The sequence below is a fragment of the Kutzneria sp. 744 genome (genome assembly GCF_000568255.1).
Classification (GTDB): Bacteria; Actinomycetota; Actinomycetes; order Mycobacteriales; family Pseudonocardiaceae; genus Kutzneria.
Genome location: NZ_KK037166.1, coordinates 3,257,305 through 3,307,881, shown reverse-complemented (window position 1 = coordinate 3,307,881; position 50,577 = coordinate 3,257,305). Strand labels below are relative to the sequence as shown.

Below are 50,577 nucleotides of genomic sequence, written 5' to 3'. Positions count from 1 at the left end.
CAGAACCGCCAGCTCGTGCGCCTGCCCGTGCTTGACGGCCAGCTGGTCGCCGCCGGGATCGGGCCGCGGAGCTCCGGGCAGCCCGGCGGTCAGCGCCTGGTCGAGCACGCTCCGGTGCTCGCACTCAAGCAGGTCGGCCAGGTCCGTTGGGGTGAACATCGCCGGCACAGTCTTCCACAGCGGGAGATCAACCAGCGGTTGCCACGCGCGCGGCCTCCTCGGCGAGTCGCGCCGCCAGTTTCGGGTCGGGATCCAGGCTGAACACCGTCAGAACCAGGTTGCCGCAGCGCACCACCATCTCGATGCCGTGGCTGCCCCGCACCTCGGTGGTCTGGTCGCACGGCCCGTCGACGGTGCGCGCGGCGCCGCCGACGGCGGCGACGGACAGCGCGAACTCCCGTTTCGACGTCTCGATGTCACCGTCGCCGACGTACGCGTCGATCGCGATGAACAGGATCGGCAGCGGCCCGTGGGTCTGGGACCACTCGCAGCCGTTGACGGTCGCCTCGCTGAAGGTGACCCCGGGCGGCCCGTCGATGAACGGCGCGATCCGGGCCAGCGCCTCGCGGGGCAGCAGTGCGCACGCCGACACGTGGCGGAACTGCGGCTCCGGCGGCGGGCCGGCCAACACGGGGGTCAGCAGCCCGAGCCCGATGGCGGCGATCGACGCGACGGACAGCCACGCCAGCTGCGTGATCCGCTGCGGCGACAGGCGGTTGCGGCCACGCGTCGACGACGTGCCCAGGCCGACGGCCAGCGATATGACGGCAATCGTTGACACGACAAGCCATTCGCGGGCGCCGAAGCCGTGCTGCCACCAGCTCGTGTCCCACGACTTGCGGATCGTCCAGCACAGCATGAAGGCCAGGGGAGTCAGGGTGGCCGCCGCTATCCGGATGCGACGGCCGCTCGACGTCGCCAGCACGACCTCGGCCAACGGCAGCAGACAGCCCAAAGCCAGACCGAGGCTCAAGGTGATCGTCCGGTGATACGTGGCGGGCTTGATGTTCCAGGTTTGTTCCAGCCAGGCCATCGCCGCCACGGCCAGCGCGCAGGCGACCATGGCCCCGAGGATTTCCCTTGTCCAGCGGGGTTTCACGCCGGGAACGTGAGCGAGCACCGGATACACCAGGCCGGCCCGCAACAGCTCGGCCGCGAGCGTCGACCCGGTCGAAGTCCGCTTGCGCAAGGGTTTGTGCTGCGCCGCGAGCTCGTCCGCGGCGTAGCTGCGGAGGTCGGCATGGGGCCGGAACGGCAACAATGCGGGGATCGGCCCATCGCTCGCGTCCAGTTGGTCGAGCACGAACTGCGCCGTCGCGCTTCCGGGCTGTTGAGCCAAACGCGCTCGCTGTGAGGACGCGTACCCCGCCCGTGACCGGAGGAGTTGATCGTGCAGACTGTGCCGGAACCCGGCGGTCCCGACACGGTGTCGCAGCCAGGTCTCGACGCCGAGCCAGCCGGCAACGGCCGCCAGAAGCGGCGCGAACGCCGGCAGCCGCACCGCCAGTGCGGCCAGGGCCAGCGTCGCCGCCAGGCCGGCCACGGCGGTCCCGGTGCTGATCGGACGCCTTGTCGCCATGCGAGCATGATCCTCGTCGACGAGATCGTCTTGGTCTTATTTTAAGGCGTGTATTGACGCCCCTCTGTGACCCCCATAACATTCGGCCTCGTCGGGGCCGCCAACTCAGACCTGTCCTCTCCCAGCGAAGCAGGAGGGCCCTGTGACCCCTGTGCGTACCACCGCGCTCGCCGCGGCGGTCGTGACCCTGTCCGCGACCGCCATGACCTTCGGCATGGTGCCCGCGGCCAGTGCCGCGGTGTCTCCCGGCACCTACACCGTCACCAACGCGGGCAGCGGAAAGTGCGTCGACGCGCGCTCCGCCGCCACCGCCAACGACACCGCCGTGCAGCAGTACACCTGCAACGGCACCGCAGCCCAGTCGTGGACGTTCACCGCCACCGACTCCGGCTACTACCAGGTCGGCGCCTCGACCGCGACCGCCCAGGTCTGGGACGTCGCCGACGTGTCGACCGCCGACTCGGCGGTGGTCCACCTGTGGACCTACGGCGGCGGCGCCAACCAGCAGTGGCAGCCGGTCGACGAGGGCAACGGCAACTACCACTTCATCAACCGCAACAGTGGCAAGTGCCTCGACGTGCCCGGCGCGTCCGTGAACGACAGCGTGCAGCTGCAGCAGTACACCTGCAACGGCTCCGCCGCGCAGACGTTCTCGCTCAGCGGCGGCGGCACCACGCCTCCGCCGCCGCCCCCGCCCGGCACCCCGGACTTCGGCCCGAACGTGTCGGTCTTCACGCCGTCCACGCCGCAGTCGACGATCCAGAACAAGCTCAACTCGGTGTTCAACCAGCAGCAGTCGGCCCAGTTCGGCACCGGCCGCTACGCGCTGCTGTTCACGCCCGGCACCTACAACGTGGATGCCAACGTCGGCTTCTACACCGAGGTCGCCGGCCTCGGCCTGACCCCCGGCCAGGTCACCATCAACGGCCAGGTGCACGTCGAGGCCGACTGGATGGGCGGCAACGCCACGTGCAACTTCTGGCGTGACGCCGAGGGCCTGACCATCAACCCGCCCGGCGGCACCAACACCTGGGCCGTGTCCCAGGCCGACCCGCTGCGCCGGGTGCAGGTCAACGGCAACCTGAAGCTGGACGACAACGGCTGGTCCTCCGGCGGCTTCCTGGCCGACTCCCGGGTCACCGGCCAGGTGATCTCCGGCTCGCAGCAGCAGTGGCTGTCGCGCAACGACCAGATCGGCAGCTGGAACGGCCAGAACTGGAACATGGTGTTCTCCGGCGTGCAGGGCGCGCCCGGCAACACGTTCCCGAACCCGCCGTACACCACGCTGAACACCAGCCCGGTGATCGCCGAGAAGCCGTACCTGTACGTCGACGGCAGCGGCAACTACAGCGTGTTCGTGCCGGCGCTGCGCACCAACAGCTCGGGCACCTCGTGGGCAGGAGGCAACCCGGCCGGCACCTCGCTGCCGATGAGCGGCTTCTACATCGTCAAGCAGGGCGACACCGCCTCGACGATCAACGCCGCCCTGGCGGCCGGCAAGAACCTGATCGTCACGCCGGGCATCTACCACCTCAACCAGACGCTGAACGTGACGCGTCCGGACACCGTGGTGCTGGGCCTGGGCGTCGCGACCTTCGTGCCGGACAACGGCATCACCGCCATCCAGGTGGCCGACGTCAACGGCGTGAAGATCGCCGGCCTGCTGATGGACGGCGGCACGGTCAACTCGCAGCAGCTGCTGCAGGTCGGCCCGAACGGCGCGTCGGCGGATCACTCCGCCGACCCGACCGTGCTGTCCGACGTGCACTTCCGCCTCGGCGGCGCCACCGTCGGCAAGGCCACCCGGTCGCTGGTGGTCAACAGCAACAACGTGATCACCGACGACACCTGGATCTGGCGGGCCGACCACGACGACAACAACGGGACCTCGGGCTGGAACACCAACACCGGCGCCAACGGCCTCGTCGTGAACGGCAACAACGTCACCGCGTACGGCCTGTTCGCCGAGCACTACCAGCAGTACCAGGTGATCTGGAACGGCAACGGCGGCAAGACGATCTTCTACCAGAGCGAGATGCCCTACGACGTGCCCAACCAGAGCGCGTACATGAACGGCTCGACCCAGGGCTGGGCTTCGTACAAGGTGGGCGCCAACGTCACCAGCCACGAGGCCTGGGGGATGGGCGTGTACGCCTTCTTCAACACCAACCCGAGCGTGGTCAACTACCACTCGTTCGAGGCGCCGCAGAACGGCAACGTCAAGTTCCACAACATCCTTGACCTGTCGCTGGGCAACAAGGGGTCCATCACCCACGTCATCAACGACACCGGTGCGCAGACCCCGACCAACACCAGCCCGGTGAACATCGTCAGCTACCCGTGATGATCGCGGTTCGCTGAACCACCGGAGCCGATGCAGGGAAGGACGCCTTACCCTCGTTCAACGAGGGTAAGGCGTCCTTCCCTGCATAACGGGGTGACGTAGGGTGAGTGGCGAGATGAGACGTCGCGCCAAGCCCCCGCTGCCCCAGCGCCTCGGCCTCGACCCGGTGCGCATGCGGATGCCGGCCGAGGGGCCGTGGCGGACCTTGCGTGAGCACCTGGTGTTCCGGCTGCCGCGGGTGGATCCCGAGCGCATCGACGAGATGCTGCGGGAGCGCCGGATCGTCGACCTCGACGGACCGCTGGGCCCGGACGCGCCGTTCGTGCCGGACGGGGTGATCTGGTTCCACCGGGACCTGCCGGTGGAGACGCCGGTGCCGTTCGAGATCGGCATCGTGCACCGCGACGAGGATCTGCTCGTGGTGGACAAACCCCACTTCCTGGCCACGATCCCCCGTGGACAGCACATCGCCGAGACGGCGCTGGTGCGGCTGCGGCGGGAGCTGGATCTGCCGGACCTGGTGCCGGCACACCGTTTGGACCGGGTCACGGCCGGCCTGGTGATGTTCGTGATCACACCTCAGGTTCGCGGCCGGTACCAGACGTTGTTCCGGGATCGGTTGGTGCACAAGGAATACGAGGCGATCGCCGGCTACGACCCCGATGTGGTCCTGCCGACGACCGTCCACAGTCGGATTGTCAAGGAGAAGGGCGTTATCGTCGCTCAGGAGGTGCCCGGCGAGTCCAATGCGGAGACCGTTGTGGACCTTGTCGAGCAACGCGGCGGCCTCGGTCGGTACCGGCTTTCCCCGCGCACCGGCCGCACTCACCAGCTCCGCCTGCACATGGCCGGGCTCGGTGTTCCGATCCTGAACGACGACTTCTACCCGGTGCTCACCGAGAAACCGTTGGACGACTTCACGAATCCACTCCAGCTGCTGGCCAAGACGCTGGAGTTCCGGGATCCGCTGTCCGGAGAGCACCGTCGCTTCGAGAGCCGGCTGCGCCTGTCGGCCTGGTCCTGACCGTCGATTCGATTGCCCATTCAACGATACCGGCGCGTGTCGGTATTCGGTGGCCTGCATAACGCGCGTCCGGTATTCCGGCCTTTCGGGACGCCGGCGTTCCGTGTGGTCGGAACCCGATGGGAGCGTGGCGGCGCCCTCCCGGCCCCCGGTGTGCCCGGGACGGATCCATGGCCACCCCGCCGCCGCGGCAGGAGCCCCGAGGCCGCCCGCACAGCGGGCCGCATCCCGGCCACCCTCGGCGGTCGCCGCTGGTCACCCGCCTGTCCCGGTGGCGCTCGGTGATCATCGCAGGTCCCGTGCGTCACCGCCGAAGCGGTGATGTGGCGTTATCGTCACTCGTTTCACTCGGTCTTGTCGTCCGGGTAATGTCTTCCGATGTCCGATACGCCACAGCCGGGAGAGAGGGGCCGCGTTGGCGACGGCTTCGACGAGTTCGACGCGAGACCTGTGCACGCACCGATCGAAAATAGGTTCGCACCGGTCGCCCGTTCCGGGCTGACAACGTTGTCATTTCATTGGGCGACAGCGCTGCGTCATCGCGGTTGAATGCTGAATCACCGGGTGGGCGGTATGGGGCCGTCGGCGTCGTCATATAGCGTCTGAGCGCACGTGTGACCGACCACTGTAGACGGTCTGCCGTGGTCGGTGCTGGTCGCCGGTCTACTTCGTCACGAGGCCACCGTGGTTCGCACGGGAGGCTTGTTTTCGCGCGTCGTTTGACATCGAAGTGGGGCTCGAGCAGGAGGTGCCGGTGGGCGCGACCCGTCAGCCGCGGCATGAGTTCATTCCGGTGGCCGTCGTCGGACTCGGGTGCAGATTCGCTCCCGATCTGCACTCGGTCGCGGATTTCTGGTCGTTCGTCATGGGCGGCGGCAATGCCGTCTCCGCTATGCCGGCGAAACGTCTCCAGCCGTATGTCGAGGGCAACCCGCAATTGGCGTCCGCCTTACGCAAGGCGTCGACGCGTGCCGCCTACCTCAACGACCTCGACGGGTTCGACGCCAATTTCTTCGGCATTTCTCCGCGTGAGGCCGAGGTGACCGATCCGCAGCAGCGGCTGTTTCTGGAAGTGGTGTGGGAGGCCCTCGAACACGCGGGTATCGACCCGCTTTCGCTCGGCGGAACCAACACCGGTGTCTATGCCGGCGTGACGTTCGCCGAATACGGCCGCCGCACGCTGGAGGACATGACCGATGTCGAGCCGTGGGCCGGCATGGGCAGCACCTACTACGCGGTGGCCAACCGCGTGTCGTACTTCCTCAACCTGTTCGGCGAGAGCCTCGCGGTCGACACGGCCTGCGCCTCCTCGCTGACGGCCGTGGATCTCGCCTGTGAGCGGCTGGCCGCCGGCCGCATCTCGGCGGCGATTGTGGGCGGCGTCAGCGTGCTGCCGACCCCGCACGGCTTCGTCGCGCTGGACGAGATGGGCGCGACCTCCCCGGACGGGCGCTCCAAGTCGTTCTCGGCCGACGCCAACGGCTACGGGCGCGGCGAGGGCGCGGGCGCGGTGGTGCTCAAGCGCCTCGACGACGCCCTCGCGGCCGGCGACCGGGTGCTCGCGGTGATCAGGGCCAGCGTCTCCCGGCACGAGGGCCGCACTCAGGCGATCATGGTCCCCAGCACCGACCGCCAGTCGGCCATGCTGTCCGACGCCTACGAGCTCGCCGGCATCCTGCCCGAGGCCGTCGACTACGTGGAGGCCCACGGCACCGGCACGCCGGTCGGCGACCCGATCGAGGCCGCCGCGCTGGCCGATGTGGTCGGGCGTGGACGGCCGGCGGGGCAGCCGTGCCTGATCGGCTCCGTGAAGCCGAACATCGGGCACCTGGAGGCGGCCTCCGGCATCGCCGGCCTGATCAAGACCGTGCTGGCCGTGCACCACGGCGAGATCCCGCCCAGCGTTGGCGTCACAACGCCCAACCCGGAGATTCCCTGGGAGGACAACGGACTCCGGCTGGTCACCGAGCCGACCCCGTGGCCGCACAACGGCCTGCGCCGGGCCGGTGTGTCCTGCTACGGCTACGGCGGCGCCATCTCACACATCGTCGTCGAACAGGCCCCGGAGATCGCGGTTCCGGTCCGGGACGGCGTCTTCGAGACCGCCCTGCCGTTGTCGGCCCGCACCGAGGCGGCCTTACGCTCCAACGCGGCGAACCTGGCCGGCTGGCTGGAGTCCAACCCCGACAAGGACTTCTCCGCCGTCGCCGCCACGCTGGCCCGGCGGCGAGCCCACCTGTCCAGCCGCGCCGCCGTCGTGGGCGACCGTGACACCGTCCTTTCCGGACTGCGGGCCCTGGCCGCCGGCGACCCCGCGCCGGGCCTGGTTTCGGCCGAGACCATGGAGAATCCCGCGCCGGTGTGGGTGTTCTCCGGCTACGGCGGGCACTGGGTCGGTATGGGCCGAGAACTCGTCGCCGCCGAACCGGTTTTCGCCGCCGTGATCGACGAGCTGGACCCGATCTTCTTCGAGGAGTTGGGCGTCGGGGCGCACGCCCTGCTCGTCAGCGACGATCAGGAGCACGTCGACCACATGCAGGCGGCGACGTTCGCCATGCAGGTGGCCCTGGCCGCGCTGTGGCGTTCCTACGGCGTGGTCCCGGCCGCGGTCCTCGGCCAGTCGCTCGGCGAGTACGCCGCCGCCGTCGTATCGGGAGCGCTCACACTCTCCGACGCCGCCCGCAGCGTGTGCCGGCGGGCGATGATCATGCGCCGCGTCGAGGGGCAGGGCGCGATGGCGTTGGTGTACCTGGACTTCGACACGGTCGTCACGCGGCTCGCCGGCCGCGGGGACCTGGCCGCGGCCATCACCTCCTCGCCGACGTCCACAGTGGTCTCCGGGGACATCGACTCGGTCGTCGCCCTGATCGCGGAGTGCGAGGCCGAGGGGACCAAGGCGTTCCGCATCAACACGCCCGTCGCCTACCACAGCCACCACCTGAAGCCGTTGGGCGACGACGTGATCGCCGCGCTGTCCGACATCGAGGCCCGGCCGCAGACCCTGCCGGCCTACAACACGACGCTTCCCGACCCGCGGGCCGAGACGTCGAGGGACGCCCGGTTCTGGGCGGTCAACATGTACGAGATGTGCCGGTTCACCGCGGCCGTGGAGGCGGCGATCGAGGACGGGCACCGGCTGTTCCTCGAAGTCTCCCCGCACCCGCTGGTCGTGCACTCCGTCGGCGAGATGCTGGCCGGCGAGGGCGCCATCATCGGCACGTTGCGGCGCAACGAACCTGAGCCGAAGCAGTTCCTGACCGCCCTGGCGGCGCTGCACTGCCGGGGCGTGTCCGTCGACTGGAGCCGGGTCCACCCTGACCTGGCCCTGGTCGACCTGCCGACGAACGCCTGGCAGCACCGGCCGTACTGGCACACCGGCAAGGCCCGCTCGGCCGACGCCGGCCACGATCCCGACAGCCACACCCTGTTGGGCGCCATGGTCACCATCGGCGGCGGCAGCCCGACGCGGATGTGGCAGACCACTTTGGACGAAGACAGCCGGCCGTACCCGGGCGAGCATCCCGTGCACGGCGTGGAGATCGTGCCGGCGGCGGTGCTGCTCAACAGCTTCCTGGCCACCGGTGAGCTCACCGGGCTCACGGACGTGAACCTGCGGGTTCCGCTGGCGGTGGAGCCGAGTCGGGACGTGCAGGTGATCCGGCAGGGCGGCGTGCTGACCCTGGCCAGCCGTCCGCACGGTGAGGACGACGACAGCTGGCTCACCCACACCACGGCCGTCGCCTCGCACAGCCCATTGGAGGGTAACGACTTCCCGGACTTCGGGGCGTCGCGGGAGCGGTGCGCGACCGTGATGGACGGCACGGCCGTGCCGGAGCTGATGGCGGAGATGGGCGCCGATGGCCTCGGTTTCGACTGGCAGGCCACGGAACTGCGCAGCGGTGACGGCGAGATGTTCGCGCGCATGACCATGGGCGACGGGCCGCTGTCGTGGGCCCATGCCCTCGACGCGGCGGTCACGCTGACGCCGTTGGTGCTGCCGGACCGTGCCGTGCAACGAATGCCGGCGCACATCGAGCTGCTGTCGGTGGCCGATGCCTTGCCGCCCAACGAGATCCAGGTGTCGGCGCGGACCAACCCGGACTCGCCGCTCGACTCCGTCGACGTCTGGGTGGCCGACGCCGACGGCGCGCCGGTGGCGGTCGTGCACGGAGTTCGCTTCGGGTTGCTGGATTCCGTCGACGGCGGCGTGACGGACCCTCGGCGGTTGGTGCACGAGCTCGCCTGGCGGCCGCTGCCCGATCCGGAGCCGACGCACCGCATGGCCGACCCTCGCCTGGCCGTGATCATCAGTGACGACAACGAGTTCGTTCGCGAGATCTCTTCCCAGTTCGTCGTCGGCGGCCTGCGCTGCGTGCACGTGCGGGAACCCGAGGAGCTGACCGGCCTTCGTGGCGACTTCGACGTGCAGAGCGTCGTGCTGTTCGCGCCGGCGCTTCCGGGCGACTCGTTGGACGACGCGGTCGCCACCACTGCGTGGCGCTACACGCGAACCGTCCAGCGGCTCAACGGTTTGGGTGCGGCGGTCGAGCCTCGGCTGTGGTGCCTGACCCGTGGCGTGCGCGACGCCGTTGAGGCCTCGGCGGTCGCGCATGCGCCGCTGTGGGGCGCTGGCCGCGTCACCGCCAACGAGCATCCCGAGTTCTGGGGCGGCACCATCGATCTGACCAACGGCATCGAGGGCCTGCTGGGGCTGCTGCGCGCGGCCCCGCGCGACGACATCCTGTCGCTCGACGCCGGTGAGGTCGAGGTCGCTCGCTTGGCCGCGGTCGACCGGGCGCCCGACCGAACCCCCGTCGAACTCCGGGCCGACGCCACGTATCTCGTCACCGGCGGGCTCGGCGATCTCGGCCTGGAGGTCGCCGCCTGGCTGGTCGGCCGCGGCGCCCGCCGGCTCGTGCTGGCCGGCCGCACCCCGCTGCCGCCCCGCCGGGACTGGCCCCACGTCACGGATCCGATCGTCCGACGGCGACTGGACGCCATCGGCGCTCTGGAATCCCTCGGCGTGACAGTCCATCCCGTGGCGCTGGACATCGCCGACGCGGCCAAGACGGCCAAGGTGTTGGACTCCCTGGAGTTGCCGCCGATCCGCGGCGTCGTGCACGCCGCCGGCGTCCTGCACGACCAGCTGATCTCCCAGGTCGACCGCAGCAGCCTGAGCAAGGTGTTGCGGCCCAAGGTCTCCGGCGCGCTCGTGCTGCACGAGCTGTTCCCGCCCGGCTCCCTGGACTTCCTGGTGCTGTTCTCCTCGTGCGGGCAGGTCTTCCAGGTGCCCGGGCAGATCAGCTACGCCTCGGCCAACAGCGTGCTCGACGTGCTGGCCGCCCACCGTGGCGACAACACCCAGAGCCTGGCCTGGACCGCCTGGCGTGGTCGGGGCATGGCCGCCGACGCCGTCGAGGCCCTCGCCGCCGTCATGGCCGCCCAGGGCACCACCGACCTGTCCACTGTGGACGCTTTCCAGTGCTGGGAATGGGCCGAACGGTTCAGTTCCCCCTATCTGGCGGTCCTACCCTTGACCGCCATGGCCGCAGGGGAGCGACGGCTGCCGGTCTTCGGCGACCTCGCCACCGACGAGCCCTCGGCCGAGCCGGCCGAGCAGATGGACGAGCTCACCCTCGACCGCCTGTCCGACCTGGTCCTGACGGTCGTCGCCAACGAGCTGCGCCTGCCCGTCGCCGAGATGGACGCCCGCCGCCCGCTCACCGAGATGGGCATCGACTCGGTCATGAGCATCACCATCCGCGGCAAGCTCCAGAAGAAGCTGCCCGTCAGCCTGCCGGCCACGCTGCTGTGGACCTACCCGTCGGTGGCACGGATAGCGGAGTTCGTGGCGGGGCTGTTGGGGGTGGGGCAGCTGCATCCCGACCCGGTGTAGCGGTGGATGGAGATCCGGCGGAGGAGACGGGTGGGCGGAGTCTCCAACGCGACCACCGCCAAGGGGCGGGGCGGACCTTCGGCATGGGCTGGGGCACGCCGTGGGCAGAGCGGTGCGCGGGTGGGGACTGGAGTCAGCCCGCCGGCGCAACACGCCGTGTGGGATGTGAAGGCGGATCTGCTCGCACACAGCGGTGTGAGGGCGGACTTGGTGGCGGCCCGCCCCCGTCACCACATCCCCCGACTACGCGGGCGCGCCCTCGGGGATCTTGGTCATGGCGTGCTCGATCAGCTTGATCAGGGCCAGCTTGCTGGAGTCGCGCTGCCGGGCGTCGGCGTTGACGATCGGCACGCCCTCCTTGATGGCCAGGGCGGAGCGGATCTCGTCGGGCTCGTAGTGGTGGGAGCCGTCGAAGTTGTTCACGGCCACGATGAACGGCACCTCGCGGCGTTCGAAGAAGTCGATGGCGGCGAAGCTGGTGTCCAGGCGGCGGGTGTCGATCAGCACGATGGCCCCGATGGCGCCGCGGGCCAGCTCGTCCCACATGAACCAGAAGCGGTCCTGGCCGGGCGTGCCGAACAGGTAGAGCACCAGCCGGGGGCTGATGGTGATGCGGCCGAAGTCCAGGGCCACGGTGGTGGTGGTCTTGCCCTCGATGCCGGCGAGGTCGTCCACCCCGGTGCTGGCCTCGGTCAGCAGCTCCTCGGTGCTCAGCGGCGGGATCTCGCTGACCGACGCCACCAGGGTGGTCTTGCCGACGCCGAAGCCACCGGCCACCAGGATCTTCACCGACTCGGGGACCACAGTCGATGACTGGTTAGAGTGCACGGACACCATCGAGAACCGCCTGAAGTAGTTCCCGGCCCGGCGCGCGCAGCGCCTGGGCGGGAGGACGGACAACAACGTCACCCCGGTCGATCAGGTCGCTGATCAGCACCTTGACCACGACCAGGGGGACGTTGACGTAGTGGGCGATCTCGGCCACCGACAGTGCCCGGTGGCACATCTCCAGGATCGCGTGCTGCTCGGGGCCGATGCCCACCCGCTCGACGGTGGACGGCACGGTCACCACCTGCGTGGCCACGTCCAGCCACGATGCTCCCGGCCGCGTCCGGCCGCCCGTCATCGCGTACGGGCGGACCAGCGGGCCCGCTGCCTCGTCGAACCACTCGGCGTCGTTGTCGGCCATCGCTACGCCCTCTGCCCACTGTCAGCCGTCGCCGCCTCGGGATTGCGCGGCGCCGAGCTGAGGTACACGCCGACCTGCTTGACCAGCAGGTTCATCTCGTACGCGATCAGCCCGACATCGGCGCTCTCCACCGCCAGCACGGCGAGGCACGCGCCCCGGCCGGCCGCGGTCACGAAGAGGAAGGCGTGCTCCATCTCGACGATGGTCTGGCGGACCTGGCCGCCCCCGAAGTGCCGGCCGGCGCCTCTGGCCAGACTCTGGAAGGCCGAGGCCATCGCGGACAGCTGGTCGGAGTCGTCCCTGGACAGCCCGTCGGACTTGCCGATGAGCAGGCCGTCGGCCGAGAGCACGACGGCGTGCCTGGCGTCCACCACCCGCTCGACCAGGTTGTCCAGCAGCCAGTTCAGATCCGTTTCCGAATGCGCCTTGTCGTTCATCAGGTCCTGACTTCCCTGTTCCTACGCTCGAGAGTCCGGGTACTCGCCCGCTTGACGGCCTTTCAGCGAACCCGCCTGGTACGCCGACATGGTGTGCCGGATCTCCTCCGGCGACCGGATGTCGTCGTCCATCTCCAGCTCGGGCTCGTCGTCGAGATCGCCGCGCAGCTGCGGCGCCAGGCTGTTCTGGGGCTGCCGCTGGGGCAGCACCGGTCGGATCGTGGGCACGACGGGCGGCGGGGCCTCGTCCACGTCCTCCGCTTCGGGCCAGCGGGTCACGCCGGTCGGGACCGGCAGCGAGTAGGAGCCGCCGCTGGGCGTGAGTCGCTCGGCGATGTCGGCGCCGGGCGGGATGGGGTCCAGTGCACCGTGAAGACTCTCGGTGGTCTGAACCTTGTCCGCAAGACGCGAACGGCTCAGTGCCCAGAACTCGTCGAGTTCGGAGCTGTCCGACTCGACGGCGGCCACCCCGGACTCGGCGGCGGCCACCTGCTGCTGGTGGGTGAGCTGCACCGTCTCCGGGCCGCGGTCGACAGGTCCGCCGCTGGCCAGCACGGACGAGGGCAGCAGCACGATGGCCCGGGTGCCGCCGTAGGGCGAGACCCGGAACTCCACGTTGATCTCCAGCCGGTTGGCCAGCCGCGCGATCACGAACAGGCCGAGGCGGGAGTCGCTCTTGAGCGCCATGGCGTCGAACTCGGGGGACTCGGCCATCATCCGGTTGGCCCGGTCCCGGTCCTCCTCGCTCATGCCCAGGCCCTGGTCCTCGACCTCGACCACGGCGCCGCGCGCCACCAGGGTGCTGCTGACCAGCACCTGGGAGCGTGGCGGGGAGAACGAGGTGGCGTTGTCGACCAGCTCGGCGATCAGGTGGATGGTGTCGGCGACGGCCGAGCCGACGACCGACACGTCCGGGCCGCGCTCGACCTGGACCCGGTGGTACAGCTCGGTCTCCGACACGGCGGCCCGCAGCACGTCGACCAGCTTGACCGGCTTGCGCCAGCGCCGGCCGGGCAGCTCGCCGCCCAGGATGATCAGGTTCTCCGCGTTGCGCCGGGCCCGGGTGGCCAGGTGGTCGAGCTGGAAGAGCCGCTCCAGCTGCTGCGGGTTCTCCTCGCCACGTTCCATGGTGTCCAGGATCTTCAGCTGGCGGTGGACCAGCCCTTGGTTGCGGTGGGCGATGCTGAGGAACACGTTGTGCACACCGTCGCGGGCCTGTGCCTCGGTGACGGCCGCGGTGACGGCGGTGTACTGGGCGGCGTTGAACGCGTCGGCCACCTGGCCGATCTCGTCCCGGCCGTAGTCCAGGTCGGGCAGCTCGGCCCGCACGTTCACGGTCTGGCCCTCGCGCAGCCGCCGCACGATGTCGGGCAGCCGGTGCTGGGCCAGCTGCAGCGCCTCCTCCCGCAGCCGGGCCAGGCGGGTGACCAGGGTCCGGTCGACCAGGGTCCGGGACACCCGGACCGCGGCCACGATGGCGCCGATGGCCGCGATCAGGGCGACGATGGAGCCGATGACCACCAGCGTCAGCTGCTGGTTGGCGTCGTCGATGGCCTGGGTGGAGACCTCGTTGGCGTTGGAGATGGTCAGCTCGGTGAGCTGGTCGAGGACCTGGGTGGACAGCGTGTTCCAGCTGGCCTCGCCGATCGGCACGCCGGTCGCGCCCTTTGTCCACACGCCGTGCTCGATCAGGGCGTTCTCGGCCGCCACCAGCTGCTTGTAGGCGTCGCCGTCGAACAGGGCCTGGAACTTGCCGCGGATGTCGGGCCGCAGGAACGGCACCGACTTGTCCAGCTCGGAGTGGTAGGTGCCGACCAGGTTGGTGAAGGCCCGGAAGTCCTCGGGGGTCAGCGAGTTGGTCGCGAAGCCGGCCGCGACCAGGGCCGCACCGCGGGACATCTGGTCGGTGGCCCGGAAGACCTCGGTGGTGGTCGCGCCGTCCAGCGCGACGGTCACCACCGGAAGAATGCGGCCCTGGGTGTCGAACAGGCTCGACGCGTTGTCCAGGAGCGTGTTGTAAAAGGTATAGACCTCAGCCTTGTCGATACTCTTCGTGTCGATCTGTGCACGGATCTTGGGTAGCTGGTCGATGCTCGCGTAGAGCTTCTGCGCGCTCTGCACGACCTCGACCGGCGCGCTCGCGAGCACGGCCTCGGATGCCGTCCGCATCGCCGCGAAGGACTGGTCGGTCTGCTGCTGTTGGTTGTGCAGCTCGGCCGTGCCGGTGGCCGGTTTGCCCAGATAGGCCATGCCGAGCTGGCGCTCTTTCTCGGCCGAGACCAGGCCCGTCACGGCGGGAATGGAGATGTCGCGCACGCTGGAGACGACGGCTTTCACGTAGAATGCGTCGAACACCAGGTAGGCCGCGCCGGCCGTCCATAGCACGATCAGCGTGATGCTGGGGATCAATACCGCGCCGACAAGTCGTGACCGGATCGACTTGTCGTCTTTGCTGGAATCACTCTTGTTCTTCACGGCGCTCCATGACCGACCCCGTGGACGTGCAGGTGGTCTCTGTCGGCTTCGACTGGTCCGGTTCTACGACAGCTGTTCCTACCTGGTGCATAAGCCTTCGACTCGCGGGCGCGGGACGATCGCACGCTTGCTGTTGATCTTCCCGCGGCCGAGAAACTTAGCAGATCCGCGAACGCCGCCCAATGGGCCTCCGGACGCCCATCAGGGCATTCGCTGGCTACTGCGATGAACGTACAGCACCTTGCGCCGAACGGTCGCTCCGGGTTGGGTCGCGCTATCGCATTCCGGCAAGAACTGCACTCCACCGCTCCGCCGGTTCACTCCTTCGGCGGTGTTCGGGCAAAGATCAACATGGGTAAAGGGAAAGGTGGCTTGTTCTGGTTGACAGCCATCGTTCGCAGCCGCTATACGCCCGCCGCGAGAGTGTCGAGAATGGCCTGGCCGTACTTCGCCAGCTTGTTCTCGCCGACACCGCTCACCGTGCCCAGTTCCGCCAGCGAGCTCGGGGCCTGGGTCGCGATCTGACGCAGCGTAGCGTCATGGAAGATCACATAGGCGGGCACTCCCTGCTCACGCGCGGTTGCAGCGCGCCACGAACGCAATTGTTCGAAGATCGGCGCGGCCTCGGCCGGCAATTCCGCGGCGGCCGCTGCCGCTTTGGCGGTTCGGGCGGCCTTGGGCGGCTTGGCGGCGTTCTCCCGGCGCAACCGGACCTCGCGCTTGCGCCCGAGCACGTCCCCACTGGCCTCGGTCAGCGACAGCGTCCCGTAGTCGCCCTCCACCGCCAGCAGCCCCTGGGCCAGCAGCTGCCGGGTGACGCCGCGCCACTCCGACTCGTTGAGCTCGGCGCCGATGCCGAACACCGTCAGGCCGTCGTGGTCGTGCTGGATGACCTTGGCCGTCTTGCGGCCCAGCAGGATGTCGATCACCTGCCCGGCGCCGAAGCGCTGCCGCCGCTCCTTGTCCAGCCGGAACACCGCCGACAGGAACTTCTGCGCGGCAACGGTTCCGTCCCACGACTCCGGCGGCGTCAGGCAGGTGTCGCAGTTGCCGCAGCGCTCGGTCAGCGTCTCGCCGAAGTAGGCCAGCAGGCCGCCGCGCCGGCACTCCACCGACTCGCACAGCGCCAGCATCGCGTCCAGGTGCTGCCCGAGCCGTCGCCGGTGCGTGTCGTCGCCCTCGGAGGTGTCGATCATCTTGCGCTGCTGGATCACGTCCTGAAGGCCGTAGGCCAGCCACGCCGTGGACGGCAGGCCGTCGCGGCCGGCACGGCCGGTCTCCTGGTAGTAGCCCTCGACCGACTTCGGCAGGTCCAGGTGAGCCACGAAGCGCACGTCCGGCTTGTCGATGCCCATGCCGAAGGCGATGGTCGCGACCATGACCCGGCCGTCCTCGCGCAGGAACCGGGACTGGTTCTCGGCGCGGGTCCTCGCGTCCAGCCCCGCGTGGTACGGCAGTGCCGCGATTCCTTGCTCCGTCAACCACTCCGCGGTTTTGTCCACAGAGGACCGGGACAGGCAGTAGACGATGCCGGCGTCGCCCTGGTGCTCAGTGCGCAGCAGCTCCAGCAGCTGCCGCTTGGGCTCGTTCTTCGGCACGATCCGGTACTGGATGTTGGGCCGGTCGAAGCTGGAGACGAAGTGCCGGGCCTGCTCCAGGTTGAGCCGGCTGGCGATCTCCTTGCGGGTGGCCTCCGTCGCGGTGGCGGTCAGCGCGATCCGCGGGATGTCCGGCCACCGCTCGTGCAGGTGGGACAGCTGGAGGTAGTCCGGCCGGAAGTCGTGCCCCCACTGGGAGACACAGTGCGCCTCGTCGATGGCGAACAGCGCGATCTTGCCCCGCTCCAGCAGCCGCGGCGTGGACTCCATGCGCAGCCGCTCCGGCGCCAGGTAGAGCAGGTCGAGCTCGCCGGCGACGTAGAGCGCCTCCACCATCTGGCGCTCGCCCGGATCCTGGGTGGAGTTCAGGAAACCGGCCCGCACGCCCAGCGCGTTGAGCGCGTCCACCTGGTCCTGCATCAGCGCGATCAGGGGCGAGACGACGATCCCCACGCCGTCACGGACCAGCGCGGGGATCTGGTAGCACAGGGACTTTCCACCACCGGTGGGCATCAGCACCAGCGCGTCACCGCCGGCCACGACGTGCTCCACGATGTCCTGTTGGTCGCCGCGGAACGAGTCGTAGCCGAAGACGGTGCGCAGTACCTGAGCCGGATCACTCACGCCGCCCGAGTGTAGTCCGGCAGCTGGAGCGAGTCGGCGGAGCGGTTGACCAGCCAGGTCAGCAGACCGGTCATGGGCTTGGTGTTGAGCACGCGGTAGACGTACTTGCGGTTGCGGATGCTGCGGTCGCTGCCCGGCGCGAAGAAGCCGCCGGACTGCTTGGCCTGGTTCTGGCCCATCTTCGCGGTCGGCCGGATGACCTCCTCGAACGCCTCGAAAGCCGCGCTGTAGCTGGACTTCGTGGCCAGCTCGCCGGCCAGCACGTAGCCGCCGATCATGCCGAGGCCGGTGCCGCCGCTGCCCGGGCCGCCGGCCCACGCCGCGTCGCCGACGAGCACGACACGGCCCTTGGACCACTTGTCAAGCCGGATCTGGGTGAGCGAGTCGAAGAACAGCGTGTCGGTCCTGGCCAGCCCGTCGAGGATGGTCGGGACCTCCCAGCCGGCGTCCCGGAACCTGTCGATCAGGATGCGCTTCTGCTGCTCGACGTCGTGCCGGTCGTAGGTCAGCGGCTCGGAGGCGAAGTACATGGCCACGCCCATGGTGTCCTGGTCGAGGTGGCTGGTGACCATGACGCCGAGGTTGGGCTCGGAGTACATCTGGCCGTCGTGGTCGAGGCCCAGGTGGTTGGGCACGGTGAAGTAGGCGACGTAGTAGCCGAGGTCGGTGGCGAAGTCCTGCTCGGGGCCGAAGGCCAGCGACCGCACGCCGGAGTGCGAGCCGTCCGCGCCGACGACCAGGTCGAACGTGCGCGGGGCGCCCTTCTGGAAGGTGACGTCGACGCCGCCGGCGTGCTCGGTCAACGAGGTGATCTTGTCGCCGAAGACGTACTCCACCTTGTCCTTGGTGTGTTCGTACAACACCCGGCTCAGGTCGCCCCGGGGGATCTCGACCTCGCCGCTCATCACCGCGGCCGGCACCTTGGCCTCGAAGCGGCCGTCGCGATCGACGATGGTCACGTCTCCCATCTGGGTGCTGAGAGCCTCGATCTGCGGCAGCACGCCCATCTTGCGCAGGATCTCCAGCTGCTCGCCGCGGAAGTCGACGGCCGAGCCGCCGGCCCGCAGGGTCGGGGCCTGCTCGACCACGGTGACCTCGAAGCCGTGGCGGTGCAGCCAGTAGGCGGTGGTCGGGCCGGCGATGCTCGCTCCGGAAACCAGGATCTTCGTCATTTCTGCCTCCTCGTTCGGTGTGTGGTCATACCGTCGCGTCCGGCGCTGACCGTTGACTGATCGCGCGCTGACCGCGGCGGACGAGGATCGTGGTGAGCGGTGCGCGGCCCGGTCAGCGAGGCCTGGACCTGCGGGAATGCGCTGACAGTGCCGGGTTGATTCTACGAGCCGGGTATGACAGGAACTGGCCGTCGTCAGCGTGGTCGCCCCGTCGTTATCCCGGCACCCTGACCCAGAACCGAGAGCCCTCGCCCAGGACGCTGTCCACGCCGACCGTGCCGCCGTGGGCCTCGACCAGCTTCTTGACGATGGACAGCCCGAGCCCGCTGCCGCCGGTCTGGCGGCTGCGGGACTTCTCGGCCCGCCAGAAGCGGTCGAACACGTGGGGGAGATCCTCGCCAGCGATTCCGGATCCGGTGTCGCTGACGGCTACGAAGGCGTGCTTGCTTTCGCGGCGGGCCTCGATCCGGACCACCCCGCCCGGCCCGGTGTGCCGGATCGCGTTGGTCACCAGGTTGTCCACGACCTGCCGCAGCCGGACCGGATCGGCGCTGATCTCGCCGTCGCCGTCGCCCCGCAGCTCGATGCCGGCGGCGTCGGCGCGGGCGCGGTGGGCGGCGCAGACCTGGGCGGTCAGCTCGGTCAGCGACACCGGCTCGCGGTGCAGGCGCAGCGTGCCGGCGTCGGCCTGAGCCAGGTCCTGGAGGTCGTCGATGATGTGTTGGAGCAGCACGGCTTCCTCCAACAGGGACGCGATCAGGGCCTCGTCGGGCTCGCTGACGCCGTCCTGGGTCGCCTCCAGCCAGCCCCGGATGTTGCTCAGCGGGGTGCGCAGCTCGTGGGCGATGTCGCTGATCAGGTCGGTGCGCAGGCGCTCGACCTGGGCGCGGCTGGCCGCCATGTCGTTGAAGGCCCCGGCCAGGCGGCCGATCTCGTCCCGCCGCCTGATCCGGACCGACGCGCTGACGTCGCCGTCACGCATGCGCTGGGCGGCGGCGGTCAGGGCCCGCAGCGGCCGGGTGAAGCGGCGGCCGGCCAGCACGGTGATCAGGATCGTGACAGCCAGGACGCCGCCGGCCGCCAGACCGATGCGGACCTTGTTGCCGGCGGACAGGTCGAAGGTGCTGGGCGTGACCGAGCCGCCGGGGCTGGTCACGAACAACAGGGCGGCCGGCGCGACGAACGGGGTCAGCTGCTCGTGCCGGCCGGTGGTGACGCAGTCCTGGACCCGCTGGTCGTCGCGCTCGGGCGCGACCCCGCTCGGGGCGGCCTGCGCGGCCTGGACCTGCCACGAGAAGTCCAGGTCCACCGCGACCGGGGGCAGGTGCTGGCGGGACAGGCACTCGTTGACCAGGCCGTCCAGCTGCTCCAGGGCGGCCTGCTCGGACTTCACGGGCTGGTTGAGGGTCTTCGCGCAGTTGGCCGCGTCGGGGCTCTGGATCCGCGGGCGGCCGCTGGGCAGCTCGGTGATCGTGCCGACGGCGCCCCGGTTCCGCACGCAGTCCAGCGCCCGCTGCGCCAGCCCGCTCAGGAACGCGATGTCGTCCTGGCTCAGCGCGTACGGCCCGATCGCCGACGGGGAGATCCGGTCCGGCGCGAAGCTCTGGTCGACCGAAAGGGCGTCGACGCCGGCCGACGCGCTGACGGGCAGGGGATGGCCGCCGGGCTCGGAGTCGACGATGATCCGGCGATTCTGGTCGGTGAGCACGATCCGGCGGCCGGTCTCCTGCGCCAGCACCGACACCTCCGTGCGGACGCCGTCCCAGCTCGGGTGCCGGGCCGCGTAGGCGACGAGGTCCTCGTAGATGCGGTTGCCGGAGCTGATGGCCTGGCCCTGCTCCTGCTGGATGGCCACGCTGGTGGTCTGGATGGCCAGCCAGGCCGTGGCCGCGATGGAGCAGGCAGCGACCACAATGGACACTGCCAGAAGTCGGGCGAGCACTAGGGCCTCTCCTCGCCGGTGAGCTTGTAGCCGACGCCGTACACCGTGACGAGGCGGACCGGGCGGCGCGGATCGGGCTCGATCTTCTTGCGCAGGTTCATCACGTGCACGTCGATGGTGCGATCGGTGATGTAGCGGTCGAAGCCGTGCAGCCGGGCCAGCAGCTGCTGCCGGGTGAACACCCGATCCGGTTGCCCGGCCAGGGTTTCCAGCAGCCGGAACTCACCGGGCGTGCACTCGATGCGGTGGCCGTCGCTGGTCACCACGTGCCGTCCGGGATCGACGGTGAGCGTGCCGACGCGCAGCAGGTCGTCCGGCTCCGGCGTGCGCTGGACCCGCCGGAGCAGGGTCCGCACGCGGGCGACGAGCTCGCGGGGGCTGAACGGCTTGGTCATGTAGTCGTCGGCGCCCAGGTCCAGGCCCAGCAGCAGATCGTCCTCGGTCGAGCGGGCGGTCAGCATCAGCACCAGCACGTCGCATTCGGCCCGCAGCACCCGGATCACGTCCAGACCGTCCACTTTGGGCATCATCACGTCGAGCACCAGCAGGTCCGGCCGGTTGGCCCGGACCGTGTCGATGGCCGCCCGGCCGTCGCCGACCACGACAACCGTGTGCCGCTCACGCTCGAGATAGCGGCGGACCAGCTCCGCCTGCTTCTCGTCGTCCTCGGCCAGCACGATGTGGGCGCACATGGCACCGATGATAGGTCGGCCACGCGCGGGCCACCGGATCCTGACAAGTTCCTCATAACCGTCCGTGATGGTGACGGCATGACTGCGGACACCCGCCGGCGGGCGGTGATCGGGATCGCCGTGCTGGCCGTGGTGGTCGGCACGGTGCTGGGCGTGGCTGTGATCGATGCCCGGCACGGCTCGTCGGCCACGACCACGGCCGCGCCGCCGTCGGCCCAGACCGTCGCGGTGAAGCGGATGGACCTGTCCAACGGGCAGTCGTTCGGCGGCACGCTCGGCTACGGGGCGCCGATGACCGTCAAGGGCGCGGGGACGGGGCTGGTGACCAAGTTGCCTGCGGTCGGCGACATCGTGGGGCAGGGCAAGGCGTTGTACTGGGTCAACGACAAGCCGGTGCCGGTGTTCTTCGGTGACACGCCGTTGTTCCGCAAGCTCGACGGTCCGACGTTGAAGGGCGCCGATGTCGCCGTGGTGGCGGCGAACCTCAAGGCCCTGGGCTACGGCGTCGGTTCGGTGCCGGCCAAGGATCCGTCTTTCACGCCGGCTATCGCGGCTGCCTTGAAGAAGTGGGAGAAGAGCGTCGGTCTTGACGACACCGGGACGCTCGATGTTGGGCAGGTCGTGGTGTTGAAGGGCCCAATGCGGGTGAACGCCGTGACCGCGCAACTGGGGGATCCGGTGGCCGGTGATCTGTTGTCGGTCACGTCGACGCAGAAGGTCGTCACCATGCCGGTGGAGGCCACCGAGGTCGGGCAGATCAAGAACGGCGCGGCGGTGACGATCATCCGTCCGGACACCAAGCCCGTGTCGGCCAAGGTGACGGCCGTCGGCACCACCGTGGACGGTGGCGGCAAGGATCAGACGTCCGGGCCGCCGAAGCTGACCGTGACGATCACGCCGGACGATCCGTCCACTGTGGCCGACCTGGACGCGGCCTCCGTACAGGTTCAGGTGGCGACGGAGGTCCACAAGGGAGTGTTGGCCGTTCCGGTCGGGGCGCTCGTGGCGCTGCGAGAGGGCGGCTACGCCGTGCAGACCGGTGACGGCAAGTACCACGCCGTGCAGACCGGGATGTTCGCGCAGGGCATGGTGGAGATCAGCGGCGCCGGCCTGAGCGAGGGGCTGAAAGTGGTGACCACGTCGTGACTCCGGTGCTGGAGCTGCGGGGCGTCAGCAAGCGCTACCCCGGTGTGACCGCGCTGGACTCGGTGTCGCTGGAGATCGAGACCGGCGAACTCGTTGCCATCGTGGGACCTTCGGGCTCGGGCAAATCGACCATGCTCAACATCATCGGCACCCTCGACCTCCCGTCCGAAGGCTCGGTGTTCCTCGGCGGCCTGGACGTGACGACGCTGTCCGACCGGCGGCTGTCCGCCCTGCGGGGCCGGTGGTTGGGCTTTGTGTTCCAGCAGTTCCATCTCACCGACGGCCTGACCGCCGCGCAGAACGTCGCCACCGGCCTGTTGTATGCCGGCGTTCCCCGGCGGCAGCGGCGGGCCCTCGCCCTGGAGGCGTTGGACCGGGTCGGGTTGTCGCACCGTGTCGACCACCAGCCGCAGCAGCTGTCCGGTGGTGAACGCCAGCGGGTGGCCATCGCTCGTGCCGTGGTCAACAATCCCGCGCTGGTGCTGGCTGATGAGCCGACCGGCGCCCTGGACACCGCCAACGGGCAGGCTGTGCTGGAGTTGTTGCGGCGCTTGAACAACGACGGCACCACGATCGCGGTGATCACGCACGACCGTGACATCGCGGCCGGCCTGCCCCGGCGGATCGAGATGCGGGACGGGCGGCTGGTGGCCGACAACACCCTCTCCTACAGTGGGAAGCTGACGTGACCGTTCTCAACACCCAGCCGGTTCGCCTGTCCTTCGGCGATGTGCTGCGGCTCGGGCTGCTGGGCGTCGGCAGCCGCAAGATGCGAACCGTCCTGTCGGCGCTGGGAATCTCCATCGGCATCGCGACCATGGTGATCGTCACCAGCATCCCGGCCTCCAGTCAGCAGTCCCTGCTCGATCAGCTGACCGCCTTGGGCACCAACGTATTGCGGGCCGAGCCCCAGCAGACGCAGGGCGATCCCGTGCTGCTGCCCGAGGACGCGATGGGCATGGTCAAGCGGATCGGCCCCGTCACCGCCGCCGCGCAGGTGGCCAACGCCCACAAGACCGTGCACCGCAACGACCGTATCGACCCCAACGCCGACTCGGGGCTGTCGGTGTTGGCCAGCAGCACCGATCTTCTGGGAGCGGTCCACGGTTCCCTGCACGCCGGCAAGTTCCTCGACGACGCCTCTTCCAACTTCCCGACCGTCGTGCTGGGATCCGTTGCCGCGTCCCGACTCGGCTTCACCGACCTGGTGCCCAACCAGCAGCCGCCGCAGGTGTTCATCGGGACACAGTGGTTCACGGTGATCGGCATCCTCGACCCCATGCCGCTCAATCCCGACCTCGAACGGGCCGTGCTGGTGGGATGGGGTGCGGCGAAACAGGTTCTGGGCTTCGACGGCCATCCGACCGTGGTCTACGTGAAGGCCGACGAGGATGCCATCCAGGACGTGCGGGCCGTGCTCGCGCCCACCCTGTACCCGCAGACTCCCGGTCTGGTCCAGGTGTCGCGGCCGTCCGACGCATTGGCGGCCAAGCAGGACACGAAGACCACCTTCTCCGGTCTGTTCCTGGGTTTGGCCGGTGTCGCCCTGTTGGTCGGCGGCGTCGGCGTGGCCAACACCATGGTGATCTCCGTGCTGGAGCGGCGGCGGGAGATCGGCCTGCGCCGGGCGCTCGGCGCCACCCGTGGCCAGATCCGTGGGCAGTTCCTCACCGAGGCCGCCGTGTTGTCCGGACTCGGCGGGCTGGCCGGCACGGTGATCGGCGTGGTCGCCACGTTGGCGTACACCGGATACCAGGGCTGGCCGGTGATCATTCCCTTCGCCGCGCTCGGCGGCGGGCTGGCCGGGGCCGTGCTCATCGGGGTGCTGGCCGGCATCTACCCGTCGGTCCGGGCCGCCCGGCTCACACCCACCCAGGCGCTCGCCGCGCCGTGACATTAGGGGGTTATTACCGGACCGTGCGGGATCCCGGGTTCCCGTGCTGGACTGTCGGCATGGCCTTCGACGACCTTCGCGCGCTGTTCGTCAACTGCACGCTCAAGCGGTCCCCAGAGCTCAGCAACACCGACGGGCTGATCGACGTCAGCAGCGGCATCATGGCCCGCAACGGCGTCACCGTCGAGGTGTTGCGGGCCATCGACCACGACATCGCCGTCGGGGTGTGGCCCGACATGACCGAGCACGGCTGGGCCACCGACGCCTGGCCGGCGATCTACGAGAAGGTGCTGGCGGCCGACATCCTCGTGCTCTGCGGCCCGATCTGGCTGGGCGACAACAGCTCCGAGATGAAGAAGGTCATCGAGCGCCTGTACGCCTGCTCCCACCTGCTCAACGACGCCGGCCAGTACGCCTACTACGGCCGGGCCGGCGGCTGCCTGATCACCGGCAACGAGGACGGCATCAAGCACTGCGCCATGAACGTGCTGTACAGCCTCCAGCACCTCGGCTACACCGTGCCGCCGCAGGCCGACGCCGGCTGGATCGGCGAGGCCGGCCCCGGTCCGTCCTATCTGGACCCCGGCTCCGGCGGCCCCGAGAACGATTTCACCAACCGCAACACCACGTTCATGACCTGGAACCTCATGCACATGGCTCGGATGCTCAAGGACGCCGGCGGCATTCCCGCCCACGGCAACCAGCGCTCCGAGTGGGACGCCGGCTCCCGCTTCGACTTCCAGAACCCGGAGTACCGCTAGCGGGTTTCGGTGTGATGCAGGGAAGGACGCCTTACCCTCGTTCAACGCGGGTAAGCGTCCTTCCCTGCATGAGCCCGGTCAGGGCCTGCCCCAGATAGATAAGCCGCTTTACCGGGTGATATAACCGACTATGTTCTCGCCCGGGACTCCTTCGCCTGTGAATAACTCAATGGCAGGAAAGGCGTCCTTCCCTGCATGAGCCCGGTCAGGACCAGGCGGCGTCGGGGGTGGTGACCGCGGGCTCGCCGCCGGCCTCGGCGAAGGCGGAGAGGGCGTCGACCAGGCCGACCCGGGTGGACTCGGGCATGCGGGCGACGATGCGGGCGATCTCCTTGCGGCGCCGCGCCGTCACCTGGCGCACCACCCGGCGGCCCTCGGCGGTCAGCTCGATGACGATCTCGCGGCGTGAGGCCGGGTTGGTCTCCCGCACGACCATGCCGGCGGCGACCAGGCGGTCGACCATGCGGCTGGCGGTGGACGGGTTGACGCCGAGCTGGTCGGCCAGCGCGGCGTGCTTGGTGGCCCCGACCGAGTTCAGGATGACCAGCAGCCGGAACTGGGCCAGGGTGATCGCCTCGTCCACGGCGGCGATGGACCGGGCGGACACGGCGACCAACAGCCTCGATGCCGTCAGCACCGCATCGGTGACGGCATCGACGTCGGTGGACTCGGCGAGTTCGCCCGGTGTGCGCGGCATGACACCAGTGTGCCTCAGGCCCCGCCGGACAGTGCGGGCACCGCGTCCCGGATCGCGATCTGCCAGCGTGTCGTCGGCGCGACCCAGCCCGTCGCCCGCCGCCCGGCCCGCTGCACCTGGCGTACGGCCGGCAGCAGGCCGAGCTGGTACGAGGCCATGGCCGTGCCGATATCGGTGGACCGCGCCAGGGAATCGGCCAGGCGAAAGGCGCCGAGCAGGGCCAGCGACGCCCCGTGGCCGGCCAGCGCGGACACCGCCGAGGCGGCGTCGCCGACCAGCACGGTGCGTCCCACATGCCAAGTGGCCAGTTCGACCTGGGACACCGGCACGTGGCGCAGCGAAGGCGGGCACTGCTCCAACGCCTGGTCGACGATCCACCCCATGCCCGTGCAGCGGGCGCGCACCTCGGCGACGGGATCGGCCGGCGAGCGGTCGCCCCGGTGCACGAGGAACGCGGCGATCCGGCCGTCGGCGGTGCGGCTGAACCCGGCCTGTCGGTCGGCGAGGCTGAGCACCTTCAGATCCGGGCCGAGGTGCTGAGCGAGGTCGTCGTCGCGGAAAAGGTACGTCGAACACTGCTGGCCGAGCGGCCGCACGTACAGGCGGTCCGGCCCGAACACCATCCGCCGTACGGCGGAGTGCTGTCCGTCGGCGCCGATGAGCGCGTCGACGGCCAGCACTCCGCCGTCGGACAACGTCACCCGAACGGGCCCGTCGCTGTCCTCGACGGAGACGATCTCGACGCCGCGCCGGACCTGCACCCGTGGCGGCAGCGCGGCGGTCAGCGCCGTCTCCAGGTCGCCCCGCATGATCGTCAGCAGCCGGCCGTGCAGCATGGTGGCGGTGGCCAGGTAGCTCACGGTGGCCAGCGTGCTGCCGTCCTGGTCGACGTAGACGATGGCCGGGATGTTGCGGCGCAGCGAGCCCAAGGCGGGCAGCAGGCCCATGCGGTCGAGCACGTCGTAGCCGGCGCCGCCGACGTCCAGCAGGTGCGCGGCGTCGCGGGGCTGTTCGTCACGGTCGACGAGCAGCACGTCCCACCCGTGTCGGCCCAGCCACCACGCCGTGGTCAGCCCGGCCACACCGGCGCCGCACACGAGCACCCGCATCGGCCCTCCGTCCTTTTTGTCTTCCCTGAGTCTTGCATAGTGCAATAGTCGGCGGGGGTACAATGGTTGACGCCCGACCCCTCCTTGGGCATCGTTCAATGCGAACGTTTGCAGGTGGCCTCAGGGAGTGTCATGGCTCGACCGAGCATCGGCTGGATCGGCGCGGGGCGGATGGGCGCCGCCATGGTCAAGCGGCTCAGCGCCGCCGGCTACGACGTCGCCGTCTACAACCGGACCAGGGCCAAGGCCGAGGCGCTCGGCGTCACGGTGGTCGACCGGCCGGTCGACCTGGCCGGTCGGGACGTCGTCTTCACCATGGTCGCCGCCTCGGCCGACCTGGAGCAGGTGACCTCCGGCGACCACGGCCTGTTCACCGATCCCGACGTCGCGCCGCGCGTGGTGATCGACTCGTCCACCGTGTCCGAGGAAGCGTCGGCCGCCGTCCGGGTGGCCGCCCGCAAGCGGGGCTCGGAGCTGTTGGCCGCGCCGGTCAGCGGCAACCCCAAGGTCGTGGCGGCGGGTCAACTGACCCTCGCCGTGTCGGGGCCGCGAGCGGTGTTCGACGAGGTCGAGCCGGTGCTGCGCGCGCTCGGCCGGGGCGTGACCTACGTCGGCGAGGACGAGGTCGCCCGGCTGGTGAAGATCGCTCACAATGTGTTCCTCGGTGTTGTCGTCCAGTCGCTGTCGGAGATCACCGTGCTGGCCGAGAAGGGCGGCGTCAGCCGGGCGGCGTTCCTCGAGTTCCTCAACGACTCGGTGCTGGGCTCGGCGTTCACCCGGTACAAGTCTCCCGCGCTGGTCAACCTCGACTTCACGCCGACGTTCACGATGCCCTTGCTGCGCAAGGACTTCGATCTGGGCCTGGCCGCCGCGCGCAGCCTGGAGGCCCCGATGCCCATCGCCTCGGCCACCGCCCAGCTGATCGCCTCGGCCATCGGCGCCGGCCACACCGAGCAGGACTTCGCCACGCTACTACTGGAGCAGGCCCGCCGGGCCGGTCTTGCGCTCGAACCGGAGAACGTGTCAGTGGATGATGGGTTGACTCCGGACGAGTGAGTTCGCGGCGTGCCCACAGTTCCGTTCAAGATGCTGGCGCGGTTCAAGATGCTGGCGCGGTCAATATGCTGACGCGATGGACAAGCCCGCGACCATCAAGGACGTCGCCGAAATGGCCCGCGTGCACGCGGCGACCGCGAGCCGTGCGCTGAACCCGCAGACCCGGGACAAGGTGAGCCCACGGACGGCGGCCCGGATCGTGGAGGCCGCCCGCGCCCTGGGCTACTCGCCCAACTCGGCCGCGCGCAGCCTGCGGACCCGCACGTCGTCGGTGGTCGGCGTGGTCATCCCCGACCTGCGCAATCCCGTGTTCCCGCCGATCGTGCGGGGCGTCGAGGACGCGCTGCGGGAGGCCGGCTACCTGGCGCTGCTCGGCAACACCGACGGCGACGCCGCGCGGGAGCGGGACCTGCTGGCCACCATGCGCGGGCAGCAACTGGCTGGGTTCATCCTCGCCACCAGCAAGCGGGACAGTGTGCCGCTGGGGCCCGACGTGTCCGTGGTGCTGGTCAATCGCCGCACCGACGCCGGCGACGTCCCCTCCGTCGTCGCCGACAGCAGCGCGGGCGTGCACGCGCTGGTGAACCTCCTGATCGCGCGAGGCCACACCCGGATCGCCCACCTGGCCGGGCCCCAGGACACCTCCACCGGCGTCGAGCGACGCCGGGCCTTCCTCGACGGCCTCGCCACCCGTGGCCTTGCCCCTGCCGGCGTCGAGGTGTGCGACGCCTACAGCGAGCAGGCCGGCTTCGACGCCACGCACAAGCTGCTGGCCGCCACCTCCGCCACCGCCATCGTCGCCGGCAACGACATGATCGCCCTCGGCTGCTACGGGGCGCTGGCCGAGCTCGGCCTGCGCTGTCCCGAGGATGTCTCGGTCACCGGCTTCAACGACATGCCCTTCGTCGACAAGCAGCGCCCCGCCCTCACCACCGTCCGCATCCCCCACTACGACATCGGCTACGAGGCCGCCCGCCTCCTCCTGGAGCGCATCGCCACCCCCTCTTCCCCACCCAAACGCCTAGTCCTCCCCGTCGAACTGATCGAACGCAACTCCGTAGCGCGAGTCCCGCTCTCAGACACCTGAGTCACCGGTTCAACCCCCGCGAGTCACGCTTTCAGGCAGGGTAAATGTCGGTTTCGAGCAGCCCCGGCACTCGGTTCTGCCGGAAACCGGAACTGGGTGTGACAGTGAGCGGGACTCGCCGGGGGTTCTCCCCATGTGGCACGCCGCTCCAAGGTCCTGTCGGCGCGGCGCGCCCGCTCCCCTCTGCCCGAAACCGTGTTTCGGTGTGTCGGAGAGCGTGACTCGCGGGGGTTAGAGGGCGGCGATGATGGCGGCGGGGGTCAGGGGGAGGTCGCGGACGCGGACGTCCAGGGCGGAGTGGAGGGCGTTGGCGATGGCGGCGGCGGTGGGGCCCTGGGCGGTCTCGCCGGCACCGAGGCTGGGCCGGTCAGGGCGGTCGACGATCACCACCTCGACCTCGGGCACCTCGGAGAACCGCAGGATGGGGTAGGACTCCCAGTCGGTGCTGGTGACGCGGGAGCGGTCGAAGCGGACCTGCTCCTTGACGGTCCAGCTGGTGCTCTGGATCGCCCCGCCCTCGACCTGGTTGCGAAGGCCGTCGGGGCTGACGACGGCCCCGGCGTCGACGGCGAGAGTGAGGCGCTTGACGCGAACGGAGGTCTCGGCCTCGACCTCGGCGACGACGGCGCAGTAGGCGCCATGGTGGCTGTAGCGGGCGAAGGCGAAGCCCCAGCCCTCGCCGCGGCGGGACCAGCCGGCGGCGTCGGCGGCAGCGGTGATGACGGCCCGGGCCCGCTCGTCGGACAGGTGCCGTAGCCGGTACCGCACGGGGTCGACGCCGGCACGGAAGGCCAGTTCGTCCACAAAGGACTCGATGGCGAAGACGTTGGCGTAAGCCCCGAGGGCCCGCAGCGACGAGGTGCGCAGCGGCATCTCCAGCAGCCGGTGCTTGGTGATCCGCTGACCGGGAAAGGTGTACAGGGGAACGGAATTGCGCTCGGAGCCGCCGCCGTTGGCGAACGGGGGATCCATGGACACCGGCGGGGGAGTGCCGGTCCGCAGCTGGCTGCCGAGCAGGGCCGGCGCGGCGAAGAAGCCGGGGCGCGAGACATGGCCGTTGCTGTAGAGGTCGTGCCGCCAGGCGACAACCTCACCGACGGCATCGAGATCAGCCTCGATGTGCACGGCCATCGCCGCGCCGAAAGGGGCCCAGCCGAGCTCGTCGGCCCGGGACCAGACGACCTGCACCGGCCGCCCGTTGACGGCCCGGGCCAACAGCACGGCATCGAACGCGGCGTCGTCGGCCCCGTTGTGGCCGTAGGCGCCGGCGCCCTCGACATGGTGCAGGGTGACCTGGTCGATGGCGACGCCGAGCGACCGGCAGATGTCCAGGCGCAGCGGGTGAAGGCCTTGGCTGTGCGTCCATAGTTCCAGCTTGTCCCCGTCCCAGCGGGCGACGCCGCACGAGGGCGCCATCGAGGCATGGGACAGATACGGCCGGGAATAGGTGGCGGCAACCGTGGTGACGGCATCGTCCGAAGTGGACTCGTCGACGATGGTGACGTCCTCGGTGCGGCGGGACATCAGGAATTCCGGCATGGCGTCGACGTCCGGCAGGCTGTCCCGCTCGGCCCACTCGCAGCGCAGCAACCCGGCGGCGCGCACGGCGGTCTCCTCGCGATCGGCGATCACGCCGAGGAAATCACCGTCACGGACGATCTCGACGACGCCGTCCAACTCGGCGGCTTTGCTGGTGTCCAAGGACACCAGGGTCGCGCCACGGGAGGGCGGCCGGACGGCGCGGCCGTAGAGCATGCCCGGCAACGACAGGTCGTGGATGAAGCGAGCCCGGCCGTACACCTTGTCGGGAATGTCCAACCGGCCCGGGCTGGTGCCCATGACCTTGCGCTCGGCAACGGGTTTCGGTTCGACCGCACCGGTCGCCTCGACGTCGAGGTCGACGTCGTCGAGCAGGTCCCAGTAGCTGACCGTGTCGTTGATCAGACCGTCCACAACGGACAGCTCGGAACTGTCGAGCACCTTGGCCGCCGCGGCGAGGAAGACGGCCCGGACCTCCGCGCCCACCTGTCGCAGGGCGGCGCCGGAGTCCTCGATCGACCGGCTGCCGGCGGTCAGGCCCTCGTCGGGGCTGGAGTCGGTGGTGGCCGGCACCATGCGGATCCGGTCGTAGGCGACATCCAGCTCATCGGCGGCGATCTGCGCCAAAGCGGTCAGAATGCCCTGTCCCAGCTCGACTTTCCCGCAACGGACGTCGACGGTGCCGTCGGGGCGCACGGAAACCCAGTGCGACAGGCGGGGATTCGCGGCGAGGTTGCGCGGGATCACTGCGCCGCCTCGATCTGGGACGCCTGCAGGACCGCGCGCACCATCCGGTTGTGGGCCCCGCACCGGCACAGATTGCCGTCAAGGGCTTCGCGGACCTCGCACTCCGAGGGGCAGGAATTCCGGGCCAGCAGGGCGGTCGCGGTCATCACGACACCGGACACGCAGTACCCGCACTGCGCCGCCTGCTCGTCGATCATCGCCCGTTGCAGCGGCGAGTCGCCGAGTCCTTCCACGGTCCGGACTGCCTTGCCGTCGACCGACCACAGTGGAGTGTCGCACGAGTGCACGACCCGCCCGTCGACGAGCACGTTGCACGACCCGCACAGCCCGAGCCCGCAGCCGAACCGCGTGCCCTTCAGACCCAGCTGGTTGCGTAACGCATACAGCAACGGCGTGTCGCGGTCGGCCTCGACCGTCACCTCGGCCCCGTTGACCAGCAGCCGGAACGTCTCGTCGCTCACTCGTGCGAACGCTATTCGCCGCCGCCGCCGGCCGTCAACATGTCCTCGACCAGCCCCAGCAGCGTCGTCAGCGCCCGGCTGGGCTTGTGGTCGGCCAGCCACACCAGCGTCACCAGCCATTCCACCGACGTGCCGGCCAGCGGGATCTGCACCAGCCCGGGCCCGCGCACGATCTCCAGGTCCGGCACCACCGCGATGCCCAGCCCGGCTCGCACGTAGTCCGGCACCAGCCGCAGGTCGGATACCTCGGCCACCACCCGTCGGGGCCTGCCGGCGGCGTCGAAGGCGCGTTCGATGGCGATCCGGTTGCCGAAACCCCGTGGCGTGTCGACAAAATCCTCGCCGGTGAGGTCGGTGATCGTCACCGTGGACCGCGCGGCCAGCCGGTGTTCGGCCGGCATGAGCGCGACGTAGGAGTGACGGTTGAGCTCGCGCGCCCGGAGCCCGGCCAGGTCGGACGGCGGCAGCCCCACCAGCGCGGCGTCTAGCCGGCCGGCCCGGACGTCCTCGGCCAGGCCGGTCGAGCCGGTGGTCGACATGGTCAGGTGCAGGTCGACCAGCGGATACCGGCGGTGGAACGCGCCCAGCAGGCCGGGCAGGTCCAGCGGGCCGACGCTCATCATCGTGCCGATGCGCAGGCTGCCCCGCAGGCCCGCCCCGGCCTCCTGCACGACCGCCTTGGCCCGGTCCAACTGGGCCAGCGCGGCCTTCGCCTCGGGCAGGAACGCCGCCCCGGACGGCGTGAGCGCGACCGAGCGGGTCGACCGGTCGAACAAGGTGGTGCGCAGGTCCGACTCCAACGACTTGATGCCGGCCGACACGGTCGACTGCACCGCCTGCAGCCGCCGGGCGGCCCGCGTGAAGCTCAGCTCCTCGGCCACCGCGACGAAGTACTCCAGCTGACGCGTGTCCACGTGCCCGATTATCGCACCACGCCGATAACTGTCACCAGCATCTTTCGTTGGACTCGATGCTCGACGCGGCGCACGCTGGGACCATGAGTTCCACGCTGATGGTCGCGCGCCCCGCGCCGCGGTTGGGCCACGGCACCGGCTTCTGGGTGGTGGCCGCCGCCTTCCTGCTGGCCCTGGCCTTCTCCACCGTGCCGACCCCGCTCTACCCCCTCTACCAGCAGCGCGATGGCTTCCCGACCGTCGTCATCACGGTCGTGTTCGCCGCCTACGCGCTCGGCGTCGTGGCCAGCATGTACCTGATCGGGCACGTCAGCGACTGGCTCGGCCGCCGCCGCATGGCGCTGGCCGCCGTGCTGGCCGAGGCGGTCTCGGCGGCAGTGTTCCTGGCCTGGCCGGACGTGCCGGGGCTGGTCGTCGCCCGGTTCGTCGGCGGCGTCGGCATCGGCGCGCTGACCGCCACCGCCACGGCCCACCTGGCCGAACTGCGGGCCGTCACCCATCCCGGCCGGGACGCCGGGCTGTTCTCGTCCATGGTCAACATGGCCGGCCTCGGCATCGGGCCGGTGGTCAGCGGGCTGCTGGCCAGCTACGTCACAGCGCCGCTGACCACGCCGTACGTGATCTTCCTGGCGTTGTTCGCGCTCGCCGCCGGCGTGATCAAGTACGTGCCTGAGACCGTCTCAAGCAACGAAGACCGCCCTCGCTACCGCCCGCAGCGGGTGTCGGTGCCGCACCACGCCAAGCCGGTGTTCTGGGCCGCCGCCGCGGTCGCCTTCGCCGTCAACATGTTCAGCGGCCTGGTCGGGGCGCTCGCGCCGACGCTGCTGCGCGGGACCTTCCGGGAGCCGTCACTGCTGGTCGGCGGCCTGGTCGCGATGTCGGTCTTCGCGGCCGCCGCCGGCTCGCAGCTGCTGTTCGCCGGCCAGCCGCTGCGCCGCCAGCTGTTCATCGGCCTCGGCGGCCTGGTGCTGTCGCTGGTGGCCATCCCGACCAGCGTGCTCACCGGCAGCGAGCTGCTGTTCTGCACCGGCACCGTCGTCGGCGGCGCGGGCATGGGCCTCGGCTTCCGGGTCGCCCTGGCCAAGGTCGGCGCCGTCGCCGCCCCCGAGCTGCGGGGCGAGACCCTGGCCGGCGTGTTCCTCGCCTTCTACCTGGGCCTCGCGCTGCCGGTGCTGGTCGTCGGCGTCGCGCTCACCGCCCTGCCCAGCCTCCTGGTGCTGGTGCTGTTCAGCGTCGTGCAGCTGGTGATCCTGGTCTGGGCCGGTCGACGGCTGGCCGTGGCATCGTGAAGGTGTGATCCAGTACCGGACCGTCGACAAGCTCGCCGCCCGCATCGCCCTGCACGGCTACGGCACGAATCCGCAGCCGTGGCAGGACTGGGTCCGCGAGCGATTGCCGTCGCGCCAAGGCCAACGCGTGTTGGAGGTCGGCGCCGGCACCGGAGCGCTGTGGCCGTCGAAGCCGGACATCGCCCTGGTGCCGACGGATCTCTCCGCCGCCATGTGCACCACCTTGCGGGACAAGGGATTCGCGCCGGCCCGGTGCAGCGCCGACGCCCTTCCCTTCGCCGCCGGCGCCTTCGACGGCGCGATCGCGTCCCACATGCTCTATCACGTGGACGAGCCGCCGAAGGCCATCGCCGAGCTGAACCGGGTGCTGCGACCCGGCGGGTGGCTGGTCGCGACCACCAACGGCGGCGGGCACATGGCCGAGCTGTGGGAGATCGCCGAGAAGGTCGGCCTGCCGATGTCCTTCCCGCTGGCCGTGGACCTCTCGTTCCGTGCCGAGAACGCGATCGCCTTGCTGAGCCGTGACTTCGGGGACATCGACCTGATCCGCTACGAGGACGAGCTGGTCGTGGCCACACCCGAGCCGGTGGTCGCCTACCTGGCCAGCTGCGTGGACCGTGACCTCACCGGCGAGGAGTTGTCCGTGCTGCACAACGAAGTCGCCGGTCGCGGCACCGTGCGCATCCACAAGCATTCGGTGCTGGTGACGGCCCGGTCGGATCAAGGGAATGGTTCGTGACCGAATAAAACCCCTCGCGGGTGACGGCGGTCCTGGCATGCTGGAGGGCCCGAACGTGAGGAGACGCCGTGGACTTCGCCGAAGTGCTCCGCGCCCGCCGAATGGTGCGCAGCTACCGCCCCGACCCGGTGCCGGAGGACGTGCTGCGCCGGATCGTGAAGGTGGTGCACCGCGCGCCCAGCGCCGGCTTCAGCCAGGGGCACCGGCTGATCGTCATCACCGACCCGGAGCTCCGCCGCAAGGTCGCCGACCTGACCGAGCAGACCTACCTCGACGGCGGCATGAAGCCGTGGATCTCGGTGGCCCCGGTGCTCATCGCGATCGGCATCCGCGAGGAGTCCTACCACGAGCGCTACCGGCAGCCCGACAAGGTCACCGGCGAGGGCGAGGAGGGCGAGTGGCCGGTGCCGTTCTGGTGGTTCGACAGCGGGAGCCTGCTGGTGCTGCTCCAGCTTGCGGCGGCCAACGAGGGCCTGGCCACCGGCTTCTTCGGGCCGCACGCCGACGGCCTCGACGAGCTCATCGGCCTGCCGAAGGACGTGGGCCTGGCCGGTTTCCTGACGCTGGGCTACTCCGACGACAACTCCCGCGCCGTCCCCAGCAGCCTGGCCAACCGGCCCAAGCAGATCCCGTTGGACGACCTGGTCACCTGGCGCTGATCACCGGCAGTGACAGCCGGCTGGGGCGGGCGGGCCCGAAGTGCACGGTGTTCTCGGCGACCACCACATCGCCCGGGCCCGCCGCCGCGACCACGCCTCCCGTGTTGGGATTGCGGTCGTAGCGCGGGAAGTTGCTGCTGGACACCTCCAGCCGGATGCGGTGGCCGGGCAGGAACACGGTGGACGTCACGGAAAGGTCCAGCGTCAGCTCGTAGACCCGTTGCGGCGTCAGCAGTTCCGGCGCGGACAGGGAGTTGCGGTAGCGGGCGCGCAGCATGCCCTCGCACAGGTTGATCGCCGTGCCGTCGGGGTGCACGTCCACCAGCTTGCCCATGAAGTCCGTGTCCACGGCCGAACTGGACACGAAAAGGGTCAGCGAGACGTGACCGGTGACCTCCAGCGGATCACCCAGTGGCGGGCCGGTGAAGCACAGCACATCCTGGCGCGCCTCGACCGGCCGCTGGTCGCGCGGGCCGGCATCGGCGGCAAGGGTGTTGCCGCCGATCGTGGGCGTGGGGTCGAGCGGGTCGTACCGGTACGTGGTGGCGCCGGTCCTCATCGGCGACGCGGAAAGTGTTCCCTCGCCGAGGAAGTAGTCCATGCGCCGGGTGTCGGGCAGCGGCCACGCCTGCTCGTCGCGCCACTGGTCGATGCCCATCACGAAGATCCGCACCGGCGCCGAGTCGTCCGGCTTGCCGCGCAGCCACTGGTCGAAGAAGCGCAGGTGCGCGTCGGTCAGGTTGGCGCCGCGGTAGTCGGTGCTGAGGTGGGTCCAAGGCCCGATGATCAGGCGTTCGTTGTGCGAGCGCACGGTTTCGTCGACGAAGACGTCGTACCAGCCGCCGATGCTCAGCGCCGGGGCCTTGGCCGCCGGGGCCAGCCGCTGCCAGTAGCCGTCGTGCTCGGGGTGCGCGAAAACCGTGTCCAGCCAAGGGAAGTGCTTGGCCAGCACGGGGTGGTCCCGGGTCGGCAGGGTGTCGAACTGCTGCCGCATGATCTCCGGAAGGTCCTGCACCGCACCGGTTTTGAGAGCTTCGCCGGCGGCGTTGGCGGTGATCCACGTCAGCACGGTGTGCAGGGACATCGCGCCGCCGGGGGAGTACCACGGGGCCCGGTAGAAGTCGGCCGTGGCGAAGATCGGAGCGATGGCCTGCAACAACTCCGCCGACTGCCACTGCACCGCGCCCTGGTAGGACGCCCCGAAGCCGCCGATGTTGCCGTCGCACCAAGGCTGTTCGCGCAGCCAGGCCAGGGTGTCCGCGCTGTCGGCGGCCTCGTTCTCGTGCGGCACGTGCACACCGCCGGACCGCGCGGTGCCGCGGCAGCACTGGACGACCACCGCGTAACCGGCTTCCAACAGGGCGAACAGGTTCGGGCGGTTGCCGCCGTAACTGGCGATGTCGTCCTTGCCGTACGGGGTGCGCAGCAGCAGGACCGGCGCCGGCCGCTCGTCGGCGGGCCGCCAGACGTTCGTGGCCAGCGCGGTGCCGTCCCTGGTCACGACCGGCACATCGGTGTCCACGATGAAGCGCATGGGCAAGGATCGTGCAGCATCGTCCGCCCGATGTCGAACCGGTATGTCTGGCATTGTTGGGCCATGAACCCGTTCGCCTCGCCGTTGGCCATCACCGGGAACGGGCTGCTGCTGCGGGATTTCACCGACGCCGACCTGCCGGTGATGGTGGACCTGTTCGACGACCCCGATGTGGCGCTGCGCACGCCCATCGCCTCGCCGTTCGACCTGGCCGCCGCGCGGGACTACCTGGCGGTCATGCGCCGGACCAGGGCCGAGGAGAACCGGTTGCACCTGGCCATCACCCGTGCGGGCGAGGATGTGCCGCTGGGCATGGTGTTCCTGCGGCCCGCGCTGTGCATGGTGGGCTACGTCGTCGGCAAGCGGCACCGCCGGCAGGGACTGGCCGTGCGGTCGGCCCAGGTGATCACCGAGTTCGCGCTGCGGGCCGTGGGGCTGCCGCACGTGCTGCTGGAGATCGAGGCGGAGAACACCGCCAGCGTGGCCGTGGCCCGGGCGCTCGGGGCGCGGCTCAGCGACGCCGATCCGGTCGAGGTTCAGTCAAAAGGGCGGTCGCTGCGGCTCGACACGTGGATCATCGAACCGTGACGCCGGAGATCCGGCTCGTCGACCCGCTGACCGCCGACGTCGACGAGCACCACGAGCTGCACCTCGCCGTGAGCAAGGTGGACTACCCCAACGTCGCGCCGCCGACCCGCGAGGCCGTGCTGATCCGGCTGCGCAACCCCGACGTCGACCTCGGCGAGAGCGTGGCCTGGACCGCCCGCGTCGACGGCCGGCTGGTCGGCGCCCTGGCCGCTCAGCTGCCCGTGGACGGCAACGAGCACCTGGGCATGGTCCGGCTGGTCGTGCACCCCGAACTGCGCCGGCACGGCATCGGCACCCTGTTGCTGCACACCGCCGCCGCGGCATTGCGTGACCGCGGCCGCGTGACCGTCGAGGTGTCTCGGGTCGAGTCCAACTCCCCGGGCGACCGCTTCGCCACCGCGCTCGGTTTCCGCACCGCCACCACCTCTGTTTTCCAACTGTTGGAGTTCGCCGAGGTCGACCCGGACATCTGGGACGTCCCCACGCCGCTCGGCTATCGCCTCGTGCGCTGGATCGGGCAGGCCCCCGAGCACCTCGTCGAGTCCTACGCCCGGGCCCGCCACGCCATCGGCGACGCCCCGCCCGGCGGCTCCGCCTGGCGCACCCCGACCTGGACCGTCGACCGCGTCCGGCCGGTACCGCGCCCCCTGAGCATTTGGCAATGCCCGCTGATCAACGACCTGCAAACCCGGGCATACTAAAAGTCTTAAGTTCCGTGTGGACTATTTAGTCAGTTAGCCCACAGGGATGCTTCTAGATTCCCACAGTAATACGCCTAGTGTCCACCGCGGCCACGGCCTCGGCCAGGCCATGAAGGCCGCCATGCTCCGCTGGATCACCGCCGACAACCCCTCGCTGCGGCGGGTGTGGACCTCCACCGCGACCGCCAACCAGTACATGGCCGACGTCAACCACCGCCTGGGCTTCGCGACGGTCCGTCGGTACAGCGTGGTGAACCGGGACCTGGCAGGCCTGTGACTCCTGGGGGAGATCTGATGCTCGATGTGCGGTTGTTCGACGTGGCCGGGGCCGGCGAAGCGGAGTGGGACGACTACCACGAGATGAGGCTGGCCGCCTACCGGAGCGACTTCCCGGAGCTCCCGGCGCCGACCAGGGCGGCGACGATCTCCGGCCTGCGTGCGCCGCAGGTTCAGCTCGGCGAGCTGCTGCTCTGGACCGCGTACCGGGACGGCCGGCTGGTCGGTCGGGTCCATGTCAGCCTGCCGGTCGACGGCAATGACCACCTCGCCGCGCTGGATATCGCCGTCCATCCGGAGTTGCGGCGGCAGGGCATCGGCACGGAACTGCTGAAGTTCGTGGCTCCGCTGCTCGGCGAGCGTGGCCGCACCGTGGTCGAGGGCTGGAACGTCAACCTCGACGGGGACAGCGGCAAGTGGATCCGGCGGCACGGGTTTCGGTTGGTGCACAGCACGATGCTGCAGATCATGGAGTTGGGCGGGGTCGACCGTGCACGGTGGGAGGTCGACGTGCCCGAGGGATATCGGCTCGTGCGGTGGACCGGACATGCGCCGGATGATCTGGTCGAGGCCTTCGCCGCCGCCCGCCGGGCCATCGGCGACGCGCCGACCGGCGAATCCGCGTTGACGGCGCCGGACTGGACGGTGGAACGGGTGCGCCGGATCGAGGCCGACCACCACGAGCACGGCATCGAACACCGGACGGTCGTCGCGGTCGACGCGCGGGGCGAGGTCGCCGGCCTGACGGAGCTGGAGGCCCGACCGTCGGATCGGCGGCGGCTGATGCAGGGCGACACGGTCGTGCTCGGCGCGCACCGCGGGCGCGGGCTGGGGCTGGCGATGAAGGCCGACATGCTGCGCTGGTTCACCGCCGGCAGGGACGACCTGAAGCAGGTGTGGACGTCCACCGGCGTGGCCAACACGCACATGGCGGACGTCAACCACCGGCTGGGATTCGCGACGGTTCGGCGTTTCGGGGTGGTGAGCCGGGAGCTTGCCGGGCTGCAACCACTGTGACCGATCGTCTCGGATTTTCGACCGATTGTCGCGTCTGACCCGGCTGCCGGGGCTGTGACGGGGGGTAGCCGTTGCGCCGACCGGCTGTAGCTGGTACTCCACGGGGGACCCTGCCGACAGTGGAGTGGAAGCAGCATGCGGCTGTCCGTCATCACCGACGAGATCGCGCCCGACCTGGACACGGCGCTGCGCGAGTGCGAGGCGCTCGGGCTGTCCGCGGTCGAGCTGCGCAGCGTCGGCGGCCGCAACGTGGTGCACCACGAGCAGTCCCGGCTGCGGGAGTTCCGGGACGCGCTGGCGGCGGGCGGCTTCGCCTGCCCGGTGGTGGACACGCCGTTCCTGAAGGCGACGAAGGCGATCTGGGAGCACCTGGACCGCGGCATGGAGATCGCGGACCTGGTCGGGGCGACGGCGATCCGGGTGTTCTCGGGGCTGCGGGTGGACGACCGCGACTGGTACCTGCCGTGGTTGGCCGACGTGCTGTCGGCGGCGTCCAACCAGGTGCGGGCGGCGGGCTTCACACTGCTGCTGGAGATCGACGAGGCCTGCATGGTGGCCACGGTGGCCGAGGCCGACGAGCTGCTGGGCAAGATGGCGCCGGGCCTGCTGGGCGTGGTCTGGGACCCGGCCAACGAGGCCCGCTTCCGCCGCACGGAGCCGGACACGGTGAACTGCGGCAAGGTGGCCGAGGCGGTGGCCCACGTGCACGTCAAGGACTACGCGCACGACCAGGGCTGGGTGAAGCCGGGCGCGGGCATCGTGGGCTGGCCGAGCCAGCTGCGCGGCCTGGCCGACGCCGGCTACGACGAGTACCTGTCGATCGAGACGCACTACTCGGCGCCGGTCGGCGGCACCGTGCAGGCCACGCGGGACAGCGTGGCGTCGCTGCGTCTCATCGCGGCCGAGAGCGGCGTTTCCCTGCTATGACGGCAGGATTCCGAACCGCTGGGCCCTCAGCACGGTGGTGAGCCGGTCGGACGTGCCGAGCTTGCGGTAGATGTTCTCCAGGTGCTTGTGGACGGTCCGCGGCGACGCGCCGAGGCGGCTGGCGATGCCGCCGGCGGTGAGCCCGGAGGCCAGCAGCGACAGCACGGTGATCTCGCGACTGGTCAGCTTCACCTCGGCGGCTCGGTCCATGCCGTCGATTGCCTTGTCCTGCCACAGCTTCAGCTGCCGCACATGGCCGTCCACCCTGCGTAGCAACGGTTGCAGCCGCCGCACGAAGGCCCGTTCCCGGTCGGTGAAGTCCATCCCGGACCGGCCGAGCACAAAGCCCCGGTTGGCGCCGGACATGTCGTGCAGCGGCAGGGCGATATGCCTTGTCGCGCCGGAGGTTCCGCGCAGCGAGCCGAACGTCTCCGTCGACCGCCACGTCCGGTCGTCCAGCAGGTCGCTGACGGTCCGGGGCTCGCCGTCGCCGGTCTCGGCGTAGTGCCGCACCAGCGGGTGCAGCGGCATCCGGCCCCGCTCCTCGGCTTCCGGCGGCAGCACGCCGCGGAACCACGGCGTCCACACCTCGACCTCGTCCAGCACGATGACGCGGCTGACGAAGCGGTGGCTGCGGGACAGCACACACGTGGTGCCGTGCAATGATCGGATCAATTCGTCGGCCACGAGCGACCACGTCTGGTCGACGTTGCGGCTGTCCATCACCGCAACCGCCAGGTCGAGCATGCGTTCGTAGTCGCGCGAAGCCAATTCCGCCACGGGCACCCCTGCACTCGTCGCGGGCACGGTACACGGCGGCGCGCCCGGGTTCGCGCCGCGCCCGTTCGTCTCAACGCGACGAGGGCCGATCAGGTTCAGCGCAGCTGGTCGACCACCTTGCCCAGGTCCTGCTCGGTGTCGGCCAGCCAGGCCAGCTGCCCGTGCACGGTGCGGGCGAGCGGCAGGTCGGCCGACGCCGTCGCCAGCGCGACATCCTTGGCCGCCAAGCGAATCGGGTAGTGCACGCCCTCGGCGAAGGCCCGCGCCGCGACCCCGCCCAGCGGGCTGTTGGTCAGGGCGGTCGTGACCAGATCCTCGGAAAGGCCATAGGTGGCGGCGAGTTTCATCGCCTCGGCGATCTCCGTGACGCCGACGATCACCGCCGTGATGACGACGATCTTCAGTGCCGAGCCGGCGCCCGGGCCGCCGCAGCGGGTGATGCGGCCGAACTGCTCCAGGATGCCCTGCACCGGAGTCGGATCGCCGCCGACGAACAGGATCAGCTGACCGGCGGCGGCCCGGTCGACGCTGCCCAGCACCGGGGCGTCGATCGCGGTGACGCCCTCGGGGAGCTTGGCGGCGAGTTCCGCGAAGGACTGCGGGCCGATGGAGGACATGTCGATCAGGCGCTTGCCCGGGCGCAGGGCCGGGAGCATTGCGCCGACGACCGCGTGCACCGCTTCCGGGTCGGCCAGCATCGTGACGATCACGTCGGCGTCCCACGCGGCTTCGGCCGGTGTGATGGCGACCTTGGCACCCTCTGACGCAAGCAACTCCGCCTTCGCGGCGGTCCGGTTCCACACCGTCAGCTCGTAGCCGGCGGCCAGCAGGCGGCGGGCCATCGGCAGGCCCATCGAGCCCAGCCCGAGAAACGCGATCTTTTCCATGGCATCGACGCTAGGGTTCTCGCAGCGATGCCACCAGCGAATGTCTAGCATGGATGGCATGCCGGACACGCATGAGTTGTCGAGCGGTTTGCTGCGGATCTTCGTCGAGGTCGCCCGGCTTGGTTCGTTCACGGCGGCCGGCAGCCGGCTCGGCTACACGCAGTCGGCGATCTCCCATCAGATCTCCGCGCTGGAGAAAAAAAACCGGCACGCCGCTGTTCGCCCGGCTGCCGCGTGGTGTCCGCCCGACCGAGCCGGGCCGGCGGCTGCTCCTGCACGCCGAGGCGGTGCTGGACCGGTTGGAGGCGGCCCGTCGGGAGCTGGCCGACCTCCGCGAGTTGGCGACGGGCCGGCTGCGCGTCGGCGCTTTCGCCACCGCCGACGCCTCCCTGGTGCCCAAGGCCATCGCCGCCTTCCGGGCCGCCCATCCGGCGGTCACGGTGACGCTGACCGGGCCTACACCCCGGGGCTGGCCCGGCAGCTGCGGGCCGGCGAGCTGGACGTGGCCGTGCTGTCCGGCGACGTGTTAGGGCATAGCTCTAGAGTTCGTCTATTTCAAGCCGAGCAACTGTCGAAATTTGGTACTGTGTTAGATCTCGGCTGACACCAATGATCCATTCATCCACGCTGTACCTATACGTTAGTCGGGTAGGTGGCTCTCGAACGGCACCAAGAAGGCTAAATCGCGGGGAACCTGCTTAGATTCGGCATATCGGTGTCCAGATATGACGCGGAAACTACCGACTGCATTAACAATGTGGAACCGCTACCATGCTTTGTGCTACGAATTCCGGTCCTCTGTTTGCCTAATCTCTAGAGCATCAAATGAGTGACCGAAAGCCCGGGCATTAAGAACTCGCCGACACGCGGAGTGACGGATATTACGTCTTAACTGGGTATGCGCTCATCATTCACTTTAGCCCTAGCGAGCACAAATTTGGGCCCCTACGCGAGCGCGATAATCAAACACAAATGAAAGGGGACATCCCTTTAGAGTGATAAGTTCTCGCCGGCAGCGACCGGCCGGAGGAGACCTTGATCAGTTCGTGTCTGGCTCGGGGGTTCCGGCCGCGGATCGGTTTCGTGGCCCGGGACTGGATGGCCAAGCAGGGCTTTGTGGCGGCGGGCGTGGGCATCACGCTCATCCCGTCCATTGCCGCCGAGTCCGTGCGTTCGGACATCTGCCTGGTGCGGCTGCATCCCGACGAGGTCCCGACCCGCGCCGTGCACGCCGCCACACCCTCCGGGGTGGCCCTGTCTCCTGCGACTCGCGCGTTTCTGGCCATCCTTGGCAACTGATTTCGTTGCCTTGAGGCGTTGACAGTACTGATTCGGTTGGTGTTTGCTCCCGGCATGCCGCGTACGGAGATGTTCCGGTTCCTGCGTCGAGTCGCGACCGACCATGCCGCCGCCGCACGGCTGGGCATGCCGGTCCTGGAGTTCCGTGAGGCGCGGCTGGCCCGGGCAGCCGGCACGTTGAGCCGTCGTGACGCGCTCCGGATCTTCGGTGCCTCCGCCGCCGTGCTCGGCGCGGCCAGCGTCTTACGTGCACCGAGGGCGGCCGCCGTGCCGCTGGGCGGTACCGAGGCGCGGATTGCTGTCATCGGCGCCGGCATCGCCGGCTTGAACACCGCCCTCGCCTTGGCCGATGCCGGCGTGCGCTGCACCGTCTACGAGGCGAGCGACCGTGTCGGCGGCCGGATGTTCTCCGAGCGTGACTATTGGGGCGGCGGGCAGGTCACCGAGTACGGCGGCGAGTTGATCGACACCGACCACTCCGTGATCCGCGCCCTGTGCAAGCGTTTCTCCATCGGCCTCACCGATATCCGCGCCGCAGAGCCCGTCGGCAGCAACGATGTTCTGTACTACGAGGGCCGTTACCGTTCGCATGCCGAGTTCGTCGCCGAGTTCCAGCCCGTGTACAAGGCTCTTCGGGCCGACATCGACCGTGCCGGCGCGGACGCCCCGACCTGGGACTCGTCGACGCCTTTCGGTGTCGCGTTGAGCCGCATGTCCGTGCAGGAGTGGATTTCCACCCGCGTGCCCGGCGGCTATTCGACGTGGATCGCCCGTTTCCTGGACGACGCCTACGTGGTCGAGTACGGCCGCGACACCTCCGAGCAGACCGCCGTCAACCTGGCGTACATGATGATCGACCAGTCGGATCTCTCCGAGCCCGAGATCTGGGGTGCTTCCGACGAGCGCTTTCACATCACCGCCGGCAACCAGACTCTCCCCGAGGCCATCGCCCGCGCTTTACCCGCCGGCACGGTCCAGCACGGTCACCGCCTCGAAGCCTTGGTACGCAACAGTGATGGCTCCCAGACTCTGCATTTCGACACCGGCGCCGTGCGGGCCGATCACACCGTTCTGACCGTGCCCCTCGGCGTGTTGCAGCGGCTCGACCTCAGCCGCGCCGGCTTCGACCCTCGTATGAGGGGCGCGGTTTCCCAGCTACAGATGGGTTTCTGCACCAAGCTGCACATGCGGTTCTCCTCCCGCCCTTGGCTCGGCCACGGCCCTTGGCCGGGTGTCGCCAACGGCATCAGCTTTTCCGACACCGGTTACCAGCAGGTGTGGGACGCCACCACCGGTCAGCCCGGCCCTTCGGGCATCGCCGTCCAGTACGGCGGCGGCAGCGGCGCTCTGTCTTTCCAGCCTTCATCCCCTTTCTCCAACGCTTTCTCCCCGTACGTGCGCTCTTCCGTCCGCCAGAAGCTGTCCCAGCTCGCCCCCGTCGTCCCTCCCCTCGCCGACGCCTACACCGGCCAGGCCACCTTGGCCGCGTGGCACCGCAACCCTCTCAGCCATGGCGCCTACAGTTGTTATCCCGTCGACTACTGCCACCGCTTCGCCGGCTACGAGGCCACTCGTCAGGGCCTCATCCACCTGGCCGGCGAGCACACTTCCGTCGACTCTCAGGGCTACATGAACGGCGGCGCCGAGTCCGGCGCCCGCGCCGCCGCCGAGCTCTTGTCCTTGCTCTAGCCAGCGTTCGCCTCGATTTCCCGCCCGCCCCGTCGATGCGTGGCCACCCCCTCGCGCGACCGCCGGCACCTCCAGTTCGGCCCGGCCCCGATCGCCCGAACTCGCCGATCCACCGCCGCCGCGCACACAGCCGTGACCTGCCCGCGCCGACATGCCGGAGCGGGCCAGGGCGCGGCCCTTCACCCCGTTTCCCCTAGCCCGTCTGAGAACACCGGCCGCTGGTCCACCATCTTCACCGTCCACCGACTGTGGTGGATCAATCGGTGATGCGCCCCGCAGAGGAGGACCATGTTGTCGAGGCTGGTGGGTCCTCCGTTCGCCCACTCGACCACGTGGTGGGCGTGACACCGCGCCGGTTCCGTCGCGCAGCCGGGGAACGCGCAAGCGCCGTCCCGCTCGATCAGCGCCTTGCGGATCCCCCTCGGGGCTGTACGTTGCTGGCGGCCCACATTCAGGATCTCTTTGCCAGCTCCGAGCACCAGGCGCATCACCGTGCTGTCACAGGCGATCCGCCGGGCCTCCGCCGCGCTCATCACGCCCCCGCCTTCGACCTTCGCCACACCCGTGTTGTCCATGAAGTCCTTGAAGGACATCGACAGTGTCAGGTGTGGGCGCTCGCCGCCCTGCTCGGGCAGGCCTTCACTGCGGGAGGCGAGCTCGATGATCTCCGCGAACGCGTCGCCTTGCCGTTCGGCGGTGGTGCGGGGGTCTGTGCCGGAGGTGGGCTTGGCCAGCGCGCTGAGCATTGCCGCGATCTTCGCCCCGTACTCCTGGTCGAGTCTGCCCCAGAACACCATGCTGCCGTCCAGCTTGCGTTCGAAGCGGAACTCCCGCTTCGGTGTCCGCAGTTCGCGGTCGTCCGGGGCTTTGCCGTCCTGGTCGAGGTGGAACAGGATCCGTTGCGCGATGTTCTTGAACTCGCCCTCGTCGAACTGGACGTTCTCCAACAGTGATGCTTCAACCCTGTCCCGCTCGGCCGCCGGCGCTATCCGCAACGTCTCGTGGATGATCTTCAAGTGCTGCCGGTCCAACTCTCCAGCGCGGCCTGCTTCGCGGATCGCCTCGCTGTGGAACAGTTCCGCGTACCGAAGCCGCTCACGCGCTTCCCTGATCGTGAGCCGCCAGCGGATCACCATTGTCGACACGATCGAGGTCCGGTCCTCTTTCGACTTCACTGATCGGTCCCAGACTTCCCACACCCGCTCCAGCTGCTGGATGTAGAGCGCCCGATACAGGGTTTCGGCTTCTTCGCCGGCTTGCCACAGCTCCAGTTCGCCGTGCTGCCACCCTTCGGTGTCGGCAGGGAATTCGGGATTCGCTGACATACCAACATCTTACTCCCGTTATGTGATCGACTTCCGTTACACACCAACCTATACACGATCGTGACGGCCTTCATTTCCTTCACTGGAAAGCGCTTTCCAACCCCACGCCCCCTACGACGCTTCCTTCACGGAATCAGTCCCCCACTCTCCGACCCGTCCCAAGCCTTCTGTAAACGCACGCCCCCACCCAACCGTTGCCGCGCAACGCACCCCGCCCACCCCTCACCTCGCGCCCCTTCACTCCAGAACCGCATACCGAAAAGAGGATGAATTTGCAGGCAGAGGCCGGCAACCGCGCGGTGCGGACACCCGACGCACCACCGCTCCCCCCCAGCTCCCGCCCGCCGCCCAGATCAACGACTCACCCTCACCCACCCTTCCCACTCACCGCTCAAGCAGCATCTTCGCCGCCACCACCGTCCCATCCGTACGAACCCGCCCAGCAATCTCCTTCGCCCGCACCGCAACCCCCGGTTCCAGCGCCACCCCCACCGCCTCCGCCAACGACTCATACGTAGGCGTAGACCCGTCGTGGCCGACCCCAATGCCCAACTCCGCCACCCGAGCGGCAAACTGGGGCTGATCTCCGATCTGCGGCACCACAACCTGCGGCACCCCCGCCCGACTCGCCGCAGTGGTGGTACCAGCGCCCCCGTGGTGAACCACAGCGGCGACCCGCGGAAACAGGGCCTGCTGATTCACATCCCCCGTCACGAAACAATCCCCGGCATCATCCAGCGAGCCGAGTTCCGCCCATCCTCGGGCCAACAGCACCCGACGCCCTTGCGCCCGCAGGACGTCGACGGCCAACCGCCCAAGCTCCGGCGCGGCATGCAGATGCATGCTGCCAAACCCCACATACACCGGCGGCTCACCGCCCTGAAGAAACTCCTCCAACTCCGCCGAAAGAGGCCGATCATCAGGCAGGATCCACGCGCCCGTCTGCACGACATCGAGCTCCGTCACACCTTCCCACGGGCAGAGCACGGGATCCGCGGCCAACCAGGGCCGGTCGGTAAAAACATGATCGCGAACGTTGTCGACCAGAGGCAGCCCGAGGGCGGTCAGATGAGAATTCAGCGGCTCACGGTAGAAGGCGTTGATGCGCTCCACATCTTGCTGCCACGCGGCCTTCTGCAGCCCGTACAACTGGTAGCTCGCGAAGACGTAGCGGATGCCCAACTGCTCGGCCACGGTGCGGGCGCCGGCCGGCATCAGACCGGCGGCGACGATGGCGTCGCTGCCTTCGGCGACCCGGGCCAGGATGTCGAAGCGGGCGTCGACGAGGCCCCGGGCCAGGGCGAAGGGATCGGGCTTGGCCACGGACATCAGTTCCCGCACGGAAGGCCCGAGCGGCACGTGAGGCACGCCGGCGCGGGCCATGAGCGTCACGAACTCCTCGTCGGGCGGGGCGCACACCAGCGCCTCGGCCCCCAGGTCCCGCAGGGTGGCGGCGAGCGCCACCACCGGCTCCACGTCGCCGCGCGAGCCGTATGTCATCAGCACCACACGCATGTGGTTGCCCCCATTTCCGCTGGTGAAAGCCGTACGGCGGGCAATGATGAACCATACCCGGGGCCTTGCCGCAAGGCCCCGGGTCGGCTATACATTGAGGTGGGGAGAAGACCGTCTACGGCGTCAGCCGGTGCAGGTCTCGCGGGAACAGGGTCGTCTGCCGGATGTTCGCCACCCCCAGCAACCGAGCGGTCCACCGTTCCAGCCCGATGGCGAAGCCACCGTGCGGCGGCATGCCGTGCGCGAACACCTCCAGGTAGCCCTCGTACGCCTCGGGCGATTCGCCGCGCTGCGCCAACGCAGCCAGGTAGTCGGCGTGACGGTGCAGGCGCTGACCGCCGGTGACGAGCTCCAAGCCACGGAACAGCAGGTCGAAACTGTTGCTGTACAGAGGGTTGCCGGGTTCGGGGTGGGTGTAGAAGGGACGCTTGGCCATGGGATAGCCGGTGACGAACAAGAACTCCGACCGGTGCTCGCGCCGGGCCCACTCGGACAGCCACCGCTCGTCGGCCGGGGCGAGGTCGACCTCGTCCTTGCCGCCCAACAGCTTCTGGGCCTCGGCGAAGTGAATGGACGGGATCTCGGCCGGCACCTCGGGCAACTCGGCCCCGAGCAGCTCGACCGCCTCGGCCCGCGAAGCGGCGCCGGCCAGCATGCCGGCGATGGCTTCGCGCAGCACCGCCATGACGTCGCGATGGTCGGAGATGAACCCGATCTCGGCGTCGAGGCTGGTGTACTGGGCCAGGTGACGGGCGGTGTCGTGGGGCTCGGCCCGGAACACCGGCCCGACCTCGTACACGCGCTCGAACACGCCGACCATGGCCTGCTTGAAGAACTGCGGCGACTGGGCCAGGAAGGCCTTGCGCCCGAAGTAGTCGATGCCGAAGACGTTGGCCCCGGACTCGGTGGCGGAGCCGACGATCTTGGGCGTGTGGATCTCCGTGCAGCCGATGCCGTCCAGGGCCTGGCGGAAGCCGGCGACGGAGGCGGCGGCGATCTCGAACTGGGCCCGCAGCAACGGATGCCGCAGCGCCACCGGGGCATGGTCCAAAATGGTCGGCAGGGTGGCGGCGACGGTCGGCCGGTAGAGGTCGAACGGCGGCGGCGCGACGGCTTCGCCGAGCACGGTGAGCACCGGCTCGGTCAGCTCACAACCGCCGGGGGCCTTGGGGTTGGCGGTGACCAGACCGGTCACCTCGACGACGGTCTCCTCGGCGGGCGCGGGCCCGGAGGTGACCACCTGGGTCAGCCCGGACCGGTCGCGCACGATCACGAAGGTCACGGATTTCAGCTCACGGCCGCGGTGCACCCAGCCGGCGACGCGCACGCGTTCACCGATGCGGGCGGCCAGTTCCGCGGACAGGACACGGGCGATCATCGCCACTCCAGTGGTCGAGTCGACCCCTTGGGAGTGCGGGCGAGAAGGGAAACTCGCGGTGCCACCGCACTTTCGCCCCCGCGGACGGGGACCTCGTTCTGGCCCGATCACGCGGGCCGGCCGGCGGGGCCCGACCCTTCGATATCACTGCTCCCGCACTCGGGAGTGTCTTCGCCGGGGGACGCGGGACCGCCTTCGCAGCTACCGGCGGCTCTCTGAAGACCCGTGTTGGTCCCCGGCTACTTGTCTCCGTCACCGTGTTGCGGCACAGCGTATCCGATGAAGCCGGTAGCACGCCTCAGGATTTCAGCACGCGGGAGTGCAGCTCGGTCACCACCCGCCGGGCCGAGTCGAACGCGCCGGCCTGCCAGGTCACCAGGAAGGTCAGCCAGTCGCCGGCGAAGTACACCCGGCCCTGCGGCTGGTTGAGCAGGACGTACGCCGGGATGTTGTCGGTGGTGGGCAGCGCCCAGCCGCCCTCGATGTGCGGAGTCCGGTGCCAGGCAACGGAGAACGAGCTGGCCAGCTCGGTCCGGTACTTGTCGCCGTGGATCCGCACGCCCTGCGCCACCGCCCGGGCCTCCCGCTGCGCCGGCGTCAGCTGCCCGTACGCCACGGCATGCGCATCGGTGTTGTAGTAGCCGATCAGGGTGCCCCGGCGACCGTGGTAGCCGTGCGAGGGATACCAGACGTGATCCAGGTCCAGGTCCGTCTCGGTGATGCCGCCGTAGATCCGGTGATCGGTCTCCCACCAGCGGCTCCGGTACTCCAGGCCCATCTTGCCGACCGGGTGGACGTCGAAGGTGGTCAGCGCGTGCCGCACATCGGCGCCCAGGTTGTGCGGGATGCGGGCGGCGATGTGCGGCGGCATCGCGGCAATGCAGTAGTCGGCGTCGATACGCTGCTCCCGGCCGCCGCGCGTGTACGTGACGGAAACCCCGTTGTCACCGTTGGTGATTCCCGTGACGGCGCACCCGGTGCGCACCCGGCCCGGCCCGATCGCCCGCACCAGCGCCGCCGGGATCCGGTCCATGCCGCCGACCGGTTGGAACATCAGCATGGCCTGCTCGTACTCGAACTCGAACGAGAAATGCCGGCCGACGCCGCTGGCCAGGACGTCCGACAGCGACGGCGGCCCGGGGAGCGGAGTGCCGGCCTGGTCGAAAGCCCCCGGATCGACCGAATAGCCGCGGCGCTTCGACCCCGTGTACCTGTGCTGCGCCCCGATGTCGCCCCAGCCTTCGAGAAACGCCAGCAGCCGCTGCTTGTCGTCACCGGTCAGGGAGCTGTCCAACGCGCCCTGGTCGGTGGCCTTGGCCAGTAGTTCGCTGACGTAGCCGTACACATCGGCCTTGGCCGTGCGGTAGCGGACCGGCGCGCCCATGCCCTCGTGGTAGATCAGCGCGCTGGCGTTGGTGTTGGTGAACACCTCGATCGGGATGCCCAGCTCACGGCAGTAGTCCAGGGTCACCATCCACTGCGCGATCCGGGCCGGACCGGCGTTCATGTACTCGCCGCCGGAGAACCGGCCGACCTGGGTCTGCCCGTCCAGGTCGGTCTGCCGCGTGCCGCCGCGGACGGTGAAGTTGCG

The 50,577-nt window shown here is 69.6% G+C and carries 41 protein-coding genes and 1 pseudogene; 21 read left to right on the top strand and 21 right to left on the bottom strand.

Translation table 11 applies throughout. The features are described 5' to 3' along the window. Nucleotides 1-187 precede the first annotated feature (187 nt). Nucleotides 188-1,579: a hypothetical protein gene (locus KUTG_RS14705; RefSeq protein ID WP_043717409.1), complete on the bottom strand. Its 1,392-nt coding sequence runs from the start codon at nucleotides 1,577-1,579 to the stop codon at nucleotides 188-190. A 202-nt stretch (nucleotides 1,580-1,781) separates the two neighbouring features. On the opposite strand from KUTG_RS14705, the gene KUTG_RS14700 reads away from it, so the two are divergent. The 3 genes from KUTG_RS14700 to KUTG_RS14690 all read left to right on the top strand — a co-directional run bounded on the left by KUTG_RS14700 (nucleotide 1,782) and on the right by KUTG_RS14690 (nucleotide 10,843). Next, complete coding sequence (locus tag KUTG_RS14700) at nucleotides 1,782-3,923, top strand: RICIN domain-containing protein (protein WP_052396590.1); 2,142 nt, start codon at nucleotides 1,782-1,784, stop codon at nucleotides 3,921-3,923. 115 nt (nucleotides 3,924-4,038) lie between these two features. Then, nucleotides 4,039-4,947 carry an RluA family pseudouridine synthase gene (locus KUTG_RS14695; RefSeq protein ID WP_043717405.1) on the top strand — a complete coding sequence of 303 codons (909 nt, stop codon included), beginning with the start codon at nucleotides 4,039-4,041 and terminating at the stop codon, nucleotides 4,945-4,947. A 754-nt stretch (nucleotides 4,948-5,701) separates the two neighbouring features. Next, nucleotides 5,702-10,843, top strand: a complete 5,142-nt coding sequence (locus tag KUTG_RS14690) for a type I polyketide synthase (protein WP_063753718.1) — start codon at nucleotides 5,702-5,704, stop codon at nucleotides 10,841-10,843. 243 nt (nucleotides 10,844-11,086) lie between these two features. Here KUTG_RS14690 and KUTG_RS14685 read toward each other — a convergent pair whose 3' ends face one another. The 8 genes from KUTG_RS14685 to KUTG_RS14650 form a co-directional block, all read right to left on the bottom strand. Further along, on the bottom strand, nucleotides 11,087-11,647 hold the full coding sequence (locus tag KUTG_RS14685; protein ID WP_043717403.1) for a GTP-binding protein: 561 nt from the start codon (nucleotides 11,645-11,647) through the stop codon (nucleotides 11,087-11,089). Between the two features lie 13 nt (nucleotides 11,648-11,660). Then, on the bottom strand, nucleotides 11,661-12,032 hold the full coding sequence (locus tag KUTG_RS14680) for a DUF742 domain-containing protein (protein ID WP_043717401.1): 372 nt from the start codon (nucleotides 12,030-12,032) through the stop codon (nucleotides 11,661-11,663). Nucleotides 12,033-12,034: 2 nt separating this feature from the next. Next, on the bottom strand, nucleotides 12,035-12,469 hold the full coding sequence (locus tag KUTG_RS14675; RefSeq protein WP_043717399.1) for a roadblock/LC7 domain-containing protein: 435 nt from the start codon (nucleotides 12,467-12,469) through the stop codon (nucleotides 12,035-12,037). A gap of 21 nt (nucleotides 12,470-12,490) precedes the next feature. Next, nucleotides 12,491-14,944: a sensor histidine kinase gene (locus tag KUTG_RS14670; protein ID WP_043717397.1), complete on the bottom strand. Its 2,454-nt coding sequence runs from the start codon at nucleotides 14,942-14,944 to the stop codon at nucleotides 12,491-12,493. 404 nt (nucleotides 14,945-15,348) lie between these two features. Further along, the gene (gene recQ / locus KUTG_RS14665; RefSeq protein WP_043717394.1) at nucleotides 15,349-17,166 is read right to left on the bottom strand and encodes a DNA helicase RecQ; all 1,818 of its coding nucleotides are present in this window, start codon (nucleotides 17,164-17,166) and stop codon (nucleotides 15,349-15,351) included. After that, nucleotides 17,163-18,338: an FAD-dependent monooxygenase gene (locus tag KUTG_RS14660; RefSeq protein ID WP_043717392.1), complete on the bottom strand. Its 1,176-nt coding sequence runs from the start codon at nucleotides 18,336-18,338 to the stop codon at nucleotides 17,163-17,165. The genes recQ and KUTG_RS14660 overlap by 4 nt, the downstream gene beginning before the upstream one ends. A 214-nt stretch (nucleotides 18,339-18,552) precedes the next feature. Beyond that, entirely contained in the window at nucleotides 18,553-20,280 is a 1,728-nt protein-coding gene (locus tag KUTG_RS14655; RefSeq protein ID WP_043717391.1) for a sensor histidine kinase, read from the bottom strand. Further along, complete coding sequence (locus KUTG_RS14650) at nucleotides 20,280-20,972, bottom strand: response regulator transcription factor (protein ID WP_043729379.1); 693 nt, start codon at nucleotides 20,970-20,972, stop codon at nucleotides 20,280-20,282. Before KUTG_RS14650 ends, KUTG_RS14655 begins: the two co-directional genes overlap by 1 nt. A 78-nt stretch (nucleotides 20,973-21,050) precedes the next feature. Here KUTG_RS14650 and KUTG_RS14645 point away from each other — a divergent pair, with 78 nt between their 5' ends. The 4 genes from KUTG_RS14645 to KUTG_RS14630 are packed head-to-tail and all read left to right on the top strand — an operon-like array spanning nucleotide 21,051 to nucleotide 24,773. Further along, nucleotides 21,051-22,118, top strand: coding sequence for an efflux RND transporter periplasmic adaptor subunit (locus tag KUTG_RS14645; RefSeq protein WP_052394516.1), 1,068 nt, complete (start codon nucleotides 21,051-21,053; stop codon nucleotides 22,116-22,118). Further along, entirely contained in the window at nucleotides 22,115-22,807 is a 693-nt protein-coding gene (locus tag KUTG_RS14640) for an ABC transporter ATP-binding protein (protein ID WP_043717390.1), read from the top strand. The genes KUTG_RS14645 and KUTG_RS14640 overlap by 4 nt, the downstream gene beginning before the upstream one ends. Next, complete coding sequence (locus KUTG_RS14635; RefSeq protein WP_052394515.1) at nucleotides 22,804-24,012, top strand: ABC transporter permease; 1,209 nt, start codon at nucleotides 22,804-22,806, stop codon at nucleotides 24,010-24,012. Before KUTG_RS14640 ends, KUTG_RS14635 begins: the two co-directional genes overlap by 4 nt. A gap of 59 nt (nucleotides 24,013-24,071) precedes the next feature. Continuing rightward, entirely contained in the window at nucleotides 24,072-24,773 is a 702-nt protein-coding gene (locus tag KUTG_RS14630; RefSeq protein WP_043717389.1) for a flavodoxin family protein, read from the top strand. Nucleotides 24,774-24,978: 205 nt separating this feature from the next. Here KUTG_RS14630 and KUTG_RS14625 read toward each other — a convergent pair whose 3' ends face one another. Further along, a complete protein-coding gene (locus KUTG_RS14625) occupies nucleotides 24,979-25,470 on the bottom strand; it encodes a MarR family winged helix-turn-helix transcriptional regulator (protein WP_043717388.1) in 492 nt (163 codons plus the stop codon). A 14-nt stretch (nucleotides 25,471-25,484) separates the two neighbouring features. Continuing rightward, nucleotides 25,485-26,579: an FAD-dependent oxidoreductase gene (locus KUTG_RS14620; protein WP_052394514.1), complete on the bottom strand. Its 1,095-nt coding sequence runs from the start codon at nucleotides 26,577-26,579 to the stop codon at nucleotides 25,485-25,487. A gap of 132 nt (nucleotides 26,580-26,711) precedes the next feature. Here KUTG_RS14620 and KUTG_RS14615 point away from each other — a divergent pair, with 132 nt between their 5' ends. Further along, entirely contained in the window at nucleotides 26,712-27,635 is a 924-nt protein-coding gene (locus KUTG_RS14615) for an NAD(P)-dependent oxidoreductase (protein ID WP_043717387.1), read from the top strand. A 76-nt stretch (nucleotides 27,636-27,711) separates the two neighbouring features. Continuing rightward, nucleotides 27,712-28,722, top strand: a complete 1,011-nt coding sequence (locus KUTG_RS14610; RefSeq protein ID WP_043717386.1) for a LacI family DNA-binding transcriptional regulator — start codon at nucleotides 27,712-27,714, stop codon at nucleotides 28,720-28,722. A 231-nt stretch (nucleotides 28,723-28,953) separates the two neighbouring features. Here KUTG_RS14610 and KUTG_RS14605 read toward each other — a convergent pair whose 3' ends face one another. Genes KUTG_RS14605 through KUTG_RS14595 form a run of 3 tightly spaced genes read right to left on the bottom strand, consistent with a single transcriptional unit; the run spans nucleotide 28,954 to nucleotide 32,383 of the window. Beyond that, nucleotides 28,954-31,008 (bottom strand): xanthine dehydrogenase family protein molybdopterin-binding subunit, encoded by a 2,055-nt coding sequence (locus KUTG_RS14605; protein WP_043717384.1) that lies wholly within the window; start codon nucleotides 31,006-31,008, stop codon nucleotides 28,954-28,956. Next, a complete protein-coding gene (locus KUTG_RS14600) occupies nucleotides 31,005-31,469 on the bottom strand; it encodes a (2Fe-2S)-binding protein (protein WP_043717381.1) in 465 nt (154 codons plus the stop codon). The genes KUTG_RS14605 and KUTG_RS14600 overlap by 4 nt, the downstream gene beginning before the upstream one ends. An 11-nt stretch (nucleotides 31,470-31,480) precedes the next feature. Then, entirely contained in the window at nucleotides 31,481-32,383 is a 903-nt protein-coding gene (locus KUTG_RS14595) for a LysR family transcriptional regulator (RefSeq protein ID WP_043717379.1), read from the bottom strand. Nucleotides 32,384-32,466: 83 nt separating this feature from the next. Here KUTG_RS14595 and KUTG_RS14590 point away from each other — a divergent pair, with 83 nt between their 5' ends. From KUTG_RS14590 to KUTG_RS14580, 3 genes are all read left to right on the top strand, one after another. After that, nucleotides 32,467-33,672, top strand: coding sequence for an MFS transporter (locus KUTG_RS14590; RefSeq protein WP_043729371.1), 1,206 nt, complete (start codon nucleotides 32,467-32,469; stop codon nucleotides 33,670-33,672). 4 nt (nucleotides 33,673-33,676) lie between these two features. Next, nucleotides 33,677-34,411 (top strand): class I SAM-dependent methyltransferase, encoded by a 735-nt coding sequence (locus tag KUTG_RS14585; RefSeq protein WP_052394513.1) that lies wholly within the window; start codon nucleotides 33,677-33,679, stop codon nucleotides 34,409-34,411. A gap of 68 nt (nucleotides 34,412-34,479) precedes the next feature. Continuing rightward, on the top strand, nucleotides 34,480-35,070 hold the full coding sequence (locus KUTG_RS14580) for a nitroreductase family protein (RefSeq protein WP_043717377.1): 591 nt from the start codon (nucleotides 34,480-34,482) through the stop codon (nucleotides 35,068-35,070). Here KUTG_RS14580 and KUTG_RS14575 read toward each other — a convergent pair. Beyond that, nucleotides 35,057-36,604: a CocE/NonD family hydrolase gene (locus tag KUTG_RS14575; protein WP_043717374.1), complete on the bottom strand. Its 1,548-nt coding sequence runs from the start codon at nucleotides 36,602-36,604 to the stop codon at nucleotides 35,057-35,059. The two genes, KUTG_RS14580 and KUTG_RS14575, sit on opposite strands and share 14 nt — an antisense overlap. A 63-nt stretch (nucleotides 36,605-36,667) precedes the next feature. Between KUTG_RS14575 and KUTG_RS61245 the strand changes: the two genes are divergently transcribed. The 5 genes from KUTG_RS61245 (at nucleotide 36,668) to KUTG_RS14555 (ending at nucleotide 40,113) form a co-directional block, all read left to right on the top strand. Further along, nucleotides 36,668-37,192, top strand: a complete 525-nt coding sequence (locus KUTG_RS61245; RefSeq protein WP_043717372.1) for a GNAT family N-acetyltransferase — start codon at nucleotides 36,668-36,670, stop codon at nucleotides 37,190-37,192. Then, nucleotides 37,189-37,893 carry a GNAT family N-acetyltransferase gene (locus KUTG_RS61240; protein WP_052394512.1) on the top strand — a complete coding sequence of 235 codons (705 nt, stop codon included), beginning with the start codon at nucleotides 37,189-37,191 and terminating at the stop codon, nucleotides 37,891-37,893. The genes KUTG_RS61245 and KUTG_RS61240 overlap by 4 nt, the downstream gene beginning before the upstream one ends. A gap of 121 nt (nucleotides 37,894-38,014) precedes the next feature. Further along, nucleotides 38,015-38,170: a hypothetical protein gene (locus KUTG_RS58435; protein WP_157494538.1), complete on the top strand. Its 156-nt coding sequence runs from the start codon at nucleotides 38,015-38,017 to the stop codon at nucleotides 38,168-38,170. 17 nt (nucleotides 38,171-38,187) lie between these two features. Next, entirely contained in the window at nucleotides 38,188-39,186 is a 999-nt protein-coding gene (locus KUTG_RS14560) for a GNAT family N-acetyltransferase (protein WP_043717370.1), read from the top strand. A gap of 135 nt (nucleotides 39,187-39,321) precedes the next feature. Next, nucleotides 39,322-40,113, top strand: coding sequence for a sugar phosphate isomerase/epimerase family protein (locus KUTG_RS14555; RefSeq protein WP_043717368.1), 792 nt, complete (start codon nucleotides 39,322-39,324; stop codon nucleotides 40,111-40,113). On the opposite strand, the gene KUTG_RS14550 is transcribed toward KUTG_RS14555, so the two are convergent. Then, nucleotides 40,108-40,893: a helix-turn-helix transcriptional regulator gene (locus KUTG_RS14550; RefSeq protein WP_052394510.1), complete on the bottom strand. Its 786-nt coding sequence runs from the start codon at nucleotides 40,891-40,893 to the stop codon at nucleotides 40,108-40,110. The two genes, KUTG_RS14555 and KUTG_RS14550, sit on opposite strands and share 6 nt — an antisense overlap. Nucleotides 40,894-40,988: 95 nt before the next feature. Beyond that, nucleotides 40,989-41,780, bottom strand: a complete 792-nt coding sequence (locus KUTG_RS14545; protein WP_043717363.1) for an NAD(P)-dependent oxidoreductase — start codon at nucleotides 41,778-41,780, stop codon at nucleotides 40,989-40,991. On the opposite strand from KUTG_RS14545, the pseudogene KUTG_RS66170 reads away from it, so the two are divergent. The 4 genes and pseudogenes from KUTG_RS66170 to KUTG_RS14530 all read left to right on the top strand — a co-directional run. After that, nucleotides 41,779-41,928, top strand: a pseudogene (locus tag KUTG_RS66170) (hypothetical protein); the annotation flags it as partial. The gene KUTG_RS14545 and the pseudogene KUTG_RS66170 sit on opposite strands and share 2 nt — an antisense overlap. Nucleotides 41,929-42,067: 139 nt before the next feature. After that, nucleotides 42,068-42,310, top strand: coding sequence for a LysR substrate-binding domain-containing protein (locus KUTG_RS66165; protein ID WP_052394508.1), 243 nt, complete (start codon nucleotides 42,068-42,070; stop codon nucleotides 42,308-42,310). A 505-nt stretch (nucleotides 42,311-42,815) separates the two neighbouring features. Next, on the top strand, nucleotides 42,816-43,079 hold the full coding sequence (locus KUTG_RS14535) for a LysR substrate-binding domain-containing protein (protein ID WP_084579320.1): 264 nt from the start codon (nucleotides 42,816-42,818) through the stop codon (nucleotides 43,077-43,079). 54 nt (nucleotides 43,080-43,133) lie between these two features. After that, complete coding sequence (locus KUTG_RS14530; RefSeq protein ID WP_043717360.1) at nucleotides 43,134-44,768, top strand: flavin monoamine oxidase family protein; 1,635 nt, start codon at nucleotides 43,134-43,136, stop codon at nucleotides 44,766-44,768. A gap of 179 nt (nucleotides 44,769-44,947) precedes the next feature. Here KUTG_RS14530 and KUTG_RS53420 read toward each other — a convergent pair whose 3' ends face one another. The 4 genes from KUTG_RS53420 to KUTG_RS14510 form a co-directional block, all read right to left on the bottom strand. Beyond that, a complete protein-coding gene (locus tag KUTG_RS53420) occupies nucleotides 44,948-46,093 on the bottom strand; it encodes an HNH endonuclease signature motif containing protein (protein ID WP_052394504.1) in 1,146 nt (381 codons plus the stop codon). Nucleotides 46,094-46,477: 384 nt separating this feature from the next. Next, nucleotides 46,478-47,608: a glycosyltransferase gene (locus KUTG_RS14520; protein ID WP_043717357.1), complete on the bottom strand. Its 1,131-nt coding sequence runs from the start codon at nucleotides 47,606-47,608 to the stop codon at nucleotides 46,478-46,480. A gap of 115 nt (nucleotides 47,609-47,723) precedes the next feature. Further along, on the bottom strand, nucleotides 47,724-48,986 hold the full coding sequence (gene aspS / locus KUTG_RS14515) for an aspartate--tRNA(Asn) ligase (protein WP_084581124.1): 1,263 nt from the start codon (nucleotides 48,984-48,986) through the stop codon (nucleotides 47,724-47,726). A gap of 298 nt (nucleotides 48,987-49,284) precedes the next feature. Further along, nucleotides 49,285-50,577, bottom strand: a 1,293-nt coding sequence (locus KUTG_RS14510) for a flavin monoamine oxidase family protein (protein WP_043717354.1), incomplete at its 5' end; no start/stop codon positions are given.

Bases quoted from the DNA above. Each gene is read 5' to 3' on its own strand.
- KUTG_RS14695 (WP_043717405.1), top strand. From the start codon at position 4,039: ATGAGACGTCGCGCCAAGCCCCCGCTGCCCCAGCGCCTCGGCCTCGAC.
- KUTG_RS14615 (WP_043717387.1), top strand. From the start codon at position 26,712: ATGGCTCGACCGAGCATCGGCTGGATCGGCGCGGGGCGGATGGGCGCC.
- KUTG_RS14660 (WP_043717392.1), bottom strand. From the start codon at position 18,338: ATGACGAAGATCCTGGTTTCCGGAGCGAGCATCGCCGGCCCGACCACC.
- KUTG_RS14675 (WP_043717399.1), bottom strand. From the start codon at position 12,469: ATGAACGACAAGGCGCATTCGGAAACGGATCTGAACTGGCTGCTGGAC.
- KUTG_RS14590 (WP_043729371.1), top strand. From the start codon at position 32,467: ATGAGTTCCACGCTGATGGTCGCGCGCCCCGCGCCGCGGTTGGGCCAC.
- KUTG_RS14650 (WP_043729379.1), bottom strand. From the start codon at position 20,972: ATGTGCGCCCACATCGTGCTGGCCGAGGACGACGAGAAGCAGGCGGAG.
- KUTG_RS14705 (WP_043717409.1), bottom strand. From the start codon at position 1,579: ATGGCGACAAGGCGTCCGATCAGCACCGGGACCGCCGTGGCCGGCCTG.
- KUTG_RS14520 (WP_043717357.1), bottom strand. From the start codon at position 47,608: ATGCGTGTGGTGCTGATGACATACGGCTCGCGCGGCGACGTGGAGCCG.
- KUTG_RS14620 (WP_052394514.1), bottom strand. From the start codon at position 26,579: ATGCGGGTGCTCGTGTGCGGCGCCGGTGTGGCCGGGCTGACCACGGCG.
- KUTG_RS14560 (WP_043717370.1), top strand. From the start codon at position 38,188: ATGCTCGATGTGCGGTTGTTCGACGTGGCCGGGGCCGGCGAAGCGGAG.
- KUTG_RS14645 (WP_052394516.1), top strand. From the start codon at position 21,051: ATGACTGCGGACACCCGCCGGCGGGCGGTGATCGGGATCGCCGTGCTG.
- KUTG_RS53420 (WP_052394504.1), bottom strand. From the start codon at position 46,093: ATGTCAGCGAATCCCGAATTCCCTGCCGACACCGAAGGGTGGCAGCAC.
- KUTG_RS14555 (WP_043717368.1), top strand. From the start codon at position 39,322: ATGCGGCTGTCCGTCATCACCGACGAGATCGCGCCCGACCTGGACACG.
- aspS (WP_084581124.1), bottom strand. From the start codon at position 48,986: ATGATCGCCCGTGTCCTGTCCGCGGAACTGGCCGCCCGCATCGGTGAA.
- KUTG_RS14700 (WP_052396590.1), top strand. From the start codon at position 1,782: ATGACCTTCGGCATGGTGCCCGCGGCCAGTGCCGCGGTGTCTCCCGGC.
- KUTG_RS14680 (WP_043717401.1), bottom strand. From the start codon at position 12,032: ATGGCCGACAACGACGCCGAGTGGTTCGACGAGGCAGCGGGCCCGCTG.
- KUTG_RS14630 (WP_043717389.1), top strand. From the start codon at position 24,072: ATGGCCTTCGACGACCTTCGCGCGCTGTTCGTCAACTGCACGCTCAAG.
- KUTG_RS14575 (WP_043717374.1), bottom strand. From the start codon at position 36,604: ATGCGCTTCATCGTGGACACCGATGTGCCGGTCGTGACCAGGGACGGC.
- KUTG_RS14625 (WP_043717388.1), bottom strand. From the start codon at position 25,470: ATGCCGCGCACACCGGGCGAACTCGCCGAGTCCACCGACGTCGATGCC.
- KUTG_RS58435 (WP_157494538.1), top strand. From the start codon at position 38,015: ATGCTCCGCTGGATCACCGCCGACAACCCCTCGCTGCGGCGGGTGTGG.
- KUTG_RS14530 (WP_043717360.1), top strand. From the start codon at position 43,134: ATGCCGCGTACGGAGATGTTCCGGTTCCTGCGTCGAGTCGCGACCGAC.
- KUTG_RS61245 (WP_043717372.1), top strand. From the start codon at position 36,668: ATGAACCCGTTCGCCTCGCCGTTGGCCATCACCGGGAACGGGCTGCTG.
- KUTG_RS14545 (WP_043717363.1), bottom strand. From the start codon at position 41,780: ATGGAAAAGATCGCGTTTCTCGGGCTGGGCTCGATGGGCCTGCCGATG.
- KUTG_RS14610 (WP_043717386.1), top strand. From the start codon at position 27,712: ATGGACAAGCCCGCGACCATCAAGGACGTCGCCGAAATGGCCCGCGTG.